The 57,671-nt window shown below is 54.1% G+C and carries 53 protein-coding genes; 24 read left to right on the forward strand and 29 right to left on the reverse strand.

Annotated elements, in window-relative coordinates; all coding sequences use genetic code 11:
- The first annotated feature begins 604 nt into the window (after window positions 1–604).
- A complete protein-coding gene (locus ACCI51_RS05090; protein ID WP_371842826.1) occupies window positions 605–1,600 on the forward strand; it encodes a YncE family protein in 996 nt (331 codons plus the stop codon).
- 67 nt (window positions 1,601–1,667) lie between these two features.
- Here ACCI51_RS05090 and ACCI51_RS05095 read toward each other — a convergent pair whose 3' ends face one another.
- Window positions 1,668–2,189 (reverse strand): GNAT family N-acetyltransferase, encoded by a 522-nt coding sequence (locus ACCI51_RS05095; RefSeq protein WP_371842827.1) that lies wholly within the window; start codon window positions 2,187–2,189, stop codon window positions 1,668–1,670.
- Between the two features lie 86 nt (window positions 2,190–2,275).
- Window positions 2,276–2,713: a D-aminoacyl-tRNA deacylase gene (gene dtd / locus ACCI51_RS05100; protein ID WP_371842828.1), complete on the reverse strand. Its 438-nt coding sequence runs from the start codon at window positions 2,711–2,713 to the stop codon at window positions 2,276–2,278.
- Between the two features lie 62 nt (window positions 2,714–2,775).
- Here dtd and ACCI51_RS05105 point away from each other — a divergent pair, with 62 nt between their 5' ends.
- From ACCI51_RS05105 to ACCI51_RS05135, 7 genes are all read left to right on the forward strand, one after another.
- Window positions 2,776–4,908, forward strand: coding sequence for a prolyl oligopeptidase family serine peptidase (locus ACCI51_RS05105; RefSeq protein WP_299585605.1), 2,133 nt, complete (start codon window positions 2,776–2,778; stop codon window positions 4,906–4,908).
- Between the two features lie 193 nt (window positions 4,909–5,101).
- On the forward strand, window positions 5,102–6,091 hold the full coding sequence (locus ACCI51_RS05110; protein ID WP_371842829.1) for an NAD-dependent epimerase/dehydratase family protein: 990 nt from the start codon (window positions 5,102–5,104) through the stop codon (window positions 6,089–6,091).
- A 186-nt stretch (window positions 6,092–6,277) separates the two neighbouring features.
- Window positions 6,278–6,871 (forward strand): DNA-3-methyladenine glycosylase I, encoded by a 594-nt coding sequence (locus ACCI51_RS05115; RefSeq protein WP_371842830.1) that lies wholly within the window; start codon window positions 6,278–6,280, stop codon window positions 6,869–6,871.
- Window positions 6,872–7,166: 295 nt separating this feature from the next.
- A complete protein-coding gene (locus tag ACCI51_RS05120) occupies window positions 7,167–9,059 on the forward strand; it encodes a DUF885 domain-containing protein (protein WP_371842831.1) in 1,893 nt (630 codons plus the stop codon).
- 125 nt (window positions 9,060–9,184) lie between these two features.
- Window positions 9,185–9,766: a DUF4234 domain-containing protein gene (locus tag ACCI51_RS05125; protein WP_371842832.1), complete on the forward strand. Its 582-nt coding sequence runs from the start codon at window positions 9,185–9,187 to the stop codon at window positions 9,764–9,766.
- A gap of 13 nt (window positions 9,767–9,779) precedes the next feature.
- A complete protein-coding gene (locus tag ACCI51_RS05130; RefSeq protein ID WP_371842833.1) occupies window positions 9,780–10,559 on the forward strand; it encodes a hypothetical protein in 780 nt (259 codons plus the stop codon).
- 121 nt (window positions 10,560–10,680) lie between these two features.
- On the forward strand, window positions 10,681–11,451 hold the full coding sequence (locus tag ACCI51_RS05135) for a VIT1/CCC1 transporter family protein (protein ID WP_371842834.1): 771 nt from the start codon (window positions 10,681–10,683) through the stop codon (window positions 11,449–11,451).
- A gap of 52 nt (window positions 11,452–11,503) precedes the next feature.
- On the opposite strand, the gene ACCI51_RS05140 is transcribed toward ACCI51_RS05135, so the two are convergent.
- Window positions 11,504–12,580 carry a GGDEF domain-containing protein gene (locus ACCI51_RS05140; protein WP_371842835.1) on the reverse strand — a complete coding sequence of 359 codons (1,077 nt, stop codon included), beginning with the start codon at window positions 12,578–12,580 and terminating at the stop codon, window positions 11,504–11,506.
- A gap of 170 nt (window positions 12,581–12,750) precedes the next feature.
- Between ACCI51_RS05140 and ACCI51_RS05145 the strand changes: the two genes are divergently transcribed.
- Window positions 12,751–13,269 (forward strand): macro domain-containing protein, encoded by a 519-nt coding sequence (locus ACCI51_RS05145; RefSeq protein ID WP_371842836.1) that lies wholly within the window; start codon window positions 12,751–12,753, stop codon window positions 13,267–13,269.
- Window positions 13,270–13,788: 519 nt separating this feature from the next.
- Here the strand turns inward: ACCI51_RS05145 and ACCI51_RS05150 are convergent.
- Both ACCI51_RS05150 and ACCI51_RS05155 read right to left on the reverse strand, forming a co-directional pair.
- Window positions 13,789–14,124 (reverse strand): hypothetical protein, encoded by a 336-nt coding sequence (locus ACCI51_RS05150; protein WP_371842837.1) that lies wholly within the window; start codon window positions 14,122–14,124, stop codon window positions 13,789–13,791.
- Between the two features lie 292 nt (window positions 14,125–14,416).
- Window positions 14,417–14,821, reverse strand: a complete 405-nt coding sequence (locus tag ACCI51_RS05155; RefSeq protein WP_371842838.1) for a GNAT family N-acetyltransferase — start codon at window positions 14,819–14,821, stop codon at window positions 14,417–14,419.
- Between the two features lie 623 nt (window positions 14,822–15,444).
- On the opposite strand from ACCI51_RS05155, the gene ACCI51_RS05160 reads away from it, so the two are divergent.
- The 3 genes from ACCI51_RS05160 (at window position 15,445) to ACCI51_RS05170 (ending at window position 17,152) form a co-directional block, all read left to right on the forward strand.
- The gene (locus ACCI51_RS05160) at window positions 15,445–15,735 is read left to right on the forward strand and encodes a hypothetical protein (protein ID WP_371842839.1); all 291 of its coding nucleotides are present in this window, start codon (window positions 15,445–15,447) and stop codon (window positions 15,733–15,735) included.
- Between the two features lie 6 nt (window positions 15,736–15,741).
- Window positions 15,742–16,419: a phenylacetaldoxime dehydratase family protein gene (locus tag ACCI51_RS05165; protein ID WP_371842977.1), complete on the forward strand. Its 678-nt coding sequence runs from the start codon at window positions 15,742–15,744 to the stop codon at window positions 16,417–16,419.
- A gap of 169 nt (window positions 16,420–16,588) precedes the next feature.
- Entirely contained in the window at window positions 16,589–17,152 is a 564-nt protein-coding gene (locus ACCI51_RS05170; protein WP_371842840.1) for a dienelactone hydrolase family protein, read from the forward strand.
- A 147-nt stretch (window positions 17,153–17,299) separates the two neighbouring features.
- Here ACCI51_RS05170 and ACCI51_RS05175 read toward each other — a convergent pair whose 3' ends face one another.
- The 3 genes from ACCI51_RS05175 to thiI all read right to left on the reverse strand — a co-directional run bounded on the left by ACCI51_RS05175 (window position 17,300) and on the right by thiI (window position 23,502).
- Window positions 17,300–19,288: a glycosyl hydrolase family 18 protein gene (locus ACCI51_RS05175; protein ID WP_299585579.1), complete on the reverse strand. Its 1,989-nt coding sequence runs from the start codon at window positions 19,286–19,288 to the stop codon at window positions 17,300–17,302.
- 710 nt (window positions 19,289–19,998) lie between these two features.
- Window positions 19,999–21,807 carry a translational GTPase TypA gene (gene typA / locus ACCI51_RS05180; protein WP_299585577.1) on the reverse strand — a complete coding sequence of 603 codons (1,809 nt, stop codon included), beginning with the start codon at window positions 21,805–21,807 and terminating at the stop codon, window positions 19,999–20,001.
- Between the two features lie 210 nt (window positions 21,808–22,017).
- On the reverse strand, window positions 22,018–23,502 hold the full coding sequence (thiI, locus tag ACCI51_RS05185; protein WP_299585575.1) for a tRNA uracil 4-sulfurtransferase ThiI: 1,485 nt from the start codon (window positions 23,500–23,502) through the stop codon (window positions 22,018–22,020).
- Window positions 23,503–23,822: 320 nt separating this feature from the next.
- Between thiI and glnA the strand changes: the two genes are divergently transcribed.
- From glnA to ACCI51_RS05210, 5 genes are all read left to right on the forward strand, one after another.
- Window positions 23,823–25,229: a glutamate--ammonia ligase gene (gene glnA, locus ACCI51_RS05190; protein ID WP_299585573.1), complete on the forward strand. Its 1,407-nt coding sequence runs from the start codon at window positions 23,823–23,825 to the stop codon at window positions 25,227–25,229.
- A 234-nt stretch (window positions 25,230–25,463) separates the two neighbouring features.
- Entirely contained in the window at window positions 25,464–26,099 is a 636-nt protein-coding gene (locus tag ACCI51_RS05195; RefSeq protein ID WP_371842841.1) for a DUF4124 domain-containing protein, read from the forward strand.
- Window positions 26,100–26,415: 316 nt separating this feature from the next.
- Window positions 26,416–27,480: a nitrogen regulation protein NR(II) gene (gene glnL / locus ACCI51_RS05200; RefSeq protein WP_371842842.1), complete on the forward strand. Its 1,065-nt coding sequence runs from the start codon at window positions 26,416–26,418 to the stop codon at window positions 27,478–27,480.
- A gap of 21 nt (window positions 27,481–27,501) precedes the next feature.
- On the forward strand, window positions 27,502–28,908 hold the full coding sequence (gene ntrC / locus ACCI51_RS05205; RefSeq protein ID WP_299585567.1) for a nitrogen regulation protein NR(I): 1,407 nt from the start codon (window positions 27,502–27,504) through the stop codon (window positions 28,906–28,908).
- Window positions 28,909–30,319: 1,411 nt separating this feature from the next.
- Entirely contained in the window at window positions 30,320–30,652 is a 333-nt protein-coding gene (locus ACCI51_RS05210; protein WP_371842843.1) for a PAS domain-containing protein, read from the forward strand.
- A gap of 73 nt (window positions 30,653–30,725) precedes the next feature.
- On the opposite strand, the gene ACCI51_RS05215 is transcribed toward ACCI51_RS05210, so the two are convergent.
- From ACCI51_RS05215 to ACCI51_RS05265, 11 genes are all read right to left on the reverse strand, one after another.
- Window positions 30,726–31,271 carry a peroxiredoxin family protein gene (locus tag ACCI51_RS05215; RefSeq protein ID WP_299585563.1) on the reverse strand — a complete coding sequence of 182 codons (546 nt, stop codon included), beginning with the start codon at window positions 31,269–31,271 and terminating at the stop codon, window positions 30,726–30,728.
- Window positions 31,272–31,508: 237 nt separating this feature from the next.
- Window positions 31,509–32,588 carry an AI-2E family transporter gene (locus ACCI51_RS05220; RefSeq protein WP_299585561.1) on the reverse strand — a complete coding sequence of 360 codons (1,080 nt, stop codon included), beginning with the start codon at window positions 32,586–32,588 and terminating at the stop codon, window positions 31,509–31,511.
- An 80-nt stretch (window positions 32,589–32,668) separates the two neighbouring features.
- Window positions 32,669–33,379, reverse strand: coding sequence for a D-Ala-D-Ala carboxypeptidase family metallohydrolase (locus ACCI51_RS05225; RefSeq protein WP_371842844.1), 711 nt, complete (start codon window positions 33,377–33,379; stop codon window positions 32,669–32,671).
- Window positions 33,380–33,382: 3 nt separating this feature from the next.
- A complete protein-coding gene (locus tag ACCI51_RS05230; RefSeq protein WP_299585557.1) occupies window positions 33,383–34,075 on the reverse strand; it encodes a hypothetical protein in 693 nt (230 codons plus the stop codon).
- A 219-nt stretch (window positions 34,076–34,294) separates the two neighbouring features.
- Complete coding sequence (locus ACCI51_RS05235) at window positions 34,295–35,842, reverse strand: phosphoenolpyruvate carboxykinase (RefSeq protein WP_371842845.1); 1,548 nt, start codon at window positions 35,840–35,842, stop codon at window positions 34,295–34,297.
- Between the two features lie 281 nt (window positions 35,843–36,123).
- On the reverse strand, window positions 36,124–37,002 hold the full coding sequence (hslO, locus tag ACCI51_RS05240; RefSeq protein ID WP_299585553.1) for an Hsp33 family molecular chaperone HslO: 879 nt from the start codon (window positions 37,000–37,002) through the stop codon (window positions 36,124–36,126).
- A 124-nt stretch (window positions 37,003–37,126) separates the two neighbouring features.
- A complete protein-coding gene (locus ACCI51_RS05245) occupies window positions 37,127–37,543 on the reverse strand; it encodes a DUF4124 domain-containing protein (RefSeq protein ID WP_371842846.1) in 417 nt (138 codons plus the stop codon).
- 28 nt (window positions 37,544–37,571) lie between these two features.
- Window positions 37,572–39,062, reverse strand: a complete 1,491-nt coding sequence (locus ACCI51_RS05250) for a S1C family serine protease (protein ID WP_299585549.1) — start codon at window positions 39,060–39,062, stop codon at window positions 37,572–37,574.
- 88 nt (window positions 39,063–39,150) lie between these two features.
- A complete protein-coding gene (locus ACCI51_RS05255) occupies window positions 39,151–39,528 on the reverse strand; it encodes an RNA-binding S4 domain-containing protein (RefSeq protein ID WP_371842847.1) in 378 nt (125 codons plus the stop codon).
- A 41-nt stretch (window positions 39,529–39,569) separates the two neighbouring features.
- Window positions 39,570–40,238, reverse strand: coding sequence for a GMP/IMP nucleotidase (yrfG, locus tag ACCI51_RS05260; protein WP_371842848.1), 669 nt, complete (start codon window positions 40,236–40,238; stop codon window positions 39,570–39,572).
- Window positions 40,239–40,316: 78 nt separating this feature from the next.
- Complete coding sequence (locus ACCI51_RS05265) at window positions 40,317–40,979, reverse strand: lysoplasmalogenase (RefSeq protein ID WP_371842849.1); 663 nt, start codon at window positions 40,977–40,979, stop codon at window positions 40,317–40,319.
- Window positions 40,980–41,241: 262 nt separating this feature from the next.
- Between ACCI51_RS05265 and cysK the strand changes: the two genes are divergently transcribed.
- The 5 genes from cysK to ACCI51_RS05290 all read left to right on the forward strand — a co-directional run bounded on the left by cysK (window position 41,242) and on the right by ACCI51_RS05290 (window position 44,837).
- Window positions 41,242–42,159, forward strand: a complete 918-nt coding sequence (gene cysK / locus ACCI51_RS05270; protein ID WP_299585541.1) for a cysteine synthase A — start codon at window positions 41,242–41,244, stop codon at window positions 42,157–42,159.
- Window positions 42,160–42,197: 38 nt separating this feature from the next.
- Window positions 42,198–43,037, forward strand: coding sequence for a 3'(2'),5'-bisphosphate nucleotidase CysQ (cysQ, locus tag ACCI51_RS05275; RefSeq protein ID WP_299585539.1), 840 nt, complete (start codon window positions 42,198–42,200; stop codon window positions 43,035–43,037).
- Between the two features lie 78 nt (window positions 43,038–43,115).
- Window positions 43,116–43,319: a hypothetical protein gene (locus tag ACCI51_RS05280; protein ID WP_299585537.1), complete on the forward strand. Its 204-nt coding sequence runs from the start codon at window positions 43,116–43,118 to the stop codon at window positions 43,317–43,319.
- A 514-nt stretch (window positions 43,320–43,833) separates the two neighbouring features.
- Window positions 43,834–44,091, forward strand: coding sequence for a type II toxin-antitoxin system HicB family antitoxin (locus ACCI51_RS05285; protein WP_371842851.1), 258 nt, complete (start codon window positions 43,834–43,836; stop codon window positions 44,089–44,091).
- 116 nt (window positions 44,092–44,207) lie between these two features.
- Complete coding sequence (locus tag ACCI51_RS05290) at window positions 44,208–44,837, forward strand: outer membrane beta-barrel protein (RefSeq protein ID WP_299585533.1); 630 nt, start codon at window positions 44,208–44,210, stop codon at window positions 44,835–44,837.
- Window positions 44,838–44,982: 145 nt separating this feature from the next.
- Here ACCI51_RS05290 and ACCI51_RS05295 read toward each other — a convergent pair whose 3' ends face one another.
- From ACCI51_RS05295 to ACCI51_RS05340, 10 genes are all read right to left on the reverse strand, one after another.
- Window positions 44,983–47,139, reverse strand: a complete 2,157-nt coding sequence (locus tag ACCI51_RS05295) for a TonB-dependent copper receptor (protein WP_371842852.1) — start codon at window positions 47,137–47,139, stop codon at window positions 44,983–44,985.
- Between the two features lie 258 nt (window positions 47,140–47,397).
- The gene (locus ACCI51_RS05300) at window positions 47,398–47,838 is read right to left on the reverse strand and encodes a hypothetical protein (protein WP_371842853.1); all 441 of its coding nucleotides are present in this window, start codon (window positions 47,836–47,838) and stop codon (window positions 47,398–47,400) included.
- Window positions 47,839–48,005: 167 nt separating this feature from the next.
- Complete coding sequence (locus tag ACCI51_RS05305) at window positions 48,006–48,623, reverse strand: 2OG-Fe(II) oxygenase (protein WP_371842854.1); 618 nt, start codon at window positions 48,621–48,623, stop codon at window positions 48,006–48,008.
- A 109-nt stretch (window positions 48,624–48,732) separates the two neighbouring features.
- Window positions 48,733–50,130: a DUF58 domain-containing protein gene (locus tag ACCI51_RS05310; protein WP_371842855.1), complete on the reverse strand. Its 1,398-nt coding sequence runs from the start codon at window positions 50,128–50,130 to the stop codon at window positions 48,733–48,735.
- Window positions 50,127–51,131 (reverse strand): AAA family ATPase, encoded by a 1,005-nt coding sequence (locus ACCI51_RS05315; protein ID WP_371842856.1) that lies wholly within the window; start codon window positions 51,129–51,131, stop codon window positions 50,127–50,129. The genes ACCI51_RS05310 and ACCI51_RS05315 overlap by 4 nt, the downstream gene beginning before the upstream one ends.
- A complete protein-coding gene (locus ACCI51_RS05320; protein WP_371842857.1) occupies window positions 51,128–52,441 on the reverse strand; it encodes a DUF4350 domain-containing protein in 1,314 nt (437 codons plus the stop codon). The genes ACCI51_RS05315 and ACCI51_RS05320 overlap by 4 nt, the downstream gene beginning before the upstream one ends.
- On the reverse strand, window positions 52,431–54,029 hold the full coding sequence (locus ACCI51_RS05325; RefSeq protein ID WP_371842858.1) for a hypothetical protein: 1,599 nt from the start codon (window positions 54,027–54,029) through the stop codon (window positions 52,431–52,433). The genes ACCI51_RS05320 and ACCI51_RS05325 overlap by 11 nt, the downstream gene beginning before the upstream one ends.
- Complete coding sequence (locus tag ACCI51_RS05330; RefSeq protein WP_371842859.1) at window positions 54,019–54,990, reverse strand: stage II sporulation protein M; 972 nt, start codon at window positions 54,988–54,990, stop codon at window positions 54,019–54,021. Before ACCI51_RS05330 ends, ACCI51_RS05325 begins: the two co-directional genes overlap by 11 nt.
- A 6-nt stretch (window positions 54,991–54,996) precedes the next feature.
- Window positions 54,997–55,680 carry an RDD family protein gene (locus ACCI51_RS05335; RefSeq protein WP_371842861.1) on the reverse strand — a complete coding sequence of 228 codons (684 nt, stop codon included), beginning with the start codon at window positions 55,678–55,680 and terminating at the stop codon, window positions 54,997–54,999.
- A gap of 30 nt (window positions 55,681–55,710) precedes the next feature.
- Window positions 55,711–56,475, reverse strand: a complete 765-nt coding sequence (locus ACCI51_RS05340; protein ID WP_371842862.1) for a DUF2189 domain-containing protein — start codon at window positions 56,473–56,475, stop codon at window positions 55,711–55,713.
- 169 nt (window positions 56,476–56,644) lie between these two features.
- On the opposite strand from ACCI51_RS05340, the gene ACCI51_RS05345 reads away from it, so the two are divergent.
- Window positions 56,645–57,262: a DUF2939 domain-containing protein gene (locus ACCI51_RS05345; protein ID WP_299585510.1), complete on the forward strand. Its 618-nt coding sequence runs from the start codon at window positions 56,645–56,647 to the stop codon at window positions 57,260–57,262.
- A 2-nt stretch (window positions 57,263–57,264) separates the two neighbouring features.
- Window positions 57,265–57,642, forward strand: coding sequence for a DUF2237 family protein (locus tag ACCI51_RS05350; RefSeq protein WP_299585508.1), 378 nt, complete (start codon window positions 57,265–57,267; stop codon window positions 57,640–57,642).
- Window positions 57,643–57,671: the final 29 nt, after the last annotated feature.

Consider the following 57,671-nt stretch of genomic DNA (forward strand, 5'->3'; position numbering starts at 1 on the left):
TTCAGCTCGCGCGGTTTAACCCGACAAAAATAGTCTCCAGCGCATCCTCCCTCAGAGCTTTTTTACACTCCACCTCTAAAAATATTCCCCAAAAAAACCTCGACACAAAACCGGAAAAGTACCGATAGCACGCCCGTAAAAAGTAGAAATTACCCCAGTGATTAATCGATGGATTTTTAAGCATTACCGAGAACACCTGTAACCGCGGGGCCTGTAGCGGATTTATTCGAGTTATGCACAAGTCTATCCAGGCTTTCTGTTAATAACGCGCCCCTGTGGAAATCTGCGCAAGAGGCGCTGCTTTTTTACCCGTCTTTTACGGAGCCACGGAAAGACAGGGCTGAGAGGGGATATCCCGGAGTTATGCACAGCTCTATCCATGGTTTCTGTTGGTAACCACCGGGAAAATAAAAGTGGAGAGGGAAATTGAAGATAAGCTGACGGTCGACTTGTGGGTAAGTGGGTGGCCACTCAGTCATGAACCCATAGTAGTAAAGTGGCAAGGTGTTAAGGCCCATTTAACTATACTGTTAGCCGATAGGAGGCTACTTAGCTATTCCGACATGAATCCCCTCCCCTGTAGTAAATATCGTGAGGTACTGAAATGCGGTTGTTAATCTCCTATAGCCTTGCCCTGTTGCTTTTGTGTACAGGAAGTGTTGTGGGTGCGAATACTTTGATCGTAGGCAATAAATATGAGGGAACAGTCAGCTTTATCGATCTTGAAAACGGCGAAGAGATCAAGCGACAGGAAACTGGTGGGTCACCGCATGAGCTCATTCTATCCCCAGATAAGTCCAAGGTTGTGGTGGTTTCCTATTTGGAGGATGGCTATGTGGGAGAAGAGCTCAATGTCTTTGATGTGCAGACTGGGAAGCGCACAAAAGTTATTGATATCAGTCCTCACATGGGCCCCCACGGCATCATGTGGTTGGGCGATAGCGAAAACTTGATCGTGACCACCGAAGAGACTCACGATGTGATCAAGGTGAATGTGGTTTCGGGAAAGGTATTGAGCTCTGTCTCAACAGATCAGATTGGTAGCCATCTACTGGCGTTATCTCCAGATAACAAAACCGCCTATGTCACCAGTCGAGGCTCGGATACCTTCAGTGTGATCGATACGGAGAATATGAAATTAAAAAGTACCCTTCCAGCTGGGGATGGCCCCGAGGCGGTATGGGTCAGCCCGGATGGAAAAGAGCTGTGGATTGGTAATAACCGCTCGAAAAATATCTTCATTTACGACACCGATACAATGAAAAAGATAGACACCATCGATGTGGGTTATCTTCCCATCCGAATACAGTTCCACCCGAATGGAGAACAGGTTGCGGTTGCAGATCTGCAGGGAAATCGTGTTGTCATCTACGATGCCGCTACGCGTAAAGAGTTGAAGAGTATTGATTTACAAGCTGCCGCAGCGCGTGAGCCAGCTTCACTCCTCTTTTCTCCCGATGGCAAGTTCTTGTTTGTAGGTTCTCAGAGAGACGGAAAAGTGGTGGAAATCGATACTGGGGAATGGTCTATCAAGAGAATTTTTAGGGCGGGTCAGGGCTCGGATGGTTTGGGATGGAGCCCAGTAAAAGTCCAGCCCTGACGGAGCACATTCAAAATGTATGCTATTGATTATGCCTGATTAATTTCTTACTAATTAGCTAATAATATTAGAGGGAAATAGTATAAATCATCAGGTCTTGAGACTTGCCATCTATGGTGGAATAAGCAGGTATGGTGTCGCTGTGAATTCCTCCGGCCCGCTTGGCGACGGCGATGCTGGCCGTATTCTCTGATAAGCAGTGAATATTCAAGTGAAGGATGCCCCACTTATTTCTAAGCTGCTCACAAATTGTTGTGACTACGTTTGTCATAATACCTCGGCCCTGGCAATGAGCGGAGAGCCAGTAACCGATTTCTGCACTCTTCTCTTGTCTATTAATTTCTTTAATGCCAAAAATTCCGGAGAGCGTGTCGTCGCAGATGATTTTATACCAGACCGCTCCACCACGTTTACTGTGTATGCGTTGCTGTATGTATTGCCTGGTGGAATCCAGGTCCTTTACGGATTTTACCCAGTATAGGTATTTATTCAGTAAAGCACGGTTGGCTTCTATCAAATGAAAGAGCGCTTGAGCATCCTGCTCAACAAGCGGTGTTAGGTGGATATTACCTGTTATGGCTAGTCGCATGTGGGATTTACTCCTTTGCAATTAATTGCTCTTTTTCATTTAGTATTCCAGGCATCCGGTCGGAATACATGTGGTGTAGAGAACACTTAAGTGTCCAGCATGAAGGTCACAGGCCCATCATTGAGTAGAGATACCTGCATATCCGCAGCAAAAATACCGCTGGCCACTGGGGCAAACTGGGAGCGCGCGCGCTCGAGAAAATAATCATATAGACCCTCGGCATGCTGTGGGCTGGCACCTCGGCTGAAGCTGGGTCGCATACCTCGTTCTGTTTCAGCCACCAGAGTAAACTGGCTGACTACCAACAGTCCGCCACCGGCCTGTTGCACATTCCGGTTCATACGCCCGTTTTCATCGGGAAATATTCGGTAATTCAACACTTTATGCAGTAGCTTATCGGCGCTTTCACGGTTGTCCCTGGACTCCACACCAAGGAGCAATAAAACACCTAGCTCAATGGCGCCAACAGACTCTCCGGCCACTTCTACGCGGGCGTGGCTTACCCGTTGGATCAATCCTTTCACCTCAGTTCTGCCCCTCTCTCTGGAACCCAGTGGGTAAATCGCCTAGATTAGCGGACTGATTCATGCAGAGAAACAGAGAATACGGTATGAAGAGACGGTTATTGACGTTTCTGGCTGGGGCCCTGGCCACAGCCAGTGTGCAGGCAGCGGACAACTACCCAAAGAGCCAGGCTATCGAACAGGTAGATAAGTACTTTGGTGTTGAGGTTGCCGACCCTTATCGCTGGCTGGAAGCCACCGACACAGCGCCGGTGAAGAACTGGGTCGAGGCGCAGAATGGGTATACCCTACCGCGCCTGAAGGCCCTGCCAGGCTGGCAGAAAATCAATGACCGTCTTACCGAGCTATGGCGTTATGAGCGTTATGGTGTGCCCTACAAGAAGGGCGGTAGCTATTACTACGACTACAACAACGGAGATTGGGATCAGAACATTTTCTACCGCACCGGGAATCTCCTCGGAGAGGGCAAAGCTGTCCTCGATCCACGCACCCTGAGTGATGATGGCACCATTGCGGCCAAGCGTCTGCAAGTCAGTCCGCAGGGGCGTTACCTCGCCTACGGTATCTCCGATGGTGGAACTGACTGGACCGACTATCGTATCCGCGATTTAAAGACGGGTAAGGACCTGAAGGAGCAGCTGACGGGTATCAAGTTCAGTGCTGCCAGCTGGGCGCCTGACGAATCCGGTTTCTACTACAGCCGCTACCCATTCAATAAGGATGGCAGTGCCGATGATACTAAGCAGGTAGCCGTCTATTTCCACCGCCTGGGAGATACCCAGGAGCGCGACCAATTGGTTTACCGCATTACTGACCACCCTACCCGTAACCCAGGGGCCGAGGTGAGCGACGATGGAAACTACCTGCTTTTCGGAATTTTCGATGGCTATGATTCCAATGCCTTCTACTACCGCGACCTGCGCAATGACAGTGGCAAGGTGGTTAAGCTGCTGGATGACTGGGATGGCCTTTACCAGTTTCTCGGCAATCAGGGGAATACCTTTTTCTTCAAAACCAGCGCGGGCGCGCCACTGGGGCGGGTGATTGCAGTCGATCTGGACAAGCCTCAACGCAAGCATTGGCGAGACTTGGTGCCGGAGGCGGACAGCGCCCTGCAGAGTGCCAGCTATATCGGTGAGCGCTTTGTGCTGCATTACCTGGAGGATGCCAAATCGCGGGTGCTGGTCACTGATACCGACGGTAAGGAGCAGTATGAGTTAAAACTGCCTGGTGTGGGATCGGTTAAGGGCTTTTACGGTGAGCCGGACGGGGTGGAAACCTTTTACTCTTTCTCTAATTTCATCACTCCACCGAGTATTTACCATCTGAACGTGCAGACTGGCGAAACCAAGCTGTTTAAGCAGCCGGAATACGCCGCAGACTTCTCCGGCCTCACGGTGAGCCAGCACTTTTATAAGAGTAAGGACGGTACTCGTATCCCCTTGTTCCTGGTGCATAAGAAGGGAATGAAACGCGATGGCTCTAACCCAACGTTGCTTTATGGATACGGTGGTTTCAATTCGGCTCAGCTACCGCGCTTCTATAACCGCTTTGTGGGCTGGCTGGATATGGGGGGCACCCTGGCCCTGGCCAATCTACGGGGTGGCAGCGAGTACGGTGACGCCTGGCATCAAGCGGGGACCAAAACCCAAAAACAGAATGTCTTCGATGACTTTATTGCCGCTGCGGAGTGGCTAATCGAAGAGAAGGTTACCTCTCCGCGGAAGCTGGGTATCAGTGGGCGCTCTAACGGCGGTTTACTCGCCGGTGCAACCCTGGTGCAGCGCCCGGAGCTGTTTGCCGCCGCACTGCCGGTAGTGGGCGTGCTGGATATGCTGCGCTATCACACGGCCTCCGCGAATGCGCGTCAGTGGTCGAGTGACTATGGATTGAGTGAGAAGCGCGAGGAGTTTACGGCGCTACATGCATACTCTCCGGTGCACAATACCCGCGAGGGCACCTGCTACCCAGCGACCCTGATTACGACCGCAGATCGCGATGATCGGGTCGTACCCTGGCATAGCTACAAATTCGCCGCTGCCCTGCAGGGAGATCAAGGCTGTGAGAAACCCATATGGCTCGCAGTAGAGACCCGTGCAGGCCATGGTGCCGGCAAACCGGTGTGGATGCAGGTGGAAGACTTCGCCAACCAATGGAGTTTCCTTGCCTACCAACTGGGTATGAAAATCGAGTAATCTCCCTCCTGATAACCCGGCGGGTAAACAGCTTGCCGGGTGTCTTTCTTGAACCGACTGCACCGTATTTTCGTGCGGCGGTCTACTCTGCCGGAGCAGCGGTACTGTCAGCCGGTTTACCCTCCCGGAGTGCGGAGGTTTCGACAGAGTATGTCACTGGGTATGAATAAAAAAATAATCATCCGGTGGATTTATGAAACATGCATTTGTGACCGGAGGCAGTGGCTTCCTCGGTGCGAATTTGGTTGAGCAACTCAAAGCCGATGGTTGGCGGGTAACCGCTATGCACCGTCGTACCTCTAATACCGATAGGTTACGCTCCATGGGGGCGGAACTGGTCGAGGCCTCCCTGGACGATCCCGATTCTCTACGCACGGCGATCCCCGATCATATTGATGCGCTTTTCCATATGGCGGCCAATACCAGTATGTGGCGTGGTGGCAATGCCCAGCAGTGGAAGGACAATGTCGAGGGTGCGGCGAATATTGCGCAGGTGGCCAGGGAGAAAAAAGTGGGTCGTATGATCGTGACCAGCTCGATTTCCGCCTACGGATATCACAGGGAAACCATTACCGAACAGAGTGAAAAGCTGGCTGATGACCCGCGTCATCACTACCTATATACCAAGAAGCGCGAAGAAATTGCGGTGCGCAATGAAATTGACAAGGGGCTGGATGCGGTATTTCTGAACCCCTGTGCCGTGGTGGGTAAATACGATACCAGCAGTTGGGCCCAGACCTTTTTTCTGATCGATAAAAACCAGCTTCCCGGTGTGCCGCCGGGCTGGGGTTCTTTTTGCCACGCCGGGGCGGTGGTGCGGGCACACATCAATGCGGTCGAAAAGGGTCGCTGTGGTGAGAACTATATCCTCGCCGGCACCGATGCCAGTTTCCTGGAGTTTTTTGGGAAAATTGCCGAGTTGTTGCACAAGCCGGTGCCCAAGCGCACCACACCCGCCCTCGCAATTCAGTCCATTGCTTGGATTTCTGACCTCTGGTCGCGGGTGAACGGGCACGAACCGATAATTACCCCCGAGAAGGCCACTCTGGTGACTCGCCGGGTTGTGGCCAATAGTGCTAAGGCCGAGCGGGAGCTGGGATATCAATCGACGGTGGCGCTGGATACTATGTTGTGCGAATGTCGCGACTGGTTGGTAGAGCAAAATTTATTGGAGTTACAGTGAATCGCAGTAATATTATTCTTATCCTGGTCTCTTTGTTGTTGGTCCTGCAATTAATCCAGCACTATTTCTTTTCCGGGGCGCAGTAGCGCCCTGCCACAGTCATATTTTTTTACTGGTATCGTTTGGATAATTATTCGGCGGTGTCGCTGTATAAAAATCACAGGCATTTAGATTGGGGAGTAATTTATGGAAGAGAAGCGTTGTGGCTGGTGTCTGTCCAGCCCCCTGTATCAGCGCTACCACGATGAGGAGTGGGGCTTTCCGGTGACCGATGAGGCAATCCTGTTTGAGTTTCTTTTACTGGAGGGGGCGCAGGCGGGACTATCGTGGATAACCGTATTGAACAAGCGGGAAAATTACCGACGGCTTTTTGATAATTTCAATGCGGAAAAAATTGCGCGCTATACGCCGCGGAAAATAGAAAAGCTACTGCAGGACCCAGGTATTATTCGCAATCGCCTAAAGGTGGAGTCCGCGGTAAAAAATGCCCGCGCGACCCTGGCGCTGAAGGAAAAGGGACAGACACTTGCTGATTTTCTCTGGCAGTTCACCGACGGTCGGGTCATTGTGAATAACCCGCGTTCCCTCGAGCAGGTGCCCGCCAGTACACCGACCTCCGATGCCATGAGTAAGGCGCTGAAAAAAACTGGCTTCAGTTTTGTTGGTTCCACAATCATGTACGCGCATATGCAGGCAACTGGTATGGTGAACGACCACCTCGACTCCTGCCCCGCACACCAGCGCTGCGTGGACGAGGCAACAGCCTTGGGACTCCTATAGATCGGAAGTATGGACCTGAGATTGCAAACGAGGGTTTGACCGTGTGGTTTTGTAATCGGCGTAACTCGCCCTCTTAATTCCTGTAAACACGGCCGCAATCCTGGGCTCCACCGCTTAACCCGAATACTCGGCTCGCAGAAGAGTCAGTTCGGTATGGACTAAAAGGTGAAATCTTCTCCGGTTCCTCCGCTCGACGCATAGATATGGCGTTTGGAAGTAGCCGAATCGACAGGCCGATCATTTCATGTCAAAGTGATCGGCGTTTTTTTGTACAATTTTTGATCGAGATAGGAAAATGCCGATTAAACTGAACAACCCTTTGATCCCCAGTCTGCTGGCTGTCGCTATCCTCGCGGGCTGTCAGGGCGATAAGAGCGCTCAGGCGGGCGCGAATACCGACAAGACCCAGAGCGCCGTTGCTGAAGTACCGGCTACAGTTGACGCCGTTGCCGAAACCAAGCGCCTGACCGAGTGGTTGGACGCGCGCTACGAAGAGCAGCTGCAGTTCAGCCCTATGCAGCTCTCCTATCTTGGTCGCAAAGAGCAGTACGACCAGATCGATGATATGAGTGAAGCCGCCGAGGCGCGCAAACTGGCCTGGATGGAAAAGACGGTTGCCGAACTGAAGAAGAACTTCGATTACGGTAAGTTGAGCCAGGAGGGGAAAACGTCCTACGATATTTGGATCTATCAGTTTGAACAGGCCAAGGCCGACGAGCCCTTCAAGCGCCATGGCTATATTTTCGAGCAGATGGGTGGGGTACAGTCACAGCTGCCGAACTTCCTGCTGAATTTCCACAAGGTGGAGAATATCGAGGATATGCAGGCCTATATCGCCCGTATCGGCGGTATTTCCCGTGCGATCAACCAGCTGCGCGAGCGCGCCGAATTGTCTGCCAAAGAGGGTATCCGTCCGCCACGCTTTGCCTATGAGGGTGCTATCGAGCAGTCCGGCAAGTTGATCGCCGGCGCCCCTTTCAGCGATGGCGATGATGCGCCCCTGTGGACCGGAGCAAAAGGTCAGATAGCCGAGTTGCTGGAAGCCGGAAAGATTGACCAGAAGCAGGCCGATAAGCTCACTGCGGATGCGCGCAAGTCTCTGGAGAGCGAATTCCTGCCAGCCTACGAGGCCTTGATTGCCTGGTTGAAGAAAGACATTCAGAAAGCCTCTGCGGAACCACAGGGAGCCAGCAGCCTGCCGAATGGCATGGCCTACTACAACCAGCGTCTGGCCAATACCACCACTACTAGCCTGACAGCCGATGAGATCCACAATATCGGCCTCAAGGAAGTGGCGCGTATCCGCGAGGAGATGGAGACCATCAAGAAGCAAGTGGGCTTCGAGGGTAGCCTGCAGGATTTCTTTACCTTTATCCGTGAAGATGGCCAGTTCTACTACCCCAATACCGAAGATGGTCGCCAGGGCTACTTGGATGACTCCACGGCTTTCCTCGACAATATCACCAAGGAATTACCGGAATATTTCGGCCTGTTGCCCAAGGCAGAGCTGGTGGTGAAGCGAGTGGAATCTTTCCGCGAGCAGGATGGCGGTGCCCAGCACTATTACCCAGGCACCCCGGACGGTTCCCGCCCGGGTATCTACTATGCGCATCTGTCCGACATGAGCGCTTACTCCACTACCGATATGGAGACCGTGGCCTACCACGAGGGTAACCCAGGTCACCATATGCAGATCTCCATAGCCCAGGAGCTGGAGGGTATTCCGCAGTTTCGCACCCAGGCGCACTTCACCGTGTATGTAGAGGGCTGGGCGCTGTACTCCGAGAAACTGGCTAAGGAAATGGGGGCCTTCGAAGATCCCTACAATCTGTTTGGTCACCTGACCGCCGAAATGTGGCGTGCCATCCGCCTGGTTGTGGATACTGGTATGCATGCCAAGGGCTGGAGCGAGGCGCAGGCGGTTGAGTACTTCCTGGAGAACTCCGCGATTCCCGAAACCGCAGTGCGCTCAGAAGTTCGCCGCTACCTGGTATGGCCGGGTCAGGCAACCGCTTATAAAATCGGTATGCTGAAAATTCAGGAACTGCGCAAGCAGGCCGAAGAGCAGTTGGGCGATAAGTTCGATATCCGCGGTTTCCACGATACCGTACTGGGCGGTGGCGCTCTGCCGGTGCCGGTTCTGGAAAGCCGCGTGGCCGCCTGGGTCGGCTCCGTTAAAAGTGCCTAAAGGCAAGACAAACCGTTAAGGAAAAGCCGGGCATTGCCCGGCTTTTTTATTGGGTGGATTTTCACCCCGCCTGTTGAACTTTCTATTTATCAGTTTGTTTTTCCCGATTTTTTGAAGGTGATAGTATGGATAGTCGAATTTACGACGCGCCAGAGGCCGACCTGAGTAATGAGGCGCTCGGAGGAACAGAATTTTATGTGGTATCGAACACCAAGTTCCTGGTGCTGTATTTTGGCACATTCGGCATTTATTCTATTTATTGGTTTTATCGTCACTGGAAAGAATATAAAAGGGCCAGTGGTGAAAGTATGCTGCCGGTTATGCGTGCGATATTTTCCGTCATTTTTGTCTACCCTTTATTTTTAACCATACGGATCCGCCTCGAAGAAACGCAAAAGCGTTATAAATGGCGGCCAAAACTCATGGCGGTTATTTATATCGTGGCTACTCTGCTCAGTTTTTTGAGTGAGCGCTTATCATCGGTTTCTGCGGAGTTGATAGTTCTGGATTTTGTTAGCCTGGTTATGATGCCTGCTATTGCACTGCCACTTTTGTCTGCGCAGAAGGCCGCAAATGTTGCCTGTGGAGATATAAAGGGTAAGTCCAATAAAAAATTAACGTTGTTAAATTTTATTTGGTTGTTGGTCGGCGCCATGTTTTGGGGATTGTTTACGTTAGGCGCTTATATGATTTTTTCTGGAATATAGATAAGGATTTTGAATGAAAAAAATTACCATATTTATTTGTGTTTTTATTGCTCAAGTCGTCGCTTTGCCAATTGGAGCCGAAACGGTTTCCCGAGTCTCTCCTACCGAAATTACCGTGCGTGCCAAAGCCAAGGATGCCAAATTTATTGGCTCCTCCATTGGGGGTGCCATGGTTATTATCCGCGCGGCGGATACCGGAGAAATCCTCGCGAGGGGGCTGACCCAGGGGAGCACCGGTGATACCGGCAAGATTATGCAGACTCCGCGCGAGCGCCATGTGCCTATCGCCGAGGGAGCGGCAAAATTCACGGCTAAACTCGATATCCGCGAACCGGTATTTCTCACCGTTGAGGTGCTGGCGCCCTATATCAAGAAGCAGGCGCGTGTGGTGGCTCAGACCCAGACCTGGCTGGTGCCCGGTAAGCCGATCACTGGTGAGGGACTGATTGTAGAGATACCCGGTATGGTAGTGGGCCTGCTCAGTCCGCAAACACACCTCTATACGGGGCTGGATAAGAGTCCGTTTGAGATCCGCGCTAATGTGGTCATGATGTGCGGCTGTTCACTTACCGCCGGAGGTCTCTGGGATGGCAGTAAGATCGAAGTCACCGCCCTAATCAAAAAAGATGGGGCTGATTTCGCCACAATACCGCTAAAAATCCAGGACACTATGAATACTTTTAGTGCCCCCTTCGCGACGGACTTGCCCGGTGTGTATGAAATACTGGTTTATGCCTATGACGCTAAGACCGGCAATACCGGAGTCGACCGAGGCAGCTTTATTGTGAAATAAAACTAGGGCATGGATAGGGGCGTAGCAAGAAGGCAGGTATGAACACTGAATTCGGCTGCGAACTTAGTCAGGTTTATTTAAGCTCTGTGCCACTAGGGTTTTATTAGGCTGAGCCTACAACATGAAAGACGAGGACAAAAAGGCTGAGGCGCTGTCCCGGCGTGCGTTGCTAGAGGAACACCGCCCCGAGCGTATTCACGCCAGATTGGGGCAGGCACCGAGGTCCCAGCGGGTCTCCGATTTTGTCCTTGGGGCTATTGATGGCTGCGTCACCACCTTTGCCATAGTGGCCGGTGCCTTCGGTGCCGGTTTTTCAGAGTCGGTGGTGCTGGTGATGGGCTTTGCCAACCTGATGGCCGATGGTTTTAGTATGGCGGTGAGCAACTACGAGGCGGTCAGTGTTGAGCGAGAGCAGGCGGACGCAGCCGCCCGCACCGAGGGTGAACATATAGCGTTGGTGCCGGAGGGGGAGCGCGAGGAGATTCGGCAGATTTTCCAGCGCAAAGGATTTCACGGGCCCGTATTGGGTGAGATTGTCGCCACGATTACCGCAAACCGCCAGCTGTGGATCGAGACCATGTTGGCGGAGGAGTATGGTATCAGTCGTGCGACGCGCAGGCCCCTGGGCAGTGCCATGATCACATTTATTGCGTTTATTGGTGTCGGCGCTATACCGCTATTGCCCTATCTTTTTCCACCGCTCAGCTTAACCGAGCAGTTTTATAGCAGCTCGGCTCTGGCGGCCTGCACCTTCTTGGCTATCGGTCTGTGTAAGGGCCTGGTATTTTCCCAAAGGGCTTGGTTGGCCGGTCTCAAGACCTTGGTTTTTGGTAGCGGGGCCGCCGTGCTGGCGCTCGCCGTCGGATTCTTCCTGCGCGGTTTTATTGCCTGACACGAACTGTTAGCGCTTTGTCTCTCGGCGAGATGTTTTCGGCCTACCGCCATCAAGCCGCCACCACCCGGTTGCGGCCACTGTTCTTGGCGCGGTACATACGTTTATCGGCCTCCGCCAGTAGCTCATTGTGCGAGTTGCCGCTGCCATCTACGACACCAAAGCTGATGGAGACCTTAACCGGTTGTACATAGCGGCGGCTAAGGGCCTCCACTTTGCGGCGCAGTTTTTCCGCTAGCACGCTACCGCCGCGCATGCCGGTATTGGGTAATAGCAGCAGAAACTCCTCCCCACCCCAGCGCGCGACAATATCTTCGGAGCGGGTGTTGTCCCCGAGGATTTTGGCCACGTCCTGCAATATGCGGTCGCCGAAGGCATGGCCGTAGGTGTCGTTAATACTTTTGAAGTTGTCCAGGTCGCCGATCAATACCACATAGCGCCCCTGCTGCTCTTTGTTACGCCGCTCCAGGTCGTGGATAGCGCGGTAGGCCTCACGGCGGTTGGCGAGCCCGGTGAGGGCGTCGGTCGAGGCATTTTTTTCCAGCTCGCCGGTCAGGCGCTCGAGCAACTGCTGAGTGTGGTGGCGGCTGCTGTCGAGTAGCGCGGTGAGCGCGGTGAGTGCGCCAAACACCGCGATAAAGCGCGCGCGGTAGGCGGTATCGTATTCCGCGGTCAGGCCGGGAAAATCGGGATAGAAAAGGGCGGTGGCCGTCACTAGGCCGATGGCAATAAGCGCGACCGTGCCGGTCTTATAGCCGTAGAGATTGATAAATCCCGGCACTAACATGACCGCCCACATCAGGCCGGTATTGTTCACCCCGCCAGATAACAATAGATAGAAGTAGAGCACGAGCAAAAGAATACCCACTAGCAGAGGTGTCTTTTGGCTGGGACCCATGACATTAATGGTGACGTAGGCGCAGAGAATGACCACTGCGGCTGCGGAGAGAGTAGTGGCCTGCAGGATATCGGCGGCGGTCAGGGCAATCACAGCCATCGCGCCGGTTACCGCCATGGCGAAAATCAACATATAGGAAGAGGCCATGATACGGCGGCGCAGGTCGATGCGCTCCAGCGCCTCCACCGGTGTGTCCGGTGCGGGATTATGCTTTTTGTACCCTGAGTTCATAGTGATCTCTGTTGCTATACAGACTGCAACTTTCCGTTGGCTATCAGGCGTCTAAATGTGTCGCACTATTCACCCGCGGAGTGACGCAGCGCTGAGTATAGGAGGATTCGCCCGACGACCAAAGTCGCAAGCTACAGTATCTGTAAAGCAAACGTTAGAACTGAGAAGCCGTGACACAAATTGATCTGACTTGGGGCAATATTTTGACCCTGCGCGGAGATGCGCTGGTGTGTCCTGCACACAAACATTTGATTCGCGGGCGAGGCCTTTCAGCCCAGGTCTATACCCGGGGAGGAGAAGAACTTGCGGCACAATGTCAAAAACAGCCGGAATGCGCCGTAGGCGAGGCACGTCTCACCAAGGCCTACCACCTCTCTGTAGACTACCTGCTGCACACAGTCACTCCGCAGTGGAGCAGTGGGGATCAGTGGGGGGCTCAGGCAATCGGCCAGCTGCGGCGCTGTTATGAGAGTGTGTTGCACTTGGCGCAAGAACGTGGACTGAAGCGTATTCTATTTCCTGCGTTGGGTGCGGGTACCAACCGCTTTCCCCATACGATTGCCGCACATCAAGCGCTGGAGGTGCTGAATGAAAATTTTGAGCAGTTCGAGCAAATTACGGTCTGTCTGCATTCCCCTACGGCTCTGGGTGAGTGGAAAAAAGTTGAGCGTAGGTTTTTTACGGTTTGACACTACTTTGAGTACCTCTGTATTCGTCATCACTATGGTTGGACTGGATGGCCTAAGTAGTGTCCGTGAAATAATGTCATCGGGAAAAGTCTGTTTAGTTGTGTTCAGATCTCTATTTGGGATTTCTGTCTATTTTATTTTTGGTTACTTAAGATCTCACCGATCAAAAATATTTTATAGTTACCGATATTGATCTAATAGAGGATGAATTACTCTGAAGCTATTTATGCGTTTAAAAGGTGCTCTATTCCATGCGCTCTAAAATTTGATTAATACTGGCGAATTGGAGCGTAAAATTGCCGACATTACCGTAATAGATTCATTTTTTAATTAGGTTGTCTCGAAATACATCAACCGATATACCATCATCATTGCGAGTACTCATGTAGTCTATAGGTTTACTCGGGGCTGCGATTTATCCCTAGGTTTAATTCATGCTCCAAGCTCTATGGGGTCGCAAGTAAAGCTGAACACTAGCGAGACCAGTCCGCAGGGCGACTTTTCCTTGTCGTGTTAAATTTATTCTCTCTCACCTTCGTAGCCACGGTGATAAATATATTTCTCTGAAGGGCTCATGAGCCAACTATCGTCGTCACAATGAGTATGTGCCTGATAATGCCTTCCATTTTCTTGCAAGGAGTACCAACACTCCATGTCCTCAGCGAATAGGATATCTCCTGGTAATGGTTCAGGAGTCCTAAAGTAAGGATCTACAGTTGCTAGTTTTTCCCACCAAGCTTCCAGCTCGAATGGCATCATTCTGGGGAACCAGAACCAATGCTTATAGCCATACTCTTCTTCGAGTAAGACCATAAATTCATTCTGTCTGCGTTCGATATCTTTCTGCATAGCCAAGGAATTTAACGTCTTAATCGGTGGGGGAGTGTGCGAGGTGTGAGCTCTTGCCGTATGGGCGCATCATTTTGTTAGCATACACCGGAGTGCCATTGAAATCTGTCATGAATTCATCAGATATTTCATATCCATAGTAGAGCTTCTTTGCAGGCCAATTAGTTATAGCAACGAATGAATTTGCCCATCCGTCAATCTTTGATGAGAGGAACTCAAGAATCGATTTTCCTATCCCTTTTCCTCATCGTTCTCTAATGGCAGCAACTCGAATGTCGCAGCCTCAAACTGAAGCTCATCATTTACCTGTGTCGAACTTCATATGTGGTTGATCTGAAGGAAGTGAATAGAAGCCAAGCTTTTCGTAGAACGGCACTTTACCCTTGCTAGGCCAAAGATTGATATTATCGATACCGAGTTTACGACAATCTGAAACAATCTCGCTGATTATGGCCGTGCCAATCCCTTTATAATGATGTATTTTAAGGACAATTACATCAATGATAAATGCATATCTTGCGTAGTCAGTAATAAATAGACCTATCCCCAAAGCCGCATGGGTAAGATCCCGAACTACATACCATTCCGACGGTGAAGAAACTACTTTTGTCATTTTATCTGAGGAAGGGTCCTGTAGCCAACCAGCCTCAATATACATTGCCGCTAATTCATCCGGCGTAGGGGGTTCTTTTATTATATTCATTGATCTTTCAATATACTCATTGACCCATAGCAGTTTATTTAAAAGAGGTGTATTTATATCACCCTTCTGTATATTCCACCATCCCCAATTAGGGAGTCCAGAAAGGCCAAGAATATCAAAAGGCTCTATGTGTTGGCAGACAATTTACAATTAGATATATAGCTGTATTCAATTATTATTGGGTCTCTCTATTTTGTATTATTTTTTACTTTTTATAAGTCTCAACAAGATTATGTTTTTTCGATAAGTATCAGAAAAGTTTCTTTAATTCTGGCATGTAAAATGCCCGTAATATCTCGATACGATATTTTTTCACAGGAATAATGCGTAAATATATCCATTAGCGTGTGGGATTATTGTTCCTGTAATTCTCAATGTCATGCCTTACAGGGGTTGCACAATTAGAGATACTTGAGTTTACTATCCTTCTTTTGGAGCGTATTTCAATGAAAGCTATCGACGCCTTAATTTGAAAGTAAGATTCAGGGAAAATTGCAGAGCGTTTGAGAAGCTATGTAATTACTGAAAGTTAGCCGTATGCTTTTTTCAATGCCTCACCTTGGAGAGGCGAGTAGTATAATTATACACCGTTAACGACAGTGCTCACTGGCGGCAGGGTCATTATGAAAAATCGTCCAGATCACTTTGAACCGCCATATCCATCCTGGGAGCTGAATTTACCTCTAGCGATATGGTATGTGCAGTGCCAGGTTGCTTTACAGATGCCCAGTGGTAAGCGGGATGATTTGCTATTTTCCCGCTTAGCTAAGGCTTTATCCCTGGCAGAGGGTTTATTGCATTATGAACGCGCTGGATATGTTGATCCTCAGGACGCTTACAATGATATCGCTATTGCTTATTGGTCTTGTGAAGACACCATGAATAAGTGGCTGCTCAAAGGGCTTAGTGAGTAGGCTGTAATTACCCAGGGTAAGTGCGGGGTTTGGTATGAGGCACTGGCAGCTCCTCGCAGCCACTTCGAAGTTTCGTCTTCCCTACCGACAGCAGACTGGGGCCTATTTCGTCATTTTGAGACCTGTACGCAGAGAGACCATGCTTATTGGGGCGCTATGCGGGATCGTATTGCAGCGGCCGAGAATAATGGTCTGCCTGGCCAATTAAAAAAATTGAAGCCATTATCTTCAATTGATCAATCCAGTGAAGAAATTAGCCTACCCGAAAATATCTGTATGATCAGAACCGTACAAGGCTATTCAGTAACAAGCTCAAAGGAGCGAAGAAGCTACGAAGAAAAATTGCGCCCGAAATATGAACAGGGTGTGAGATTTCTTGATGAAAACCCAATGAAATCTCGCTGTCTTAGTGTGCGCCTTTTACGGGATGAAAAGCCAATGCGAGGCCGGCCGGATACAGAGACCATCGCTTGGTTCGCCTCGTTGGTAGATTTGGAAAACTGGGTGCATCACCACCGCACACACAAAGCGATCTACACAGCAGCGCAACAGCATGCTGTGTGTTTCTCCCCTGAGATGCATCTGCTATTGAGTCATGAGGTTGCTGTAGTCCCTAAGGGGAAGGGAAAAGCCATGTACAAAAATTGTCATCCAGATACGGGTCTGACACGGTTTTTGAGTTAAAAAAAGATCTTAATAAGTTGAGAGTAACCCGCTAAAGTCAATAGTATTTAAGCTTTAGGAGGTGTTTTGCAGAGGGGAGATGGTCTGAATAAATATATTTATTATTAATGAATTTCTGTCTATCTTTTATTCTTGGATGATTTCTTGGTGCTTGATTTTGCAAATAGTAGTGATTAGTGATATTTGGGGCTTAACAGAAGCTTTGGAGCAGTTGTGCTCTAGAGTGAGTATCGATCATAAAATATTGGATCCCTATTTAGGGGAAAAAATGAATTTCGAAAGTGAGGAGGCGGCTTATCAATATTTTATGAGAGAGGGTGGTGTCGATAATTATTATTCTTTTGTAAATAAATATATTAGAGCGCAGGACCACAAGTGTAATGTGGTTGGGTTTAGTGTGGGAGCCACTGTCGCCTGGATGCTAGCTTGTCGTGATAGTTCAGCATTCATTGAGCAGACAGCTTGCTTTTATGGCTCCCGGGTGCGTCATTTTCTCGATGAAAGGCCAGGAAAAAATGTAGATTTTTTCCTGGCAGACGAAGAGCCCTCCTTGAATATTTCTGATTTTTCACGCAATCTTTCCAAAATTCCGCTGGTGAATGTACATCAAACCCTTTTTCCGCATGGGTTTATGAATCGCTATTCGTCTAATTTTAGCGCAGATGCCTATGATCGGTATTGCGATTGGTTGAGGGTATGGCTGCAAAATCGTCCGAAGTGGGCGACAAAGTAGGGAGGGAAATAGACAGGATCGGGTGTGGGTGATGAACCAATAAAAAGGGCCCAAAAGGGCTCTTTTTATTGGTTGGAAGAAAATTTATTTCTTCGCGCTTACATATTGCTCCGCGGGGTTTTCCTGCGAGACACAAACGGATTTAGGCTACTGGCAGGAACTCGCTTCCCAGTACTGGGGGGCATTTGCCGGAGACCACCAGTTAGGCCCGAAGGTAGAGACGTATACCTGGCCTTCGAACGTTACCCGATCACCAATTTCATAGGCCGCATCACCGGCGTAGGGCTGCTGGAATGCTGGGCAGGAAGCCGCTGTGCCCTCGTTGTCGTCAGTGCTGTCGTTAGAGTCGCTATCGGAATTATTGCCAGAACCATTTTCGGTATTGTCGTCAGTGCCACTATCCGAGCCGTTATCAGAGTCACTGTCTGATTCGCTGTCAGAGCCGTCATTATTTGTCTGGCAGCTGGTCTCGTTCCACAGTGTCGGTGCGGCGGATGGCGACCACCAGTTTGGTGCGTGGTTGGATTCGTAGGCAGCTCCTTCGAAGACGACAACATCACCGATAGAGTAGCCAGGATCACCGGCATAAGGCTGCTGGAAAGCCGTGCAGGAGGCAGTGCTTCCTGCGCCGCCGCTGTCACCAGTGTTGTTGTCGCCAGTATCGCTGTCGTTACCAGTATTATCGTTATTTCCGGTATTCCCGGAGTTGTCGTTGTCTCCGTTATCCGTGCCTCCAGTGTCGCCGCTATTGCCGCTATCTCCAGAGTTATCCGACCCGGAATCGCCTTGGCCAAAGACCTCCAGTGCCGCGTCGAGAAGCGGATACTGGTACTGGTTATTCTCGCGGAGCATGCCGCCTCGGAGCTGCCAGATCATCACGCCGCCCAGGTCTTGGTCGACCACGTAGCGAGCCCGCTCGGCAATTGAGGTCGTATCCTCGAAAGAAATAAAACCGCCATCCGGGAACCACCCATAGTGGGTGACGGCCTCTGGATCGTAGGCGGTCTGGAATGATGGATCATTCTGCATCTTTTCGACGATCTGGTAATAGCGCGTTTCAGTGTCAGAACCCCAGTGGGCTACGTCTTGCCCCGATGCGGCCTCGCCGATCGCGGTGGCGCCGGCAACGCTGCGGCCGTAGTGGGACATACCCAGTATGATTTTCTCGGATGGGATATTGCCCTCGGACATCCACATGTCGCGGCAGCTCTCCGCGTCGAAGCCTTCGTTGACTTGGCCTTCATAGGGGAACAGGGGGGACGTGTGCTGGGCTACCGAATCCCAGTCACCACCGAAGTCGTAGGTCATAAGATTGACGTAATCGAGGATTGCTCCGACTTCGGCAAAATCGTAACCTTCCTTTGCAATTGAGGGGCCGCAAGCGACCGCGGCGGTCAACTCCAGGTTTTTGCCGGTCTCGGCTTCGACTTCATCAAAGCGCGCGCGCAGCTCTCTCAGGAGTGCTGTGAAGTTGTCTTTGTCGATTGAGCGTCCGCCGTTCGGTGTATAGCCCGGATATTCGAAGTCGAGGTCGAGCCCATCGAAGTCCCAATCGGTAAGGAGTGTTACGGCATTTTCGATAAAGGCCGCGCGTGCGGTGTCGCTCTCCATCATCTCAGACACTTTATGAGAGAGGGTCCAGCCACCCACAGAGAGAATTGCCTTGGCGCCGTCGTCGTGCACCGATTTTACGAAACCTGACTCTTGATCGTTCCATCCCTGGCAGACCTCGGCCTGCTTACTGGAGTCGTACTGGCTGTAAGGATGCCAGAAGGGCGGGGAGCACTTGACCGGACCATTACCCGCGCCGCCGGAGAATGACTGGGCGCCCAGCCCGTAGAAAACATAGGGGTCTGTGAAGTAGATGGTGCCCTCTTCGTCGTTCCAGGCAAAGGCGTACTGGACGTGAGTGAGCTTGGAAAAATCCACGTTGTCGTGGGTAAAGGATGAGTCGGCCCAATACTCCCAGTCGGCCCAGTAGGCCGAGACTCGTTTGGTTGTCTCTTGAGCGCTGATATTTACGCTCAACACGAGCGCTGCCGCGAGCGTTGCAACCCTCTTAAATCCAAATCCGCGGTCACTGCGGTCCCCCTCCAACATCCTTGTTTGATCCTGAGATTGCAGGAAAGAAAACATTAGACTGACCTCCCATGGGCCTTAAATATGAAATAACTTAGCGTTATAGAGCTAAGGGAACCTCTGAATAATTCCGTAATGTCTCTGTGGGACTTGAAGGTCGCAAATATTAGACGCAGCTCGCCACAAATGGTCTTAGTCCATTGCAGGAGTGACAACGCAGTAGATGTGGCCCCCCAAGGCCTGCCGGTGGGGCTTTCCAAGGTATCACGGAATTATTCAGAGATTCTCGAAGCTTTATAATTGAGAAATTAGGAATAAATAAGGATGCAAAAGTTCCACGACGGATACAGAGAAATAATGCCGTTCAATGATTTATTTGCGCTGGATATTTTTTTAGTTTCCATGTGTTGAAAAAAAGAAGATGGAGCTAAAATTTAATCGCACTTTTTTCAGGAAATTTTTTCATATCAGGAAAAAGGGTAAATGATCGGACTTTGGGTGCGGTATTGAAACCTGGTTTGCCTAAGTCGAAAAACAAAAGGAAAAGTGTGCGGGGGACAACGGAATTATCTAAAAATTCTAGCTGGTATATTTTCGGTGAATTTTATTACCGTATACCAGCTAGCGGTATACGTTACTCAGCTATTAGTAATACAGCCTCGCCCGAGGAATTTTTATATTTACAGTGATCGGCGTATTATTTGTCGTGGGAGGACAAATAAAAAAGGGCCCGTTAGGGCCCTTTTTAGAGTGGAAGAAAATATAAATTATTTCTTCGCGCGTTTGCGCATATTTTCCTGCAGGATTTTTTTGCGCAGACGGATAAAGTTGGGAGTCACTTCTACCAATTCGTCGTCTTCGATAAATTCCAGCGCCTGCTCTAAAGTGTGGCGGATGGGCGGCGACAGGGTCAGTGCGTCGTCGGTACCTGAGGCGCGCACGTTGGTGAGCTGCTTGGCCTTAGTGGGGTTTACCACCAGGTCGTTGCCGCGGGAGTGGATACCGACGATCTGTCCTTCGTAGACCTCTTCACCGTGGCCCAGGAACAGGCGGCCGCGATCCTGCAAAGCGAACAGGCCGTAAGCGAGGGTCTTGCCTTTGACCATGGAAACCAGTACGCCGTTGATGCGCTTGGCCACTTCACCCTGTTTCACCGGACCATAGTGGTCGAAGATGCTGGTCATGATGCCGGAGCCACTGGTGATGGTGAGGAACTGGGAGCGGAAACCGATCATGCCGCGGGAGGGCACGATAAAGGTCAGGCGCACGCGGCCTTTGCCGTCCGGCTCCATATTGGTGAGGTCGGCCTTGCGCAGACCCAGCTCTTCCATAATCGGGCCCTGGTGCTGCTCTTCAACGTCGATAACCACCTGCTCGTAGGGCTCGTGGATCTCGCCGTCGACTTCTCTCTGTACCACTTCCGGACGGGATACGCCCAGCTCGAAACCTTCGCGGCGCATGGACTCGATCAGAACGGACAAGTGCAGTTCGCCACGGCCGGAAACCTTGAATTTATCTGGGGAGTCGCCTTGCTCTACACGCAGGGCCACGTTGTGGATCAGCTCCTGGTCCAGGCGCTCTTTGATATTGCGCGAGGTTACATATTTGCCGTCCTGGCCAGCAAAGGGCGAGTCGTTGACCTGGAAGGTCATGCTCACGGTGGGCTCGTCCACGCTCAGGGCCGGCAGGGCTTCCGGGGTGTCGACATCACACAAGGTGTCGGAGATATTCAGTTCGCCCACACCGGTGATGCAGACGATATCGCCGGCGCTGGCCTGTTCAACTTCGACGCGCTCGAGGCCCAGGTAACCCATAACTTGCAGGACCTTAGCCTTGCGTGAACTGCCCTCGCGGTCCAGCACCACTACCTGTTGGTTGGGCTTTAGGGTGCCGCGGCTGATACGGCCAACGCCGATTACGCCTACGTAGCTGGAGTAATCCAGGGCGGAAACCTGCATTTGGAAGGCGCCGTTGGGGTCGACCTTGGGCGGCTCTACTTTGTCCACGATCATCTGGAACAGCGGTGTCATATCATCGGCCAGGTCGGTGTCGTCGAGACCGGCGATACCGTTCAGGGCGGAGGCATAGACTACCGGGAAGTCCAGCTGTTCATCGGTGGCGCCGAGGCTGTCAAACAGGTCGAAGACCTGATCCATCACCCAGTCCGGGCGCGCGCCGGGACGGTCGATCTTATTGATCACCACGATGGGGTTGAGGCCCTGCTCAAAGGCTTTCTGGGTGACGAAGCGAGTCTGCGGCATGGGGCCGTCGACCGCGTCTACCAGCAGCAATACAGAGTCGACCATGGACAGTACGCGCTCTACCTCGCCGCCGAAGTCGGCGTGTCCGGGGGTATCGACGATGTTGATGCGGTAGTCGTTCCAGCGAATGGCGGTGTTTTTCGCCAGGATGGTGATGCCGCGCTCACGCTCTTGATCGTTGGAGTCCATGACCCGCTCTGCGCCTTCGTCGCGGCGGTCGAGAGTGCCGGACTGGGACAGCAGCTTGTCCACCAGGGTGGTTTTGCCGTGGTCTACGTGGGCGATAATCGCAATATTGCGCAGATTGTCTATCACTGGGGGCCTCTGGGCGTTAAATCTGGGTAAATCGGGGCGGGGGCCTGCGGGGTTTCTACAGCAGCATTCCGGCCAAAGGCGGCGATTATAGGGGGGCCGCATGACAATTGGGAGTGATTTTGAGTAAAAAATCACCGGCCATGTCCAGAATAGTGGACCCCACTGTTGTGGGAGGTGCGCGCGGACGCAGCAAGCGCCCGCGCGCAGAGGCTACTTCTTGAGGCCTTCGGGGCGGTGTGGAATCTGTGGGCGCAGTACGCCGACATTGCGGAAGCCCTCGTCTAGCAGGTGCGAGGCGTGCAGGCGGCTCATCACTCCGCGAGCGCAGTAGAGCAGGTATTCGCGCTCCTGATCCAGCTGGGCGAAGTTGCTGTTCAAGCGATAGAAGGGAATGGTCTGCACCTCTGCGCCCTCGAGCTCCAGTGGGTCCATTTCCTCTTCGTCCGGGTGGCGGATATCGAGTACGACGGCGCCGCCGGCCTCCTCGCGAACCTCCACTTCCGGGGCCTCGCCATCCACCTCTTCGATCACCTGATCGATATTCTGGATCGAACGATTACTGATGGCGCGATCGAGGATGGTGAAGTCGAAGCGGTTTTCCTCAGACTCCACTTTTTCAATCTTCGCGCGGGTGGTGGGTTTCACCGAGATCACGCCGCAGTACTCGGGCATATTCGCGGCGAATTCCTCGGTGCCGATTTCCCGCGAGGTGCGGATAATGTCGGTTTTATCGGTGGTGATCAGCGGGCGCAGTACCAGGGTGTCGGTGACGCTATCAATGACCGCCAGATTTTTCAGGGTCTGGCTGGAAACCTGGGCGATCGCCTCACCGGTTACCACTGCGTCTACTTCTAGTTCCTTGGAAATCACATCGGCGGCACGCAGCATCATGCGTTTCAGAATCACGCCCATATGGGAGTCGTCGACGCGCTCTAGGATCTCTGCCACCACCTCATCAAAGGGCACCGTTACGAAGCGCACCCGGTGGGAGGCACCGTATTTATTCCACAGGTAATAGGCCACTTCCTTCACGCCCAGCTCGTGTTGGCGCCCACCCAGGTTGAAAAACAGGAAGTGAGTGCGCAGGCCGCGCTTCATCATCAGGTAGCTGGCCACGGTGGAGTCAAAGCCGCCGGATACCAGCGACAACACCGGGTCCTGTGTGCCCAGGGGAAAACCGCCGAGACCGGGGTGCTGTACCTCGATCACGTTGAGCTTGTCGTGGCGGACCTCCAGCTTCACGGTGATATCCGGGTTTTTCAGTTTGACCCCGGCCGCCTCGGTATTCTGATTGAGACCACCCCCCACGTACTGCTCGACATCCAGAGATTGGAAGTCGTGCTTGCCGGTGCGTTTTACCCGCACACAAAACGTTTTGTCCTTGAGGGCTGGGCCCCACACCGCCAGGGTTTTCTCATACATATCGTGCAGGTCGCCCAGGGGGAACTGTTGCACGCGGGAGAAGTTGGCGATACCGGGAGTATGGGAGAGCACCTCTTCGATACGGCTGCCCAGGTGCGCTACGGCATCCGGGGCGATCACATCGATCTTTTCCCAGTCTTTGCGCACTTGAATGCGGTCGTCCAGCTGGTGCAGCAGGCGCTGCAGGTTGTCCTTGAGCTGGCGAGACATCCGCTTGCGCACAGGGTTGCTCTTGATGGTGATCTCTGGAAAAAACTTGACGACAAAGTGCATGGGAATCCGTGTGGTACCGCATGTTGATAAGAAGGTGCGGCATTATAAACTAGCCGGAGGCAACTTGGTTGTGCACTGTTAATGAGCGCCCTCGAGAACGATCGCGCCAGAATGGTGCATTTACCTGTGGCTGCTCGGCCACAATACATCTATCCTGCCCCAGTCGGCCCAGTGCTGGGGCCCGCACCGGCGCTAGTCGCCGCTGCGGCGCGGCTGCCCTAATTTGGCACACTCCTTGCTTTATTTCACGCCAGGTAAAGAGTGAATGCCGGCAGCAAAGGCATAGCGACCAATTACTTTTCAAGACCTGGAGGACAGCAATGTCAGCGAAAACGCTCGATTTGATTAAAGAGAGTGAGGCTAAGTGGGTAGACCTGCGCTTCACCGACACCAAGGGTAAAGAACAGCACGTTTCCATCCCTGTGTCGGAGATTGACGGCGAGTTCTTCGAAGAGGGCAAGATGTTTGATGGCTCCTCTATCGCTGGCTGGAAGGGTATCAATGAGTCCGACATGATCCTGATGCCGGATGACGATACCGCGTTCCTCGACCCCTTCACCGATGAGAGCACCGTTATTATTCGCTGTAACATCGTGGACCCGGTCACCGGTCAGGGCTACGAGCGTGATCCCCGCTCCATTGCACTGCGCGCCGAGGAATATCTGAAGTCCACCGGTCTGGGCGACACCGCACTGTTCGGTCCAGAGCCCGAGTTCTTCGTATTCGACGATATTACTTGGGGTGCCGAAATGGGCGGCGCCTTCTACAAAATCAATTCCGAAGAGGCGGCCTGGTCCTCCGGTCACAGCTTTGCCGAGGGCAATATCGGCCACCGTCCGGGTGTTAAGGGCGGTTACTTCCCCGTACCCCCGGTCGACTCCCTGCACGATGTGCGTGCTGCCATGTGTTCCGCTATGGAGCAGATGGGGCTGCGTGTAGAAGTGCACCACCACGAAGTGGGCACCGCAGGACAGTGTGAGATCGGCGTTGCCGCTAACACTCTGACCAAGAAAGCGGATGAGGTACAGATCCTCAAGTACGCTGTGCACAATGTGGCGCACGCTTACGGTAAAACGGCAACCTTTATGCCCAAGCCCCTGGTTGGCGATAACGGTTCAGGCATGCACGTACACCAGTCCTTCACCAAGGATGGCGTAAACCAATTTGCCGGCGACGCCTACGCGGGTCTGTCCGAGACCGCTCTGTATTATATCGGCGGTATCGTGAAGCACGCACGCGCTCTGAATGCGATCTGTAACGCGTCTACCAACTCCTATAAGCGTCTGGTACCGGGCTTCGAAGCACCGGTTATCCTGGCTTACTCTGCGCGCAACCGCTCCGCTTCCATTCGCATTCCGTATGTGACCTCGCCGAAAGGTAAGCGCATCGAGACCCGTTTCCCGGATCCGACCGCCAACCCCTACCTGGCGTTCGCCGCACTGCTGATGGCGGGCCTCGACGGTGTTAAGAACAAGATCCACCCCGGCGATGCCGCCGACAAGGATCTGTACGACCTGCCGCCCGAAGAGTTGGCTGAGTACCCGACGGTAGCCGAGAGCCTGGAAGGTGCCCTGGACGCACTGAATAGCGATCGCGCCTTCCTGACCGAAGGCGGCGTATTCACTGACGACGCAATCGATGCCTACATCGATTTGAAGCGTGAAGAAGTAGAGCGCCTGAACATGACCACACACCCGGTTGAGTTCGATATGTACTACTCCGTGTAATAGCGAGCGGCATCACAGTGATGCCGTCGAGCTGTTCTCGAAAAGCCCGCACCGCCCTGGTGCGGGCTTTTTTATTGGAGGTACACTTTCACTGGGGTGGTTGTTTTTGCCGTCGATCATTGTCGCGGCGTTTACAGCGCTTATTGCTAACTGGCCCCGCCAAGTTGGAGCCCACAATCGAGCAGACACAAGGAGCGCCGCTGTGCGGCCGATGGAGCTATGGGATATACAAAATTGCTTAAGGTATTGTGCCTCGCCACACCGTTATTTGCCCTTGCCGGCACCGATGGTGGCAGCGCATCGGGCACTATTTACAAAGTTGTCGGCCCCGATGGCCAGGTGACATTTAGCGATACGCCACCGGCCAATGGGCAGGCGCAAAAGGTGGAGTTGGCCCCGATCAATGTACAGCCCATCGCCCTGCCGCGCCCGTTGCCAACCCGCAAGTTGTCGCCCAAAGATAGAGAGGATGAGGGCAAAGAAGGGCCCACGGGCCCCGTCACTATTCAGATTGTGAGTCCGCAGGACGGCGCTACGATCCCACCGGGGCAACGCTTTATTCCACTGCAGGTCAACGTACAACCGGTGTATCCGGAGGGGGCCAGCTTCTTTGCAGTAGTTGATGGCAAGCCCTGGAACGGCAGCTCCGAGGGAGCGGGTCTGGATATCTCCCTACTAGAGCGGGGCACCCATTCGGTGCAGGCGGTGCTTACCGATGCCAGAGGACAGGTCTTGGCCCAGTCTCAGGTGATCACCCTGTATGTGAAGCGTCCGGGGGGAAGGCTCCCGGACAACCCGGCACCGCGTGCTCCGCAGGCTCCCAAAGCCCCCGTGGGGCCGGGCATCCCCCAGGCCCAGCCCACCCCCTGAGTCTCTAGGCAATACCGGCGCCAACCGCCTCTTTTGGGAGGGCGCTACTCCTCTTTGAGACCCGCTGGTGAAACAATAGCTTGCGCACTAATATGGTGCGCAGGTCGTTCTCCTTGTACGTTTCTACCTTTTCCTGTGGTTGATTGGGCTGCTGCAGAGACCGGGCAGCGTAAAAATACTGCGGTGGTCGGACTGTGCCTCTCGGACAGCCATGTGCGCCATTTTGGTTTGCTTTTTGCACTGGCTAGGTACAAGGGTTTATCGCGCCGGGCGCAGGATCGTGCCCAGGCCCCTGTTGAGAAGCGGAAACTATTGAATGCTCAATGATCGCCAGTTGCGCCAGTTACTAGACAGCCTTACCTCTGCGGTATTGGTGTTGGATGACCAGTTAGCACTCTGCTATCTGAACAATGCCGCCGAGGATTTATTGGCCGCTTCCAGCGCGCGGATTGAGGGAATGCCCTTGGAGGAGGTGGTGCGGGAATCCGTTGAGGCGCAGAAGGCTCTGCGCAGTGCCCTTGCCAGTGGTGAGAAATTCACGGTGCGCCGGGCCCGCTGGCGCCTGCATAATCAGGAAACACGCACCGTTGATTACTCTGTGAGCCCCGTGCCGGAGCTGGGGGTGTTGCTGGTGGAAGTGCAGCCGATGGACCGTTTGCTGCGTATCGCCCGCGAGGACGCGCTACTCAGTACCCAGGAAACCGCGCGCAATCTGGTGCGCGGTATGGCTCATGAAGTAAAGAATCCCCTCGGCGGCATTCGCGGCGCCGCACAGCTACTGCAGCGGGAGCTGCCCGATGCCTCGCTCGAAGAGTACACCCAGATCATCATCGAAGAGGTGGATCGCCTGCGCAACCTGGTCGATCGCCTGCTGGGGCCGCGCCAGCCGGTACGGTTGGCGCCCAGTAATGTGCACGAGATTCTGGAGCGGGTGGCCCAGTTGGTGGAGGCCGAGTGCGGGGGTGAACTACGCATTCGCCGGGATTACGACCCCTCTATTCCCGATGTGCCGGCAGACCCCGAGCAATTAATCCAGGCCCTGTTGAATATCGCCCGCAATGCCATGCAGGCCATCGACGAGAGCATAGGCCTCGCCAGCGGAGAGATGGTGCTGCGCACTCGGGTACAGCGTCAATTCACCATCGGCCGGCGCCACTGCCCGCTGGTTTGCCGTATTGAAATAGAAGACAACGGGCCCGGTATTCCCGAGGAGATCCGTGAGCGCATATTTTTCCCGATGATTTCCGGACGTGCCGAGGGCTCGGGCCTGGGGCTGTCTATCTCCCAAAACATCATCAACCAGCATCGCGGCCTGATCAAATGCGATAGCCGACCGGGTCGCAGTGTGTTCCAGATTTACCTGCCACTTGTTACCGAATAAGCCAATACAGGAACCTAGAGAATGAGCAATCGCGTTTGGATTATTGACGACGACCGATCAATCCGCTGGGTACTGGAGCGGGCACTTTCGCGGGAGGGAATCGAAACCCAGTGTTACGAGAGTGGTGATCGCGCTCTAGATGATTTTTACAGCGATTCGCCGGATGTGGTGATTAGTGATATCCGCATGCCGGGTTCCGACGGGTTTAAACTGCTGGAGCGATTCCAGGCGGAGCGTCCGGGCCTGCCGATTATTATTATGACCGCGCACTCAGATCTTGACAGTGCGGTGGCCGCCTACCAGGGCGGGGCTTTTGAATATTTACCCAAGCCCTTCGATATCGATGAGGCCGTGGCGGTTACCCGCCGCGCCTTGGCGCACGCCAAAGAACAGGCCCAGGAAGAGCGCGCAGAGCCGGACAATGGTGCGGGTAATAAAGAGATTATCGGCGAAGCGCCGGCTATGCAGGAAGTGTTTCGCGCCATTGGTCGCCTGTCTCACTCGAATATCACGGTATTGATTAACGGTGAATCGGGCACCGGCAAGGAGCTGGTGGCGCAGGCCCTGCATAACCACAGCCCGCGCCGGGATAAGCCATTTATCGCCCTCAATATGGCCGCCATCCCCAAAGACTTGATGGAGTCCGAATTGTTTGGCCACGAGAAGGGCGCCTTTACCGGGGCCAGTGCCCAGCGCACCGGGCGTTTCGAACAGGCCAATAGCGGTACCCTTTTCCTGGATGAGATCGGTGATATGCCGGCGGAAACACAGACGCGGTTGTTGCGCGTGTTGGCAGATGGGGAGTTTTACCGGGTTGGAGGTCACACCCCGGTAAAAGTGGACGTGCGTATTATTGCCGCCACCCATCAGAACCTGGAGGAGTTGGTACGCGAGCATAAATTCCGCGAGGATTTATTTCACCGCTTGAATGTTATTCGTATCCATATTCCGCGGTTGGCGGACAGGCGTGAAGACATCCCACGATTGGTGCGTCATTTCTTTAATGCCGCCGCCGCAGATCTCGATGTTGAGCCCAAAATTCTGAGTAAAGAGGCCGAGGGATACCTTGCCGGGCTCGATTGGCCCGGGAATGTGCGTCAGCTGGAAAACACCTGTCGCTGGATTACCGTGATGGCCTCGGGCCGCGAAGTGCATATCGAGGATTTACCGCAGGAATTGCACCAACAGGGGAACGATGTCGAAGCCCCCCTGGACTGGCAAAAGGCCCTTCGACTCTGGGCCGATCAAGCCCTGAGCGCCGGGCGCAAGGAAATTCTCAGCGAAGCCGTGCCGGCTTTTGAGAAGGCGTTGATAGAAATCGCCCTCAAGCATACTGCCGGACGTAAACGGGATGCTGCAGATTTACTGGGTTGGGGGCGAAATACCCTGACCAGGAAGCTGAAAGAGCTGGGGATGAGTGGAGAGTGACTCTAACACTGGGATCTCAAGACTACTGAGATCCCAGGTGGGTGTACGCCTCTATGGTAGGCGTGGAGATAATCGCAATTGTATTCTGCATAAGACTCTGGATGGTAAAATCTTGCGGTAAATTCACCGCGGAGTTCATTCAACGGAAATGAGAGTTGGGTATTTAACATGTGGTAGAGTTTAATTTCGAGATTTCTTCCTTGGTATCTAAGTAATATTCTTTACTATATCTATTCCATATGGCTTCCTCGTAGAAGAACTAGGATAAATTTTTGTTACTGTCTATTTTGTACCGGAAATCGCCAACTCTAGTAAAGTTGGGAATACCGCTAATCTGTCTCTCTCTTTTCTAGTTCAATGATTCTTGTTAAAAGCCCTCTATTTCTGACATGTAGGCCGCTGAATAAAATACTGGTTTTATATGTGTTGATAGCAAATGAGTGGTCGCACAAGTATTAGTTTTCTAATATTTTTTATAAGGGTTTCAAAATTTTCTCTGGGTTCCTGAGGGAAATTCCTTCGTATTTATTTACAGTAAAAGCTAAGTCCTGGATAAAATCCTGGGCATTGGAATGGCTATTTCTCGGGTAATATAATTACCTTCGCCTGTGATGAAAGTCGAGAGTGTTGCTTTTAGGTGAAGGACAAGTTCTATTGCCTTGTTTGGCAAGATTTAAAAAATAGAGTTCTTAGAGTTCTCTGCGGATGAAGTTGAATTTTCTTGTTGGCTAAATCGACCAGGTTAGCGGTTAAACCGGAAAAACCCTGATGACGAGAGAGTGGTTTTTATTTGAAAAGATAGCTTCATTATTGGTTGCGGTATTTTTTTAGGTCTTTGAATGATTTCATCTATGAGCGAAATTTGAAATTCAAATCGAGAGATACGGCAACTTTAGTAAGAATAATTACCATTTTGTTGTTGTGGTCAGCGTCAACATTGAATTCATTACTTTTTTTTTGTTCGGCAGTATATGTTCTTTGTTCTATGGTTGCTGTGATTTATGGGAAGTTACGAAAATCCTTATCATAAATACCGTACAGGATTATGAGGGGCTGTATTGCTCTCACCGGTGGTGCTGGCTCTGGATTGTTGTTTTCACCATTTCCGCCTCTCCACTACAGGCTGAGACTAGGATGGCTGTGATCACAAGGGTGTTGAAGTTCCTGAAATTTTGTGCATTGTTTAGTTACAGTCCTTTTTGTTGAACGTTATCATACAGCGGCAAAATTGGTTTTATAACTTGCTATTACTACTGGGATTTTACGGTTAGTTGGGTAATGCGGTTATATGTTTGCGCCTTATTGCTATAAGGGCGTGTAAGTTTGATGCATTTAGTTTGAAGTCGTTTTATTGATAGATCCGGTAAGTAATGCTGTATTTATAATATGCTCGTAATATTTAGGTGGATTTATGAATAGTTCTGAGATGAGTGTTCTTGAAAAATTACCTTTTCTTTTTTGGGTAAAAGATCGGGAAGGAAAATATCTCTGGGGTAATCGAAAGATTTGTGAATTGGCCGGTGAGGAAGTGGCAGGCAAGACCGATGCGCAGCTGCCTTGGGCCAATAACGCTGTGGAATTGCGGGATGATGACTTATGTGTATTCGCCTCTGGCGAGCCAATCTACTCTCATGAGTTTGTGGATAAATCCAGTGAGGGCCGGGCCAGCTTGAGCGTTTGCAAGTGGCTCGATGACTTTGAAGGACAGCAGTGCTGTTTTGGGGTTTCCTTTATTTGTGACTAAGAAGATCAAAGATAAATTCTGCAATCTCATAGTATGAGAAAGCAGCCCGGAGCTTTCCGAGCTGTGAAATAGATTACTGCTCCACGTTTTCTTTCTGCGTGTTGCCCGATTTCTCCACCCCGAGTTCGGCCAGATTACGGGCGATATCTTCTGCACTAGTAGCGGGGTTGATATCTTTGTCAATCTTCAGAATGGTCCCATCTTTGCCAATATAAACAGTGACGCGCCGAGCGAGTTTAAGAACGGGGATCAACACATCGTATGCTTTAGCCGTTTGTCCAGTGGGGTCGCTGAGTAGGGGAAAATCGGCGGCATTATGCTTGGCAAAACGGGTGTTATCCTCATGCTTATCGGTGCTGGCCATAAAATAGGCCGCGTCGAAGGCGCGAATTTTGTGCCCATTTTTAGCCAGGGATTTACATTCGATAGTACAGCCTTTAGTAAAAGCCCTCGGAAACCAAGCGATTACAACTGCGCGTTTGCCGATATAGTCGTCCAGTGAGTGTGTCTTTCCATCTGTGCCCTGCAGGGAGAAGTTGGGTGCTTTTTCTCCAACTTCCAGCGCCATTAGCGGCAGGCTAATTATGGTGGCGATAATCAGGGTAAACCAATATTTCATAGGAACATCCGCTAAGGCAAAAATTGCGTCTATGCTACTGCCATACTCCGCATCAAACTAGTATATGCCTCTTGTTCGACCTGGAATTTTCGCAACAGTCTAGTTTCGCCCGAGAGACTGGCGAGTGCCAGAAGCCAGACTTTCGGTTTTGCGCGTTATCCTAGACCTCCCATCGCTAGCTCTATTCAGCATTCAGAGTATTTTGCTGCCACTTTCAGCTGGCGGGGTTGCTCACGGCTAATCACCCTCGGGCCTTGGCGGCATCAGCATGTCTTCGGGGTGGACAAATTCCCGCATAAAGATTTCCCAGAAGGCGAGGAATAGCGCTGCGAGTAGAGGGCCTATTGCGAAGCCACTGATACCAAACATGATCAGGCCACCCACGGTGGAAAACAGCACCAGATAATCCGGTAACTTGGTATCCCGTCCCACCAAGATGGGGCGCAATAAGTTGTCTACCAAGCTGATTACCGTAAATCCGTATGCCAGCAATATGCTGGCTTTGATTGGCTCGCCTATGCCGTAGAGATAGATCGCGGCGGGAAACCAGATCAGCGCCGCGCCAACGGCAGGTAGTAGCGACAGCAGGGTCATCAATACCCCCCACAGCAACGGTGCGGGGAGGTCGAGGGCCCAGAAAATAATACCGCCCAGGGAGCCTTGGGTGATGGCGACGACCAGGTTGCCCTTGATGGTAGCTCGGGTCACTTCGGCAAATTTAGCCAGCAGCAGGTGTTCGCGTTCATCACCGAGGGGCAGTGCATGAATAATCAGGTTGACCAGCTTCTCGCCATCGCGAATTAAAAAGAATGTGAGGTAGAGCATTAAGCCAAGCATGACAAAAAAGTTAACGGTGTTTTGCCCAACTTCAATAGCATTTTTGGCGATAAAGCTGCCGGCATTCATTACGCCGCCGAGTAGCCGTTGCTTGGCTTCATCAATATCGACGCCGATGCCCTCGAGCATATCGTTGACCCGTGGGAAGGTATTGCGCACCTGTTCCAGGGATTTCGAGATATCGATCTGCCCTTCCTGCACCCGGTGATAGAGAGTGACGGCTTCATTAATAAAGGACGTTGCTACCACCAGTACGGGTATTACCAATAGCACGATGCACATAAACAGCGTCAGCAGCGCCATGGAGTTGGGCGAGTTCGGAAAGCGCTCCATCAGCAAGCGGTACACTGGGTAGAAAATCAGGGCGATGGCACAGGCCCAGAAAATCGGTGTGAAGAAGGGTTTTACCAGTAGTAAAAAACCGATCGACACCAAAATAAGTGAAAGTATAAATGAGCGTCTTTCTAACTTTTCCTGCACTGGAGCTCCCTCTACTGCTGCAAAGCCCTGTGGTATCGGGCGCCTAATTTGCGATCTATCTAAGCAGAAGCAGGGCGGATTTACCAGCGCCTGTAACCACAGGTATCTACGTGAAAACGAATCCCTTTATATATCCCCAATCCCATATCCCACTGCTTGCCGTTGCGTTTGTGAATATCCCTTAGTACGGGCACTAATTGTTCGCGGGTGAAATTTTTCTGCGGCACTATATCCAGCCCGCAAAAGCGCAAATGCTTACTGCCTTTAGAGCCACCGGCCTTGCTGTTGTAGCTGGTGGTACGCCAGCCTGAGACCACGGTAACCGGGCCGATAATCGGCACTATCTCTCGCTGCAGTGCTCTCAGGGTGTAAATCATGGAGCCCCAATTTTCCGTAGGCGGAATGGCGAAAGGTGGTTCGCCTAGGTCCTGCCAGTCGCTGCCTTGGCGCAACAGTTCGAAGGGCGCTACCACATGGTCCACCTCATTGATTCGCAGAAAATTCTTTAGCTTGGCAAACCGCTTCTGATTTTCTTCCTGCTTAAGGAAGCGGCTAAAAACCCGCTCTGAGGCGGCAGGGTATCCCTGTATATCGTAAATTTCAGGGGTATCCGGCAAGGGCAGGAGGTCGATAGGGCTGAGAATTCTCTCACCTAACTCACGCGTTTTCTCCGAGGTGAGCAGTAGCACAATAATCGTGATGATGATTAGCAGCCCGCCGGTCAGTAATAGCCAGCGGCGCTGGGTGCGTGAAATGGATGTTTGACGATCGCTGTTGTCTTGGATACCCATGGTTCAATCCATCAGTTGCCAGGTTCGATAGCCACAGGTGTCGATATGGAAGAGCACGCCGTTACCCAGTCCCAGGCCAAAGCGGCTTTCGGGACCCAGGCGCGCGTGCAGGGCTTGCAGTTCTTCCACAAGCTCACCGTGGCTGATATTGGAGGTAGGAATTAGGTCTAGGGCGCAAAAGGCCCGGTGACGGGCCTTATCGGAGTGCTCCAGCTCGCGGTTATAGCTGTCGCTGCGAAATCCGGAAATCACTGCTACCGGGCCGATCAGGGGCACAACCTGCTCGCGCAGTAGCTTTAAGGTATCGGCCATCTTGGACCACTCGCCCTGGGGGGGGAGGGCGAATGCTGGTTTCTCGAGTTCCAGCCACTCTTCACCCTGGCGCAGTAGATTGCTCACCGCGGTGACCTCGCTGAGCCCACGGCTTTCCAAGTAGTCACTGAGGGCTTTGACCTGCGCGCGGTTGTTGCCATTGCGTAAAAAGCTCTTAAAGCTCTCCTCGCTGGCGATGCGATACCCTTTCGTTTCCACATAGGGTTTTTCCTGTGCCTTAAACCACAGCCACAGCCACAGGGTTACCAGTACCACAGTAAGCAACAGGGTCAGGCTGGCCACTACCGCAAAATTGGTGCGCCGACCGGGCGGCTGATGGGGGTAGAGGGTCCTGAAGCGGGTAAATGAATTGCCTTCGGACATGGGTTTCGATTACAGCTCCGAAATCTGGCCAGTGAAGTGAGAGCCTGCACACAGACGTCTATTTCGTCGGCGCCTCTTTACACACTATAGCCGTAAAAATCGACAACTTGCGATGGCATGGGTAGCGGAGTGGAAGTGGAAGATGGCGGTATAAAAAAAGCCCCGGCACCATGTGGTGGCGGGGCTTTTTTACGCCTTTAGGAGGCTGCGGTGAAGGGCTTAGGCCTTGGGACCGGCGCCTTTCACCTCATTGCTGACATTGAACTTCTCAATGTTCTCGGCGAACAGTCTGGCCAGCTTGCCGGCCTGATCGTCGTAGGCAGCCTTGTCTTCCCAGGCTTCACGTGGGTTCAGGTAGGCTTTGTCGACGCCCGGTACTTCCAGGGGAATATCCAGATTCAGGGTATCCAGGTGCTCGGTGGCCGCGCCTTCCAGAGCGCCGCTCTGGATTGCCGCTACCACAGCGCGGGTAACCGGAATCGGGAAGCGCTTGCCGTTGTCGCCGGAGCCGCCAGTCCAGCCGGTGTTGACCAGGTAGACTTTGGAGCCGAAGTCGTCGATACGTTTCATCAGCAGGTCGGCGTATTCGCGCGGAGCGCGCGGCATGAACGGCGCGCCGAAACAGGTGGAGAAGGTCGGATGGATACCGGCCTCTGCGCCCAGTTCGGTAGAGCCAACGCGAGCGGTGTAGCCGGACAGGAAGTGGTAGGCGGCAGCCTCTTTGGAGAGGATGGATACTGGAGGCAGTACGCCGGATACGTCGCAGGTGAGGAAGATGACATTCTTCGGCTCGCCGGCGCGGTTCGCCAGCTGGCGCATTTCGACATGTTCCAGCGGGTAGGAGCAGCGGCCGTTTTCTGTGAGGCTGGTGTCGCAGTAATCGGCGGTGCCGTGATCGTTGGTCACCACGTTCTCAACGATGGCGCCGAAGCGGATTGCGTCCCAGATTACCGGCTCATTTTTTTGGCTCAGATCGATGGTTTTGGCGTAGCAGCCGCCTTCCATATTGAAGACTGCGCCCTTGCTCCAGCCGTGCTCGTCGTCACCGATCAGGTAGCGCTCGGGGTCGGCGGACAGGGTGGTCTTACCGGTGCCGGACAGGCCGAAGAACAGGCAGGTATCGCCTTCTTTGCCCACGTTGGCGGCACAGTGCATGGGCATGACATCTTTTTCCGGCAGCAGGAAGTTCTGCACAGAGAACATCGCCTTCTTCATCTCACCGGCGTAGCGCATTCCGGCCAACAGGACGCGGCGCTGGCCGAAGTTGATGATCACGCAGCCTTCGGAGTTGGTGCCGTCGCGCTCGGGTTCACACACAAAATTCGGTGCGTGCAGGATGCGCCACTCTTCCTTGCCCTTGGGGTTGTACTTTTCGGCGCGGATAAACATGTTGCGGCCGAACAGGTTGTGCCAAGCGGTCTGGGTGGTCACAACAACTGGGAGGTAGTGATCTTCGTCCTGGCCTACGTGCAGATGTTGCACGAAGCTGTCGTCGCCGGCGACAAAAGCCTCTACGCGGTCCCACAGGGCATCGAACTTGTCCTGTGGGAAGGGGCGGTTCACATTGCCCCAGGCGATGCTGTCGGCGGTGGAGGGCTCTTCCACAACAAAGCGGTCCGCCGGGGAGCGGCCGGTGCGGGCGCCAGTTTCAGTGACCAGCGCGCCAGTGTCGGAAAGTTTGCCTTCGCCGCGCGTAAGAGCCTGCTCGACCAATTGTGCTGGTGAAAGGTTCTTATAAACCAGCGCGGTGTCGTCGATCTGTGCCATTCGTCGATTACCCGTGAATGTTGGATAGTAAAAATATAGGGCCGCCCAAGTATTAGACAGCCTGGCAAAATTGGGGGGGCGCATTATGGCAAAATTCAAAATAAGCGGGTAGCAAACTCGGTCACTTTTTGCTCTTTGACAGCGCTGTCAGTACAAATTTACCTGTTTTTGATTCACTTGATCTATGTAGTAATTTTACCCTATAGATTATGTGAATCTTCGTGTGCGGAAGCTGGGCCAGCCAGTGGCGAAAATTGTTCCCCCGCCGGTGGCAACTGCCCCTAGTGCAAGGTATGGGGCGGCGCACTCAGAAGGGATTCAACCTGCTCTCGGTCGAAGCGGTACTGAGCGTTACAAAATTGGCAGTCGGTTATAATCTCACCATTTTGCTCTTCCAGTAGCCGGTATACATCCTCTGCGCCCAGGGAAATCAGGGCGTGCGCGCTGCGCTCTCTGGAGCAGCTGCACTTGAAGCGAATACTGTCGGTGCCCAGGCTCGCCGGCTGCAATTGGTGGAACAGGCGGTGAATCAACTCGTCGTGGGGAACGTGAAACAGCTCATCGGCGCTCACGGTATCTGCCAGGTGCAGGGCGGTTTCCCAGGCATCGTGATTTTCCTCTGCGCTGGCGGCGTTATTGCCGGGCAACACCTGCAGCATAATGCCGCCCACACTGCTGCCGTCACACTCCAGCCAGAAGCGGGTATCGAGTTGCTCTGATTGGATGAAGTAGTCTTCCAGGCAGCCGGCCAGGCTGTCTTTTTCCAAGGGGACAACGCCCTGGTAGCGCTCGCCGCGTTTCGGTTCCAGGGTGATTGAGAGGACGCCGCGCGGACCGATCAGTTGGCTCAGGCTGGCGTCTTCACTGATTTGTGCTCCCTCGGCAACCCGCGCGATACCACGCAAATCGCTGTGGTGGGTACATTCCGCCATAATCAGTGGTACATCCCCTTCGCCGCGGGCCTGCAGACTCAGTATGCCCTCGAACTTCAGGGTGGTGGAAAGTAGGGCGGCGGCCGCGAGAAACTCTCCCAGCAGATGCGCCACCGGCGCAGGCAGCGGGTTGTGTTCCAGCACTTCGCGGTAGGCATCGGTGAGGGTCACCATCTGCCCGCGTATATCGTGTTGGGAAAAGATAAAGCGTTCCAGCTGATCGGACATAGATCGATTGCCTCGGTATTAAAACCGCGGGATTTTAGAGGTGGATATGTCTAAATGGTAGCCGGCCTGGATAATTGTGGCGCCGGCAAGCGATATGCCGGCTGAAGGAGGTGGTTTTTTGGGGTCAGCCGCAGCGGCTGGCGATTTCCCGCTGGAGCTTTTTGGCCATTTGTTGGCGCTCGCGCTCGGAATAGCGAACCTCTTTGCCATTATTGTCGATAAAGGCCACGCGCCCATTGATCGCGCGTAGACGCTGGCGCGCTCTGCTGCAGTTGCGCTGCTGCTCCTTCTGTTGGCGTTTTTGCTGCTCTCGGCCGGTGGTTGTGGCCGGGGAGGTGATCAAGCTCGGCCGATTCTTGGTGGCCTCGGCGGAGTTGATCGGATTGAGCTGCCCGGATATATCCTGGGCCTTGGCCTCCGCTGGGGGGCGGTCGCTGAAATGTACACGCCCGTCGGCGTCGACCCAGCGATAGAGTTCACTAGCCCCGGCAGTGGCAGCCACCATCAGGCTGCCAAACAAGGTTCCTCTCAGTAGTTTCACGGCTTCTCCCTAGCCCTTATCGCGGGCCTTACTCCTCTTTATTGGCCAATCTGCTGAACAGTCCCTGCGAGTGGCGCTGGGGAATATGGTAGGTCTGCAGAATCAGCGGTTCCTGCTCCTGGGCCTCGGCGTGATCCAGCACCATGCGGTAACCGGAGCGGTCGCGCAGCTCCACGAAGGTCTCTTTGTTGGTTTCCATCAGCTGGGCGAATTCGTCGAAGTCCGCAACAGTGTGGCCATTGACCGAATCGATGATCCAGTTCTTCCAGTCGTGGTAGCCCAAATTGACGTTGGCGGGCAATACCTTGAGGGCTACTACCAGTTCGCGGCGGGTTTCTTCACCCCATTGATTGCGCGCATAGAGGTAGTCGATAGGGGCCTTGGAGTGCCAGTTGTTGCCCCAGCGCTTGATCAGGTTCATGTTCAGGGGCACGAATACCACGCCGCCATAGATGTAGTAGCGGGGCTGTTGGTCGAATTGTTCACCCACGACCAGAGCGCGGGAGGGGGGCGCTGCGTCCAGGGTCACCTCTGCGGTTTGTTCCACGCCGTTGCGGGAGAAGCGCACCGGTAGTTTGTCGCCAACATGGTGTAGGTCTACGGCGTAGTGGTAATTGGTACGCTGATTTTCACGCCACTCCACGGTGCGATCGGCGGCGACCTTAAAACCGTCGACTTCGAGCAGGACATCTCCGGGCTGGAAAGTCCCTGCGGAGGGGGAGTCGCTAAAAACTTTGACGATCATGGCGCCATCCTGATCCTCGCTGAGGCCGGCGGCTTTTTTCATGGAGGGACTTTCCAGGCTCTGGGTGACCACGCCCAGTTCGGGGAAGCCCTGGTGTTGTCCGTCTGTGGCGTCTTCAAGCACATGGGCAATCACGCTGGGGGGCACGAAATAGCCCAGATTTTCGGCGCTCTGATTGGTCTGCATGGCTACACCGACAATGCGGCCACCGGAAATCACAGGGCCGCCGCTATTGCCGGGGTTGATGGCAGCGTCGATCTGGCCGGCCATCAGGTAGCTTTCGGCATGGGCGTAGTACTGATGCTCCATCCGCGATAGAACCCCGCGGGTGATCGACAGGGATTTGCCGCCGATGGGGTAGCCGTATACGGTGACTTCTTCCTGCAGGTCGGGCAGCTTGCCCAGCGTTAGGGGGCGGGTGTCACTGAAGAAATTGTCATCATCCACGGTGAGCAGGGCCAGATCGGCATCGTGGGAGACGAACTTCACTCGGGCGCGGAATTTCTTGGCATCGCCATGGCGCTGCACCTGGATAAAGCTGCCGTTGGCCACGACATGGGCATTAGTGAGGATCTGCTGACCGCGGATAACCGCACCGGAGCCGGAGAGCTGTTTGGGGTTCAACAGCGCCCAGGGATTGAAGTAATCCGGGGCCGAGGCGGTGGTGTAAATCTTAATAATCGAGCGCTTGAGCTGCTCGTGTTCGCGGCTATCGGCGAGGGCTGTCTGCACGCCGAGCAGAAGCAACAGAGAGATGGCGATCAGTCGTTTCATCGGGGCTGTTTTCTATCGGGTTAAGTTGAGCCAGTTTAGCAGCTATGAATAAAAATGGCGGAATTTTCACCACTCTGGTTATTTACCGCTAGTCCTGCTCTCGCAGGAAGCGATGGATCTGGCGGCGCTGCTTTTTGTTGGGACGCTCGGGCTGGATACCGCCGTTGGCCGCCTGGCGCTCGCTGCGCTCGCGAGCGCGCCGGGTGATACTGTCCTCGGTCTCGCGGTAGAGGGTACGGGCGATATCGGCGCCGCGGCGCTGGTCGGAGAGGGCGATAACCTCCACCTCCATCTGGTCCCAGCCCTGGCGAATACTCAACAGCGCACCAACGGTGAGTTCCTTGCTGGCTTTGACCCGATGCCCATCGGCATGCACCTTGCCGCCTTCAATCGCCTGTTTGGCGATACTGCGGGTCTTGAAGAAGCGCGCGGCCCAAAGCCACTTGTCTATACGTACTTTTTCCATCGAAACCTGTCGTTATATAGGCGTTACCCGAACTCTGCGGGTTAATTATTGCTGTGGTGCGGCGACATAATTTCATCGAAATGATGAATTGCCGGGAAGTTGTTGATCTCGCGTTTGGGGCCGCGGCTGTCGGGTTGGCGGATACACAGCAGGTGGGCGATACCGTAATCCTGTGCGGCGGCCAGTACGCTCTGGTTGTCGTCCACAAACAAGGTGCGCTGTGGGTCGAACGTCACCTCTTCGCGCAGGACGTGCCAGAATCGTTCGCTCTCTTTGGCGTGTCCATAATCGTGGGAGGAGATAATGCCGTCAAACCAGCGGTCGAGACCGGTAAGTTCCAGCTTGTGCTCGAGCCCAAGGCGGTGCGCATTGGTGACCAGATAAGTGGGTTTGCGCAGCTTTTGCAAGCCCTGGAGAAAGGCCTCGGTGTGGGGGCGCAGGGCGATGCGTTCCTCAATTTCGCGCAGCACTTCGAGGATATCCATCTGTAGGGTCTCCGCCCAAAAATCGAGACAGTACCACTCCAGGGTACCGCGGCGGGCATCGATCTCTTTTTGCAGGGTTTCCTGTGCGTGCAGTGGGTCCAGGCCATGCACTTCGGCGTAGCGCCTGGGCAGATGGTCGAGCCAGAAGTGGTTGTCGTAGTGCAAATCCAGCAGGGTGCCGTCCATATCCAGCAGCACAGTGTCGATACTTCGCCAGTCGAGCATGGGGCCTGTCTACCTCTCAGTGGTGGGGAGGGAGGCCAAAGTGTAGCTGTCCCCATATATACCCTAGATTAAGGGACATTATGCCTGGGTGCGGCGTATGCCGTACAGGATGGCGAACTGTGCACTGTAGTAAGTGAGCATAATTGCTGTATCGGCAAGGGGGAGCGGGGTGACAAATTTATTTAGAGCAATCAGCGTGTCGGACAGCATAAAGGTGATTGCGCCAGTGAATAATAGGCCCGAGTTGCCCCGGTGTGCCGCCGCGCCCAGGGCCATGGCGACAATGGCCAGTAGGTAAAACAGCACTGCCGGTGCCAGTTCCCCGGTGACAGGAAGAATCAGCCGGGCCAGCACAAGAGCGCACAGAATCACCGGCAGGATTCGCATCAGGCTGCGGCGATTGCGGAAGTCGGCGTGGCGCAGGAAGTTAGCAGCGTAGAGAAGTTGGGCTAGCAGAAAGGCGCCTAGGCCAAAGATAAAGTGGTGGGTAAATGTTATTTCCAGCAGCACATCGCCGAGTGCAGAAAAAGCCAGGGCTGCGAGTGTCAGGCTGCGACTGAGCCCATACAGCTGTCGCAGTGCCAGTTGGGCGAGGATGGCGATCGGCAGGGCTTTTAAGGAGGCCATCCAAAGGCCAGTAACTCCGAGGCCGTCAAGAAGCACAAAAAGAGCGGCACAGAGCACAAATGTACAGGGCAGGAAAGGACTGGATTGATGGGCGGTGGGAGCGTTAACGATCATAGTGATGCCTCTTATTATTATCAGATTCTTTATTCAGTGGCGCCTTAAGCTGGCGAGCCAATTAACTGGTTTAGACAAGATGGGGGGTTACCCGTTTAATCGCTGTGATTGCCTGAAGAATTTACCAGCTTTTACCACCGCCTGGATTTTTACCCGAGCCACTTGGGGTGGCGCGCATCTGGGTTACTATCTGTCTTCAGGCAATTATTTATAGGCAGAACGACGTGTTTGCCGAGAAAGTCATTAACGGAGAGCTTTATCGATGAAGGCAGCCAATATTCTGGAAACCATCGGCAATACCCCCCATGTGCGCATTAACCACTTGTTCCGCTCAGATATTGAGGTGTGGATGAAGGTGGAGCGCTTCAATCCCGGCAGCAGTATTAAAGACCGCATCGCCCTGGCGATGATTGAGGATGCCGAGCGTCGCGGCGCCCTGCCGGTGGGCGGTGTGATTATTGAGCCCACCTCCGGCAACACCGGAATCGGTCTGGCCATGGTGGCGGCAGTGAAGGGCTATCGCTTGATTCTTACCATGCCGGAATCCATGTCACTGGAGCGGCGGCAGGTGATGACGGCCATGGGGGCCGAGCTGGTACTCACGCCCAAGGAACAGGGGATGGGGGGCGCTATCGCCAAAGCTGAAGAATTACTGGCAGAACATGCCAACGGTTGGATGCCTCAGCAATTTAACAATCGCGCCAATGTCCAGGTACATCGAGAAACTACCGCTAAAGAAATTCTGGCCGACTTCACCGAGGGGCTGGATTATCTGATTACCGGAGTCGGCACCGGCGGCCATATCACGGGCTGTGGTGAGGTTCTCAAGGCATCTTTTCCCAAGCTGCAGGTGTTTGCCGTCGAACCGGAAAAATCTCCGGTGATCAGTGGTGGCGATAAAGGTCTGCACCGCCTACAGGGAATTGGTGCGGGCTTTATTCCGGAGGTTCTGAATACCGAGATGCTCGACGGCACTATTTTGGTCAGCGAAGAGGATAGTTTTGAAATGACGCGTCAGTGCGCTTTGCGGGAGGGCATTTTTGTGGGTATTTCCTCCGGCGCCAGTTTGGCGGCGTTGAAAAAACGTGAGGGTGAGTTCGCCCCAGGCAGTCGCGTACTGGTATTTAGCTATGACAGCGGTGAGCGCTATCTGTCTGTAAAAGATCTTTTTTCCGCCTAAGGTCCTAAAATCACAGCCTAAAAAATAAGGGAGTTTTAATGAATAAGGCATTATTGGAGCAGGTAATCGCAATCTGCAAAGGCGCCGGGGAAGCCATTTTGACGGTTTACCACAGCAGTGCCGACCTGGAAGTGGAAACCAAGGCGGACGATTCACCGGTGACTGCGGCGGATCTGGCTGCCCACAAGATCCTCGCCCCAGCGCTGGCGCAGCTGATCGAAGGTGTCCCGGTGTTGTCCGAAGAGCAGGAAATGCCCTCTTTTGCCGAGCGCAGCCAGTGGCAGCGCTACTGGATTGTGGATCCGCTGGATGGCACCAAGGAATTTATCCGCCGCACCGGCGAGTTCACCGTAAACGTTGCGCTGATCGAAAACGGCGAGCCCGTGCTGGGGGTGGTGTATGTGCCGGTGTTGGATATCACTTATGCTGGCGGCAAAGGTGCTGGCGCTTTTAAACGTACCGTATCCGGTGATACAGATATCCGTGTGCGTCCATTGAGACAGCGTCTGGAGTCGGGCGAAGCGGTTGAGCTGGTCGCCAGTCGCAGTCATGGTGCCGGTGCCGTGGATCAATTGGTGGAGCGCATTGAATCCAGGTTGGGAGCGGTGGCCTGTAAAAACATGGGGAGCTCTCTCAAATTGTGTCTGGTGGCGGAGGGTGCCGCAGACCTATACCCCAGGCTGGCACCAACATGCGAATGGGACACCGCCGCAGCCCAGGCGGTGGTCGAGGCGGCCGGTGGCACGGTAGTCGATGATCAATTCAAGCTGCTGCGCTACAACCGTAAGGATTCCCTGTTGAATCCGTTTTTTTATGTGATCGGAGATGCGTCTTTCGATTGGCAGGATTTACTCAACACAGAGTCATCCGTGAACTAAGCTTGCCATGCCCCCACCCCGCTGGGGGCGCAATATTATTTGTCACGCCCTTAGATAAAAACAGAAAAGGCCGGCAGCATGCCCAGCCATATGAGCCATAATGAGCCGCCACTCAGTGAAACTCGCGGTCTGCGCCGGCAGCTCGAAGATGAAATTGCTTGGTTGCAGCGGCAACAGGATGCTATTGCGGAAACCGATTCGGAAAATCAAACGCTACTGCGACGCACATTAAACGGTATGATCTTTTCCCGCCGGGCGCTGTTGGGAAGAATGCCACGCTGACTCCTCCCTGTAATTTGCGCAAAACAATATTTTTTCTAAGATTGATCCAAAATCCCATAGGTCTGTTTTAATTTATCAGCAGAATGCTGGGAAGCCCTTCCTTACTCTTAGTCTCCTTGTGAGCCGATAATGGCTTAAAGGAATTTTTGGATAATTTTATAATTGGTTTACTTAAAAGCGGCAGATGAAAGGCGCAGCTTACCGCGAATGATCCAAGCTTGGCACTTTGCAATCGATCCAACTTGACAGTTATGTCCTTTAAGACTCGCCAGGTTAGAGGGGTCCTGCAAAAACATGTACTTATTGTGCTGCGATCTGGGTGCCAGTGGCACTACGGAATTATTCATTGCTTAATAAAATAAATAATTATTTACTGAAGGCGTCTGTCTCAATTAGAAATACTACCGCTGGATTTATTGCACTGGAAAAATAGTGGATTTTCCTTGCCAGATTGCCTTCACCAGATTGAAACCCGTCTACGCTTTGGAAAGCTAATGACTAAGAGAATTTTCCAATGCGCTACCCGGTTGTGCTTCACAATATTGAATACGCCGGCTTCGGTGCCATAGCACCGGACCTGCCGCATTGTCATTGCTATGCCGAAACCTTAGATGGCGCCCTGCAAAAAATGGCGGAAACAATATTCCAGCGCCTCGAAGAGTTACACAAGGCCGGGAAGCCCATACCCAAGCCACAGGATGTGGATCATCTACGAGAAAACCCCGCCTTTGCGGGTGGCATCTGGGCCATTATCGATGTCGAGAGTGTATAGCTTTTCTGAGGCTGGACTCTGTGAGGTCATGGTGCCTGATCGACAAACGCCCCACAGAGATATTACGAAATTTTCAGAGATTCCCTAATAAGTATCGTGATGCAAGGATGTCTGTCATGAAAGTAATTTTCTTTGCCCTGGCCCTGCTAGTGTCGCCTGTGGTCAGTGCGGTGGAATGGAATAATCCTTTTGAGGGTATAGAGTCTGGGGAGTATCGGGTTATCACCACGCTGGGCTTGGGATCTGGAGATTTGCAGCTCAATAGTCAGCGGGATTTTTTCGGTTATGCCAGCGTGGGAATTACCCCGGCGGTGGGTGTGTGGCAGGTAAACCTGCGCTATTCACGATTTGATGACAGCCGCGTGAAAATCAATCAGGTGGGTCTGAATTTCAAGGTGGATTTTACCCTGAACTGCTATGTCCAGTGCCTCTATTGGATGGCTGGCTGGAATTATGCCGATATTGACCTGAATAATGTGCGTAAATACGGCTACTGGTATCACCACAAAGACAAGTGGCACCCTTTGGATCGCGAGGATGATTGGTATTATGATGGCTATTACTACCATGTCATCAATGCAAATGGCAGCGATACCTTTTGGAATCTGGGCCTCGGTTACCGGTTTATGTGGAACCCGGATTTCGATACCTCCATTGAGTACAATTACAATGATATTGGCTCGATCTATCGAGTGAACCTGGGACACCTGCGCACTTTAAGTCTCAATCTTTCCTATCGATTTTAATATTATTATTTAGCCGCCTTGTTGGCGTGCGTATTTATTGTTTGAGCATAGTGCGATAAATGACAGCGCACTTATAAAGCGGGGAACCCGCAGGGGCTTCCCGCTCCGTTTACTCAGCCAGTGAACCGGCTGGAAAATACTCGATTTAAATACGATAAATAGTCTTTAACCAGAGGATCCTGCCGGGTTCATTCACCCTGTCGAGTTGTGGAAAGTTAGGAATTTCCGCACCGGCGCGGCTGACATGTTCCGCGTAAGTTTCATCGAGAAGGTTATCTATTCCCGCCGTCAACAGCAGACGCTTGTTTGGCCGCCAGCCCGCGTTAATTGACAGCACATTGGCAGAGTCTGTGGGACCGAAGTCTTGTCCGATGATATTGCCTTTGCCGACATCGACACGATCCTGGCTGGCTATTGCCCGCCACAGAATACCCGCAGACCACTGGGTATGCTCGTAGTGGAGCCCTAGGCGCGCCTCCAGTGGAGGCAGTTGGGCCAGAGTGCTCTCGTCGCTATCGTTGGCGCCGCGCACTGATGTCAGAGTGAATTCACTGCGCCAGTTGTCGGTTAATTGATAGCTGGCATCCAGCTCCAGTCCCCAGGTCCGCGCCTGAACATTGCGTATTACCGCAACAGTGCGGCCGCCTGAAGAGCTCCCCATATCCATGTCGTCGCCCATGCTGGACATATCGTTCATCTCTGCCATTAGCGCCGTCTTCTGGAAGTCATTCTGTACCAGCAGGTAGTCGCGAATAGCACTGGCGAAGGCGGAAATACTGGCGGACAGATTTTCATCGCGGTAAATATAGCCGATATCTAACTGAGTCGTTTTTTCCGCTTCCACATTGAGTGCGCTGTAGGAATCCTCCGCTTCGCGAGAGAAAATTTCCCAATAGTCGGGGAAGCGTTCGCTGTATCCCAGGCCAGCATAGAGAGTGGCTGAGTTTTCAGGTGCTGTTGGCAGCGCTCGCTCATAGCGCAGAAAACCGCTAGGTAGGCGTTCCGAGCGAGTTTCCCCGGCACTGGGGTTTTCCACAGAGGACATCATCGAGAGAGAGATCGTCTCGCGCAGGTCGCGAACTTCCCAGTCGTCTAGGCGGGCACCGACAATCCAGCGTTGATTGGGAGCTATCTGCCACCCGGCCTCGGAGAAAATACCCAGCTGGGAAAATTCGGCATCTGCATCCCGCGCGAGCTGACGGTAATCAAGCATCGTTTGGTTCATGCTCATGCGGCTGCTATGGCGGTTTTCTCGTGTATCCAGGCCGGCGGTTAGCTCGATGTTATCCGCAGGGGCAAACTCCAGGCTCAGCTTGGTTCCATAGGTCTCGCTGTCTAAATTCATGGCGCTGGGGTTAGCTGCCATCCCTGCAGGTTCACGCAGGCTGTAGTTATCCATAACGTGGTCGATGTAGTTGTAATACGCCTGAATCTCAATGGCACTCAACAGCCCCCCGGGGTTACTGCGGCGGTATTTTGCTCTATAGCTTTCTCGATCAAACTTACTGCCGTCAGCGCCCCGGTCGGCATAGGCCGCTTCAGCGTCGCTAAAGGTGCTATCGAATTCCAGGCGGGTATCGTCGTTTGGAGTCCAGGCTAGGTTTACCTTGCTGTTCCAGCGCGCATAGTTGGAGTGCACCTGGTTGCCGTCACCATCTTCATAGTCATCGGCGGAAGCGGAGGTCGCCGAACCGCGCAGGGAAAGTTGAGGGGTTTTATAGGCGAGGTCAAAGAGTCCATCTTTGCGATCGGCACTGCCGCCGAGCAGGCTCGCGTGTATATCCCACTCCGATTCGCTGGGACGCTCCTGCAGCTGATTGAACAGTACTACCCCGGCGGAATTACCCGGCCCATGCACAACACTTTGGGGCCCCTTGATCACTTCGATTTCATCGAGGCTCTCGGGGAAAATATATGCGGTGGGCGGGTCCATGCGGCTGGGGCAGCCGCCCATAATCGATTCCCCATCCAACAGCATGCCCAGGCGCGAACCGCCCATACCGCGCAATAGGGGATCGCCACTGGTGCCGCCTTTGCGGACTACGGAAAAACCGGGAATCGTTTTCAGGTAATCGGCACCGTCATTGGCAGGCAGGGGTTGGCGAGGCATTTTGGGGTCTGTCACCAGGTTGAGAGGCAGCTCGGTTTTTACCCCGGTGACTACCATCTGTTCCATTTCTCCCTCTTTGCTGCTGTTCTTCTCGTTGGCAAGCAACGTGCCGGAATAGGTACAGCCGGCAATAATGGCCAGGCTGAGTGGTGTGTGCAGTGAAAATTTCTTTGAAAATTTAAAATTGTACATACTGACTTATCCGTTTATCAGACCGTGCAGCGGACACGGTTATACGTGCGCGTAAAAAGGCGCGCACGGATTTATCCCGGCCGTAATCACAGCTGGGAATTCCTATTTTGACGAGGCGGATATACGGCTGTAACAGCCTGGCCAGGTTAATCGCGAGTAAACGCTTCATTATGACGCGCGCTACCCAGCCTCGAAATCAGACCTCGAATTTTCGACACACTTTTTCAGTGCTGAAAAATTAATGGAAAAACGGTGGTGTTAAACCGGCGGGGCGCGGATAAGAGGGCGGGTATGTCTGTGGGAATGAACCGGACTGAAACCGATGGCTGGCGTGGGCAGGATGTTTCCCGCGATGGCTGCATACAGCTCTGCCGCCGGCGCACTGGCCAGGCTGGCCGCGGCGGAAAAATTACAATGATTGTCGGCAAAAGAATGTGCGGTCAGCGTATCGTGGTTATGCCCGCTCGTTTCAGTCTGAGGGCCGTGGTGGTGCTCTTCTACCGGGCTTGCCAGGGCATTTAATAAAAGTGCGCTGCGGCTGTCGCCGTGACAGAGGCCGTAGGGGGTAGAGTCCGCAAAGGCGGCGGGCATAAATCCCGCAGGTACCAAACCACGCGCACTGAGAAACACCACTAAAAGCAACAGCGCCTGCCATTGGGGCAGGTGTGGGCGGCTTTTTAAGATGCGCTGGGGGCTCATAAATAGTGGATCTTAAGATGACCGGGGCCGATTTCGATTTCTCGGGCAGGTGGCAACAGATTACCCGTTAGGTGGTAAAAGTGCCACTGCCATCATCAAAATATGGGCAGGGAGTGTTTATTAATTTGTTGTGCTCCCTATCGAGCGAGGATCTTTATCCGATAATTTTACTGGAAGAGGGATTTTATTCGCGCGCTGATGCCGTGAAAAAACTGGTGCTTCTTTTTCGCTTTGTCACCGCTTAAAAAATTGATCTGGATCGCCTGGCGTTTACCGACAAAACTGGGATAACCATGCCAGCAATTATCGGTCACCTTGAAAGCAACCAGGGAACTCGGGCCTGGGAGTAATTCATCGGTGTAATCGTCCATGTTATCGCCACTGCGCAGGATACGCAGGCGGCCGGTAGACGCCGGCCATTCATCATTGAGGTAGATCAAAAGCGTAATCAATTTGCTTTTCGAATCTGTATGGATTCGTCCGTCCTTGGCTCGGGAATACCCACGCAGTGTCGCCATCATCGGCTTATCGGACAGGTCGACGGAAAATTTTTCGCCGAGAATCTGTCTTACTTCAGGGCTGCCAAACTGTTCGACAAAATCGCGCAGGCGCTCGGTAGTCTTCACATCGTTGATATTGAAGCTGCCGCCTTTGTCCAGGGGGGGGAAATCGGCGATCAGGGCGCTGGCCTCTTCAGAAGCCAGTGAGCGCTCAAGGTAAAAGTGGGGGAAGGGGGAAGACTTTACCGCTGCACGGCTGAGCAGCTCGATTGTGTTTTGAGACATGTTCGTGTTGGGTTCCCTGTTTTTGTGGAATTCTATTTCTTGAACAGCACGAGTATCTCTCTTGGGGACGGCCCACTGCAACTTAATGGAACCCAGGTGCAGGCGCTGGTTAGATTTTTCCACTGCGCTTCAGGCGCCAGTAGGCTTCTACCAACGCTTGGTGCAACAGCTCCGGGCGGGAGTCGACGACGGATACGTTACAGGCTTGCAACTGTTGTAACAGGCGTGCGCGCCGGCGCAGGAAATCCTGTGCTGCGGCACTGTCGACCGCTTCGGAAAAATTCCCGATGGGCTTTTGCGCCACGCGGTCTACGGCCGTTTCCCGCAGGCTGGCCACCATCACCAGGTGATTGCGGGTGAGCAGTCGCACGGCGGTGAGCAGTTCGGCACTGTCTTCATCACGCAGATTGGTGATCAGGATCACCAGGGCGCGGCGCTTGTGGGTGGCCAACAGTTGCTGGGCGGCGCCGCTATAGTCTGCACTGCCGGTGCCGGAGTGGAGGTCGTAGACATTGTTGAGCAGTAGGTTGATCGCGCTCTCGCCCTTGACCGGCGGCAGCTGTCCACCGGAGCTGTCGCGAGCGGCGGCAAATGCCTGCAGGCCCACGGCATCGCCCTGTTTAATCGCCACATAGGCGGATAGCAGCAGGCCGTTAAGTGCGTGGTCGAAATGGCTCAGCTCGCCGTCTTTGGCGCGCATGCGCCGACCGCAGTCGAGCATATAGATGATTTCCTGATCGCGCTCGTCCTGGTATTCACGGCTGATCAGTTTGCGCAGGCGCGAGCTTGCGCGCCAATCGACCTGTCGCTGGCTATCGCCCTGGCGGTATTCGCGCAGCTGGCGGAAGTCCATGCCCTCGCCGCGCCGCTGCTGTTGGTGCAGGCCGAGCTGGCGCAGGGTCTGTTCGGTGGAAAGCGCTTGTAGGGAGGAAATACCGAGGAAGTTGGGGTAGACCTTCACGGTCTGTTTGTCTCCGAGCCACATCTGGGTCTGCCACAGGCCCCAGGGGGAATCGGCGAGTACTTCGATACGCCCGAATTCAGCACTGCCGCGGCGGTGTGGCACCAAGGAGTACTCGATGGCAACTTCCTGATCCGGCTCCAGCTTTGCTTGGCGCGGTAGCCCGGTGCTGGCCAGTTGTTGCGGCACACTGTCGCACACCCAAAGCTTTAGCGCGCGAGGGCCGCTGTTGCGCAGTTTCAAGCGCGCGCTGTTGCGCACGCCCAGGGCCAGATTGCCGGGCAGTTTTCGTGCGCCCTCAAGGCCCTTCACTCTGCGCCCGGTGAGGAGATCCAGCAGGGCCGCGCCGATCAACAGGCCCCCGCCGGTCCACCACAGTGAGACCACCAGGTCTGCAGACTGGGGTAGCCAAATACGCGCGGCACTCACGGCCAGTGCGGTCAGGCACCAGTAGCCGAGGAGTTTGATCAGGCGGTGGCTGGGTCCGGGACGTCCGAGGCGGGGCTCTGCGCTCGAAACCTCTGTCGCGGCGACGCTCTGTGTCACAGCCGCGGTGCCTCGACGCTATCGATGATCATTGCCAGAGCACTGTCGGTGGTTTCGCCATCGATCTCCATATCCGGGGAGAGGCTCACGCGGTGGCGCATCACCGGAATCGCCATCATTTTGATATCGTCCGGCAGCACGAATTCGCGACCCTGCAGCAGAGCGCTGGCACGGGCGGCCTGCAGCAGGCCGATACTGGCGCGGGGGCCGGCGGGGCTGCGCAGTTGGGCTGCTTTGCGGGTGGCGCGCACCAGACGCACGGCGTAGTCCAGCACCTGCTGATCCAGCGCCACTTGCGGTACCAGGGCTTGTAATTGTTGCAACTGCGCGATGGTGATTTCCCCGGCGGGTTTCTCCCGCAGGCGCTGCTCGATACGGCCACTGCTGGCGGCGGCGGCCAGTTGCAGCTCGGCCTCCAGGCTTGGGTAGTCGATCAGAACTTTGAGCAGGAATCGGTCCAGTTCCGCCTCCGGCAGCGGGTAAGTGCCCTCCTGCTCGATGGGGTTTTGAGTAGCCAGCACCATAAAGGGGCTGGGCACCGGCAGCGCTGTGCCGTCGATAGTGACCTGTTTCTCCTGCATCACTTCGAGTAGGGCGGCCTGGGTCTTGGCGGGGGCGCGGTTGATCTCGTCCGCCAGCAACAGGTTGGTAAACACCGGGCCGCGGCGCACTTCGAAGCGGCTTTCGCCCATGTTGTACATGGCGTGGCCGGTGACATCCGCCGGCATCAGGTCCGGGGTGAACTGGATGCGGCGGAAGCTGCCGCCGAAACAGTTGGCCAGGGTGCGCACCAGCAGGGTCTTGCCGAGACCGGGTACGCCCTCCAGCAGCACGTGGCCCGAAGCCAGCAGCGCCACCAGGACCTGTTCGACCACCTGTTCCTGGCCGATCAATAGGCGGTTGATCGTGTTACGCAGCAACTGCAACTGGGCTGAAGCGGTCTGCCAATCTGGCGCCTGGCTGTGGGTTTGTGGTTCGGGATTCAGGGTGGTATCGCTCATAGGACTGCCTCAATTCGCTGCAGGGTGCGCATTTGTTCGGTAAAGGATTCTTCGCTGATCGCCGGTTTGCCCCACAGGCAGGCGATGATGCTGTGTTCGCTGAGATTGGTTTCGGCGCTGAGCTTTTTACACAGCTTTTGCCGGGCGGCAGCGCTGGCCCCTGCCGCGCCGAGACGGCGCAGCAGCGCCTCGCGCTGGCCGCGCAGCAGTCGCTCACATTGGTCGTCGCGCCAGTAATAGTGCCCACAGGCAGAGATATGTTCCAGCAGTGAGCGGCGTACGGTTTCCGGTGGCGGCTGCAGGGGGCCGAAGCGACGTGCGCGCAGTAGTAGCCAGCCGAAAAGGGCGAGCAGGCCGGAAATAAAAAACTCGGCGGCATACTTGCGCGCGAGGAACCCCAGCGATTCGAATCGCGGGCGCGTCAGGAAGACAAAATCGCCACTGCCGGCCAGTAGCTGAAGGAAATAGGCGTGGTCGAAGTGGCCGATACGGTGAGACTGCCAGATGGTGCTGTCGGTCAGCAGGGTGATGACGCCGGTGCCCCGTCCAAACTGCATAAACGGCGCTGCCTCGTCTTCGCGCCAAACTTTGGCAAAGAATAGGGGGGCGCCCTCGGCGCTGCTGTCATCGATGCCCTCGTGGTAGAGCAGGTGGCTGGCGTCGAAATGTAACTGAATTTCGGCCCCGCTGGCGGTGGGTAGGGTGACCAGGTTTTCTGGCTCCACATCCGGGTTGCGAGGTTTCTCTGCCTCTGATTCGGCTTTATCCTCGACTAGCCCCTCATCGATCTTGCGGTTGTATTCGCGCAGGGCCTCGCCGGGGCTCTGCTCAGGGTTCAGTTCGGCGTCTTCCCCTATCAGCGGTTGCAGAGGGTGCTCAAAATGAAACTCTTCATGCCCCTCAATCATGGAGACGCCGAGGGCCTCCAGCAGCCAGTCGCGCTCTTCGCTGCGTCCCTTGTCGAAATCGAAGCCTTCAGTGCGCGCGACTACGATGGCGTGGCCGCCGCTCTCAACCCACTGCAATAGCTCCTCAACGCGCTGAGGATTGTAGATTTGACTGGAGCTGGCGATAAACAGGGTGGCGTCTGCAGGCAGCATATTCAGCACGGAGATATTTTCCGCCTGGCGGGGCTCCAGCCCCACCTCGGCCAGGTAGTGCTCGGCGGCCAGGAACGGATTGCGTCGTGCTTCTGCTCCCCAGCCACGGTCCTTTTCCTCGGTGTAGCGCTCAAAGAACGCGAGGAACAGCCATGCCAGCGCGGCACACAGCAGCAGAGCGAAACCAATCAACAGGCGTTTAGCGGTCATTGGCAAATACCTCCTGCCACTGCTGGCACAGGTCGCCTACCTGTGTATCGGCGGGGGGGCGGTGGGCGTAGGCCAGTTGCTGCCAGTTCATCGTGAGCTGCTGTACAAACTGGCTCATAGGCGCGCTCACCGGGCGCTGCAGGCCTTCTGGTGTCCGCTGGCGCTGACTTACCAATTGGGCGCACTCGTTCTCGGTGAGGTGGTCGCCAAAATAAAATTGGAAGTCCTCGATCAGGTGGGACAGGGTGGCGCGATATAAAAGGCCCAGGCCGGCGCGCTGGTCGCCCGCCCGCCACAGGCGCAGTACCTCCGCGCACACATCGTTGGGCAGACTGGACTGGCGCACGTCGAGGCCAAATAGGGTCTCCGGCGCCTCCGCCGCTTTTGTTTTCGCATTAGGCTGCCAGCGCACGCTGTTGAGAATGGCCTCGTGGTGGCGCCAGCCCAGATAGATCAACCCGGCGATTACACCGATCCAAAGCAGTAACTCAATGGGCTTGGCAAGCAGAGCTCCCCAGTTGATACCCGAGGAATTGTCGGCTTCATCGGCGTTCTCGCTGAGCCATTCGAACAGCCACTCGAACAGTTTGATCAGCCACTCGGGAATTTTTCCTTGTTCGCTATCAAAGTCTTTGAGGCGCCAGCCGCTCTCCTCCTCGATCCTGTGGAAGTCTTCTGCCGCGAGGATCTTATCGATATGTTGTTGCGCCTGCTGGGGGCTCTCTAGAGTTTCCGCCCAGGCCTGTGGCGTCGGTGTCAGCGAGGCACAGGCGAGCGCACACAGCAGTAACACCGTGGCCAGAGGCGAGGCGCCGTTTGCAGTGGGCTTGCGCGACTGTTGAGCGCGCTGGTGGCGCTCCACCAGATCGCGGAACTGGATCTCGATATCCCAGCCTTCCAGCTCGATGCGCCGACCAATATACAGACAGAAGCCGCTCACAATATAAAACGGTGCCACCGCCGCCATAATTAGCAGACAGAGAACGTTGGAGACCCATTCCAGCGCCAGGGTCTCGCCGCGGACCAGGGGCGTCCACTCGATATTTGCCGTAACCTGCTCGGGGATAAACAGGTAGATAAGGATAAAGGCGGCGATCAGGAAGAAGGTCTCCAGGTGGATACCGGTCAAAGTCAGCCAGGTAGCGGCTCCGGAATGTTTGCGGTGCAGTACGCCGATACGCGCAGCGCGCGCGCCGCCCTTGGACTGCTCCAGTACGGTCACCGGCATATCGAAGGCGCGCGTGGGGCTCAGGCGGCGGATCGTGATCCAGGCGAGCCAGTCGGTGCGGTTCTGCCGGAAAAACGCTTTCAGTGCCGCCAGCGCGGATACCGGCGTGCCGAATAGGGTGCGGCTGATCATAAACAGCGGCAGGCGGTCGAACACGGGTTTTAGCCACCAGACCGCGAACAGCGACCAGCCCGGATGGCCGGGGAAAAACCAAGCGAGAGGGCCCAATAGCAAGGCAGCCGGTATCAGCCAGACCAGAAACATTGGCAGCCAGTATTTGCGCGCCAGGGCGATGCCCAAGTCGATGGACTCCCAGGGTGAGCGCAGGCGTGCGCGTACCGCCAGATGCTTAACTTGCATGGCTGGAACCCCCGCGCCCGGCCAGGGCGAAATAGGCGAATACCAGCAGCCACAGAAGAGCGCCGAAGCCGAGTTTGATCGCGATGGGCATGGCCGTGCTGGACGACCAGAAGGCCTCTAGGAAGGCGGCGATCACCAGCATCAGGAAGGTGCCGTACATAATTTTCATGGCCTCGACACTGGCTAGGCGCAGGGCTACCGAGCGTCGGTGTTGACCCGGATCTACCAGCGAGCGCCCGAGCAGCAGGCCGGCGGCTCCGGCCAGCACTATGGCGGTCAGCTCAAAGGCGCCGTGGCCGATCACGAAGGGGTAGAAGGTGGTTACAAACCCCACTCTGGTGATATGGCCAAATACCGCGCCGAGGTAGATGCCGTTGAAAACCAAAAAAAAGATGGAGCCGAAGCCGAACAGTATGCCCCCGGCAAAAGTGCGAAAAGCAATTCCGATATTGTTCTTGATGTAGAAACCGAACATGGCCAGGTCGGTATCCGAGCCGCGCTCACGCCCGAGCACGCGATTGCCGGGGTCGTACATGGATTCCAGGGAGAGCACATCGCCGGGAGCCATGACCGCATAAATTAATGCATCGTTGTTGTAGGTGCCGATGCCCATCACCAGGGCGGGCAGCAAAAACAGTGCACTGGCCAGAGCCACCACGCGGCCGTTGGCGCGCACGGCCTGGGGAAATCCGGCTACCAGGTAGTGTAACCAACCCTTGCGGCGCAGGGTTTGCTGGCGGTAAACACGGTGGTGGGCCGACGTGACCAGCTGGTTGAGGTGGTCGATCAGGCGGCTAGTGTACTGGCGCTCCTTGGCGACCGCCAGTTGCTGGCACAGCTCGCGGTAGGCGGCGGGCAAGTCCGGTGTGGCCACTTCAGCGCGGGCCTGATCGTTTTTAAGCCAGGTCTCCAGCTGTGCCCAGCTGTCGCGGTGGCGATTTTCAAAATCTCTCTGTCTCATGAATTCCTAGCCCCTGCCACCCAATAACCAGCTACCCACGGCGCGCAGGTACTCCAGCGCGGCGCGGCCTCTCTTGGCAGTGATCGGCTCGAGCAAATTGGCGAGTTCCTGTTGGCGCGCCTCGCTCAAGTCGTCGTGGCGCTCCAGCAGGCTGATCAGGGCTAGTTGGTCCTGCTGTTTGAAATTGCGTGGTGGCGGCAGCGGTGTTGTGTCCGGCAGTGCCATGGGTACCTTGTCCGTGTCGCGGTAGACCACCAGGGTACCTGCGGCCAAATCGCCGAGGCGCTGAAAGTTGCGCCCCAGGGTCATGGCAATTACGCCGGTGGCGTAGGCGAAAGGTAGGAAGTCGGCGAAGCGCAGCAGGTTGCGCACAATAGAGGCGCCCCAGGAGATGGGAGTGAGGTTGTCGTTCACCACCACCAGGCCAAAGGCCTTTTTGCCCGGTGTCTGGCCGCCGCGCAGCACCTCGAAAAACACCGGGTAAAACCACTCCAACAGGAAGGAGCAGACTAGCCAGATCCCCATACCGGCAGTTTTGGCAAAGGCCAGGCCTATGCCGAGCCCAGCGAGTATTAGGGTTCGATAAAACACATCCACGGCAAAGGCGAGGATGCGCGGCACAGGCCCAGCGGCCCGCGCGCGTAGATCGATACCCTCGGGGGTTTCGACGTTATAGGTGGTATCCAGCAAGCCACCGCTCCTGTTGGATTATTTTAAAAGTCAGACTTTGTGGGGGCTGCCGAAGATCTTACGATATGCGACGCCATAGGCAATGCTGCACAGGGGGATGGCCCAAATAAGGCCAATGAGCAGCGCTAAACTGCCGGCCATATAGGTCAGTAGCAGTACGATTATGAGTCCGAAGAAAGCGAACCAGTTTTTGGAGATTGCTTTGCGAGATGTTTCCAGGGCCTGCCAGGGGCCTAGATTGCGGTCGGCAATCAAAGGCATTGCTAGCAAGTATGCGATGGCCAAGTAAATACCGGGAATGACCAGCAGCAGGGAGCCTAGCATAATCATCAAGTACATGATAATAGTACCAATGCCTAAGGGTACGATCTTGTCAAAGTAGGAAAACACCTCGGCTCCAGATGTTTGTTCCCCGCGGGCTATTTTGATTCCAATCATCGCCATACCAACGGCCAGCGGCGCACCGGCAATAATGACGATAAGTTGGTAAATCAATGCCCCAAAAAACATAGATTGAGAAGCTTGATCTGTACTCCCCATACCCAGTACTGCAGCGCCACCGGCACCGGTAAGCAGCCCAGCCACGATACTGATACCTATTGAGCCGACTACGTAAAGCAGTGCTCCGATCAACACCGTGCCTTTGTTACCGCTGGTACGCTCCCAGGCTTCGCTGAGGATCTCCCCGATCGCAAACGAATAATCTCCGGCAATGCCTTTCTCAATAGAGCCAAAATCACCACTCTCTTCCCCCTCGGCTAGCTGTGCCTGAGGAGCTTGATAAATATCACTCATCCTGTCTGATGTCCTTATTAAAAGTTAACTGGGTGGGTGTGCAGAGTCTTGGGGGCGAATATCTCACAGGCGTGATTTAGGAACAATGCCACGCCAGTACAGCAGCAAATTAGGTGATGGATCTTTCTCAGCATAAAATTCCCCCTAGACGTAAAAAGGAGAGGTAATAATGAAGAGAACTCTATGGGCGGGAGCTGTGATACTGGTTTTGATCGCCGCCGGATATGTGGCGCTACCCTTCTATTCAATGGACCAGTTACAGCGGGCTGCGCAGATGGCTAAAGCTGAGGAGCCGGAAAAAAGGCGTGAGAGTATCGATACTCTCGAGCGCTATGTGGATTTTCCGGTATTACGTGACAATCTAAGAGTTCGCATGCAGGAACAGCTGCGCTCATCTATAGGTAATTCAATTCCGCAAGAGTTTGATGAACTCCTGAGTGCCGGGGCCAACTTTGTGATGGGGCCTTTGATGCAACAGTTTGTCACCCCTGAGGGGATCGCTGCCCTACTGCGTGGCGGTGATGACTTACGGGGTATAGAGCGGGAACTGATTGGTGGGGGGGCAGCCCAGGAGGAGCGAGCTATTCCCTTAGGGGAGCAAGATTCAGAGCAGGGCTCCAAGCGCAACTGGAAGCGTCTCAAGTGGCGCTTTACCGATATCAATCACTTCAGTGTCGATTATGGCGAGGCCGACCGGGCGGAGCTGCGGCTGATAATGCAGCGCAATGGCCTGCATTGGCAGCTGGTGGATATCGAGTTGCTCAATGACAGTACGGGGCCGGGCTGATTATGGAAAAGGATAATTCCGTCAATGTGTTTGGCGACCCTCTTGTTCCCTGTAGCTTGGCGCCAATGACCGGTTTTTTTCGCGATGGCTGCTGTAATACCTGCAAAGAGGACCAGGGCTCCCACACGGTTTGTGTCGAGGTGAGTGCCGAATTTCTCGCATTTTCCCGCAGCCGTGGCAACGACTTAAGTCGCCCCATTGAGGAATATGGATTCCCGGGACTGGCCCCGGGAGATCGCTGGTGTCTGTGTGCCGCGCGCTGGTTAGAGGCCCAGCAGCAGGATAGGGCCCCGCGAGTTTTTTTACAGCGTACCCACCTGAAAGCATTGGAAATCGTACCTTTGCAACTGTTACGCCAATACGCCACCGATCTTAATTAGTCTTAATCGCAAGAAAAGCCGGTTTCAGC

Origin of the sequence: Microbulbifer echini, from assembly GCF_041447225.1 — a bacterium.
Taxonomy (GTDB): Bacteria; Pseudomonadota; Gammaproteobacteria; order Pseudomonadales; family Cellvibrionaceae; genus Microbulbifer; species Microbulbifer echini.

Coding starts and splice junctions, on each gene's coding strand:
- ACCI51_RS05090 (WP_371842826.1), top strand. CDS start 605: ATGCGGTTGTTAATCTCCTATAGCCTTGCCCTGTTGCTTTTGTGTACA.
- ACCI51_RS05095 (WP_371842827.1), bottom strand. CDS start 2,189: ATGCGACTAGCCATAACAGGTAATATCCACCTAACACCGCTTGTTGAG.
- ACCI51_RS05105 (WP_299585605.1), top strand. CDS start 2,776: ATGCAGAGAAACAGAGAATACGGTATGAAGAGACGGTTATTGACGTTT.
- ACCI51_RS05110 (WP_371842829.1), top strand. CDS start 5,102: ATGAAACATGCATTTGTGACCGGAGGCAGTGGCTTCCTCGGTGCGAAT.
- ACCI51_RS05115 (WP_371842830.1), top strand. CDS start 6,278: ATGGAAGAGAAGCGTTGTGGCTGGTGTCTGTCCAGCCCCCTGTATCAG.
- ACCI51_RS05120 (WP_371842831.1), top strand. CDS start 7,167: ATGCCGATTAAACTGAACAACCCTTTGATCCCCAGTCTGCTGGCTGTC.
- ACCI51_RS05125 (WP_371842832.1), top strand. CDS start 9,185: ATGGATAGTCGAATTTACGACGCGCCAGAGGCCGACCTGAGTAATGAG.
- ACCI51_RS05130 (WP_371842833.1), top strand. CDS start 9,780: ATGAAAAAAATTACCATATTTATTTGTGTTTTTATTGCTCAAGTCGTC.
- ACCI51_RS05135 (WP_371842834.1), top strand. CDS start 10,681: ATGAAAGACGAGGACAAAAAGGCTGAGGCGCTGTCCCGGCGTGCGTTG.
- ACCI51_RS05140 (WP_371842835.1), bottom strand. CDS start 12,580: ATGAACTCAGGGTACAAAAAGCATAATCCCGCACCGGACACACCGGTG.
- ACCI51_RS05155 (WP_371842838.1), bottom strand. CDS start 14,821: ATGAATATAATAAAAGAACCCCCTACGCCGGATGAATTAGCGGCAATG.
- ACCI51_RS05160 (WP_371842839.1), top strand. CDS start 15,445: ATGAAAAATCGTCCAGATCACTTTGAACCGCCATATCCATCCTGGGAG.
- ACCI51_RS05175 (WP_299585579.1), bottom strand. CDS start 19,288: ATGTTTTCTTTCCTGCAATCTCAGGATCAAACAAGGATGTTGGAGGGG.
- thiI (WP_299585575.1), bottom strand. CDS start 23,502: ATGCACTTTGTCGTCAAGTTTTTTCCAGAGATCACCATCAAGAGCAAC.
- glnA (WP_299585573.1), top strand. CDS start 23,823: ATGTCAGCGAAAACGCTCGATTTGATTAAAGAGAGTGAGGCTAAGTGG.
- glnL (WP_371842842.1), top strand. CDS start 26,416: ATGCTCAATGATCGCCAGTTGCGCCAGTTACTAGACAGCCTTACCTCT.
- ntrC (WP_299585567.1), top strand. CDS start 27,502: ATGAGCAATCGCGTTTGGATTATTGACGACGACCGATCAATCCGCTGG.
- ACCI51_RS05210 (WP_371842843.1), top strand. CDS start 30,320: ATGAATAGTTCTGAGATGAGTGTTCTTGAAAAATTACCTTTTCTTTTT.
- ACCI51_RS05215 (WP_299585563.1), bottom strand. CDS start 31,271: ATGAAATATTGGTTTACCCTGATTATCGCCACCATAATTAGCCTGCCG.
- ACCI51_RS05225 (WP_371842844.1), bottom strand. CDS start 33,379: ATGGGTATCCAAGACAACAGCGATCGTCAAACATCCATTTCACGCACC.
- ACCI51_RS05230 (WP_299585557.1), bottom strand. CDS start 34,075: ATGTCCGAAGGCAATTCATTTACCCGCTTCAGGACCCTCTACCCCCAT.
- ACCI51_RS05235 (WP_371842845.1), bottom strand. CDS start 35,842: ATGGCACAGATCGACGACACCGCGCTGGTTTATAAGAACCTTTCACCA.
- hslO (WP_299585553.1), bottom strand. CDS start 37,002: ATGTCCGATCAGCTGGAACGCTTTATCTTTTCCCAACACGATATACGC.
- ACCI51_RS05250 (WP_299585549.1), bottom strand. CDS start 39,062: ATGAAACGACTGATCGCCATCTCTCTGTTGCTTCTGCTCGGCGTGCAG.
- ACCI51_RS05255 (WP_371842847.1), bottom strand. CDS start 39,528: ATGGAAAAAGTACGTATAGACAAGTGGCTTTGGGCCGCGCGCTTCTTC.
- yrfG (WP_371842848.1), bottom strand. CDS start 40,238: ATGCTCGACTGGCGAAGTATCGACACTGTGCTGCTGGATATGGACGGC.
- ACCI51_RS05265 (WP_371842849.1), bottom strand. CDS start 40,979: ATGATCGTTAACGCTCCCACCGCCCATCAATCCAGTCCTTTCCTGCCC.
- cysK (WP_299585541.1), top strand. CDS start 41,242: ATGAAGGCAGCCAATATTCTGGAAACCATCGGCAATACCCCCCATGTG.
- cysQ (WP_299585539.1), top strand. CDS start 42,198: ATGAATAAGGCATTATTGGAGCAGGTAATCGCAATCTGCAAAGGCGCC.
- ACCI51_RS05280 (WP_299585537.1), top strand. CDS start 43,116: ATGCCCAGCCATATGAGCCATAATGAGCCGCCACTCAGTGAAACTCGC.
- ACCI51_RS05285 (WP_371842851.1), top strand. CDS start 43,834: ATGCGCTACCCGGTTGTGCTTCACAATATTGAATACGCCGGCTTCGGT.
- ACCI51_RS05290 (WP_299585533.1), top strand. CDS start 44,208: ATGAAAGTAATTTTCTTTGCCCTGGCCCTGCTAGTGTCGCCTGTGGTC.
- ACCI51_RS05295 (WP_371842852.1), bottom strand. CDS start 47,139: ATGTACAATTTTAAATTTTCAAAGAAATTTTCACTGCACACACCACTC.
- ACCI51_RS05300 (WP_371842853.1), bottom strand. CDS start 47,838: ATGAGCCCCCAGCGCATCTTAAAAAGCCGCCCACACCTGCCCCAATGG.
- ACCI51_RS05305 (WP_371842854.1), bottom strand. CDS start 48,623: ATGTCTCAAAACACAATCGAGCTGCTCAGCCGTGCAGCGGTAAAGTCT.
- ACCI51_RS05315 (WP_371842856.1), bottom strand. CDS start 51,131: ATGAGCGATACCACCCTGAATCCCGAACCACAAACCCACAGCCAGGCG.
- ACCI51_RS05320 (WP_371842857.1), bottom strand. CDS start 52,441: ATGACCGCTAAACGCCTGTTGATTGGTTTCGCTCTGCTGCTGTGTGCC.
- ACCI51_RS05325 (WP_371842858.1), bottom strand. CDS start 54,029: ATGCAAGTTAAGCATCTGGCGGTACGCGCACGCCTGCGCTCACCCTGG.
- ACCI51_RS05330 (WP_371842859.1), bottom strand. CDS start 54,990: ATGAGACAGAGAGATTTTGAAAATCGCCACCGCGACAGCTGGGCACAG.
- ACCI51_RS05340 (WP_371842862.1), bottom strand. CDS start 56,475: ATGAGTGATATTTATCAAGCTCCTCAGGCACAGCTAGCCGAGGGGGAA.
- ACCI51_RS05345 (WP_299585510.1), top strand. CDS start 56,645: ATGAAGAGAACTCTATGGGCGGGAGCTGTGATACTGGTTTTGATCGCC.
- ACCI51_RS05350 (WP_299585508.1), top strand. CDS start 57,265: ATGGAAAAGGATAATTCCGTCAATGTGTTTGGCGACCCTCTTGTTCCC.